The sequence below is a fragment of the Bacillus sp. MD-5 genome (assembly GCF_002201875.1).
GTDB lineage: Bacteria > Bacillota > Bacilli > Bacillales > Bacillaceae > Bacillus > Bacillus stercoris.
Window position 1 is genome coordinate 2,589,804 of sequence record NZ_CP021911.1, and the last position, 57,671, is coordinate 2,647,474.

The 57,671-nt window shown below is 43.0% G+C and carries 54 protein-coding genes, 2 tRNA genes and 3 other annotated features (2 of these 59 cut by a window edge); of the genes, 8 read left to right on the forward strand and 48 right to left on the reverse strand.

Going from position 1 to position 57,671, the window contains the following annotated elements:
- Both CDO84_RS13110 and CDO84_RS13115 read left to right on the forward strand, forming a co-directional pair.
- Positions 1-258, forward strand: the 3' portion of a protein-coding gene (locus CDO84_RS13110) for an IscS subfamily cysteine desulfurase (RefSeq protein ID WP_040082273.1). 930 nt of this gene lie to the left of the window's left edge; 258 of the gene's 1,188 nt are visible here — the last part of the coding sequence; the start codon falls outside the window, past its left edge; the stop codon is at positions 256-258.
- Positions 218-760, forward strand: a complete 543-nt coding sequence (locus CDO84_RS13115) for a transcription repressor NadR (RefSeq protein ID WP_014664839.1) — start codon at positions 218-220, stop codon at positions 758-760. Before CDO84_RS13110 ends, CDO84_RS13115 begins: the two co-directional genes overlap by 41 nt.
- Before the next feature lie 23 nt (positions 761-783).
- Here CDO84_RS13115 and pheA read toward each other — a convergent pair whose 3' ends face one another.
- From pheA to spo0B, 4 genes are read right to left on the reverse strand one after another with little or no spacing between them, the layout of a single operon-like run.
- Entirely contained in the window at positions 784-1,641 is an 858-nt protein-coding gene (pheA, locus tag CDO84_RS13120) for a prephenate dehydratase (RefSeq protein ID WP_040082272.1), read from the reverse strand.
- Positions 1,642-1,657: 16 nt separating this feature from the next.
- The gene (gene thrR / locus CDO84_RS13125) at positions 1,658-2,101 is read right to left on the reverse strand and encodes a transcriptional regulator ThrR (protein ID WP_003222630.1); all 444 of its coding nucleotides are present in this window, start codon (positions 2,099-2,101) and stop codon (positions 1,658-1,660) included.
- A gap of 60 nt (positions 2,102-2,161) precedes the next feature.
- Positions 2,162-3,448, reverse strand: coding sequence for a GTPase ObgE (gene obgE / locus CDO84_RS13130; protein ID WP_014664841.1), 1,287 nt, complete (start codon positions 3,446-3,448; stop codon positions 2,162-2,164).
- Between the two features lie 31 nt (positions 3,449-3,479).
- Entirely contained in the window at positions 3,480-4,058 is a 579-nt protein-coding gene (spo0B, locus tag CDO84_RS13135; protein WP_014664842.1) for a sporulation initiation phosphotransferase Sop0B, read from the reverse strand.
- A 77-nt stretch (positions 4,059-4,135) separates the two neighbouring features.
- On the opposite strand from spo0B, the gene CDO84_RS21445 reads away from it, so the two are divergent.
- Positions 4,136-4,261: a hypothetical protein gene (locus CDO84_RS21445; RefSeq protein ID WP_156122883.1), complete on the forward strand. Its 126-nt coding sequence runs from the start codon at positions 4,136-4,138 to the stop codon at positions 4,259-4,261.
- Positions 4,262-4,381: 120 nt separating this feature from the next.
- Here the strand turns inward: CDO84_RS21445 and rpmA are convergent, their stop codons facing one another.
- The 16 genes from rpmA to valS form a co-directional block, all read right to left on the reverse strand.
- On the reverse strand, positions 4,382-4,666 hold the full coding sequence (rpmA, locus tag CDO84_RS13140; protein WP_003222623.1) for a 50S ribosomal protein L27: 285 nt from the start codon (positions 4,664-4,666) through the stop codon (positions 4,382-4,384).
- Positions 4,667-4,678: 12 nt separating this feature from the next.
- Positions 4,679-5,017: a ribosomal-processing cysteine protease Prp gene (locus CDO84_RS13145; protein ID WP_014477547.1), complete on the reverse strand. Its 339-nt coding sequence runs from the start codon at positions 5,015-5,017 to the stop codon at positions 4,679-4,681.
- A 2-nt stretch (positions 5,018-5,019) separates the two neighbouring features.
- Positions 5,020-5,328 carry a 50S ribosomal protein L21 gene (rplU, locus tag CDO84_RS13150; protein ID WP_010330275.1) on the reverse strand — a complete coding sequence of 103 codons (309 nt, stop codon included), beginning with the start codon at positions 5,326-5,328 and terminating at the stop codon, positions 5,020-5,022.
- 13 nt (positions 5,329-5,341) lie between these two features.
- Positions 5,342-5,417: a sequence feature (ribosomal protein L21 leader region), on the reverse strand.
- 57 nt (positions 5,418-5,474) lie between these two features.
- Complete coding sequence (spoIVFB, locus tag CDO84_RS13155; RefSeq protein WP_040082270.1) at positions 5,475-6,341, reverse strand: stage IV sporulation intramembrane metalloprotease SpoIVFB; 867 nt, start codon at positions 6,339-6,341, stop codon at positions 5,475-5,477.
- Complete coding sequence (gene spoIVFA, locus CDO84_RS13160; protein ID WP_040082269.1) at positions 6,334-7,128, reverse strand: stage IV sporulation protein SpoIVFA; 795 nt, start codon at positions 7,126-7,128, stop codon at positions 6,334-6,336. Before spoIVFA ends, spoIVFB begins: the two co-directional genes overlap by 8 nt.
- Positions 7,129-7,276: 148 nt before the next feature.
- Positions 7,277-8,083, reverse strand: coding sequence for a septum site-determining protein MinD (minD, locus tag CDO84_RS13165; RefSeq protein ID WP_014664846.1), 807 nt, complete (start codon positions 8,081-8,083; stop codon positions 7,277-7,279).
- Between the two features lies 1 nt (position 8,084).
- Positions 8,085-8,765, reverse strand: coding sequence for a septum site-determining protein MinC (minC, locus tag CDO84_RS13170; protein ID WP_014664847.1), 681 nt, complete (start codon positions 8,763-8,765; stop codon positions 8,085-8,087).
- Positions 8,766-8,817: 52 nt separating this feature from the next.
- Positions 8,818-9,336, reverse strand: coding sequence for a rod shape-determining protein MreD (gene mreD, locus CDO84_RS13175; RefSeq protein ID WP_014664848.1), 519 nt, complete (start codon positions 9,334-9,336; stop codon positions 8,818-8,820).
- Positions 9,333-10,205 (reverse strand): rod shape-determining protein MreC, encoded by an 873-nt coding sequence (gene mreC / locus CDO84_RS13180; protein ID WP_040082268.1) that lies wholly within the window; start codon positions 10,203-10,205, stop codon positions 9,333-9,335. Before mreC ends, mreD begins: the two co-directional genes overlap by 4 nt.
- 30 nt (positions 10,206-10,235) lie before the next feature.
- The gene (gene mreB, locus CDO84_RS13185; protein ID WP_003229650.1) at positions 10,236-11,249 is read right to left on the reverse strand and encodes a cell shape-determining protein MreB; all 1,014 of its coding nucleotides are present in this window, start codon (positions 11,247-11,249) and stop codon (positions 10,236-10,238) included.
- Positions 11,250-11,340: 91 nt separating this feature from the next.
- Positions 11,341-12,036, reverse strand: coding sequence for a RadC family protein (radC, locus tag CDO84_RS13190; RefSeq protein WP_014664850.1), 696 nt, complete (start codon positions 12,034-12,036; stop codon positions 11,341-11,343).
- Positions 12,037-12,072: 36 nt separating this feature from the next.
- Positions 12,073-12,642 carry a Maf family nucleotide pyrophosphatase gene (locus tag CDO84_RS13195; RefSeq protein ID WP_040082267.1) on the reverse strand — a complete coding sequence of 190 codons (570 nt, stop codon included), beginning with the start codon at positions 12,640-12,642 and terminating at the stop codon, positions 12,073-12,075.
- Positions 12,643-12,793: 151 nt separating this feature from the next.
- Positions 12,794-13,792, reverse strand: a complete 999-nt coding sequence (locus tag CDO84_RS13200; protein WP_040082265.1) for an SPOR domain-containing protein — start codon at positions 13,790-13,792, stop codon at positions 12,794-12,796.
- Positions 13,793-13,925: 133 nt separating this feature from the next.
- The gene (locus tag CDO84_RS13205; protein WP_082032956.1) at positions 13,926-14,672 is read right to left on the reverse strand and encodes a prepilin peptidase; all 747 of its coding nucleotides are present in this window, start codon (positions 14,670-14,672) and stop codon (positions 13,926-13,928) included.
- A 139-nt stretch (positions 14,673-14,811) separates the two neighbouring features.
- Positions 14,812-16,104: a bifunctional folylpolyglutamate synthase/dihydrofolate synthase gene (locus tag CDO84_RS13210; RefSeq protein ID WP_040082263.1), complete on the reverse strand. Its 1,293-nt coding sequence runs from the start codon at positions 16,102-16,104 to the stop codon at positions 14,812-14,814.
- Between the two features lie 59 nt (positions 16,105-16,163).
- A complete protein-coding gene (gene valS / locus CDO84_RS13215) occupies positions 16,164-18,806 on the reverse strand; it encodes a valine--tRNA ligase (RefSeq protein WP_014664855.1) in 2,643 nt (880 codons plus the stop codon).
- 59 nt (positions 18,807-18,865) lie between these two features.
- Positions 18,866-19,088, reverse strand: a binding site (T-box leader).
- Positions 19,089-19,253: 165 nt separating this feature from the next.
- Between valS and CDO84_RS13220 the strand changes: the two genes are divergently transcribed.
- Complete coding sequence (locus tag CDO84_RS13220) at positions 19,254-19,445, forward strand: hypothetical protein (protein WP_003222590.1); 192 nt, start codon at positions 19,254-19,256, stop codon at positions 19,443-19,445.
- 18 nt (positions 19,446-19,463) lie between these two features.
- Here the strand turns inward: CDO84_RS13220 and cotN are convergent, their stop codons facing one another.
- The 8 genes from cotN to hemA form a co-directional block, all read right to left on the reverse strand.
- A complete protein-coding gene (cotN, locus tag CDO84_RS13225; RefSeq protein WP_040082261.1) occupies positions 19,464-20,489 on the reverse strand; it encodes a spore coat protein CotN in 1,026 nt (341 codons plus the stop codon).
- Positions 20,490-20,521: 32 nt separating this feature from the next.
- Entirely contained in the window at positions 20,522-22,222 is a 1,701-nt protein-coding gene (locus tag CDO84_RS13230) for a LysM peptidoglycan-binding domain-containing protein (protein WP_040082260.1), read from the reverse strand.
- A gap of 130 nt (positions 22,223-22,352) precedes the next feature.
- The gene (gene hemL / locus CDO84_RS13235; RefSeq protein ID WP_040082259.1) at positions 22,353-23,645 is read right to left on the reverse strand and encodes a glutamate-1-semialdehyde 2,1-aminomutase; all 1,293 of its coding nucleotides are present in this window, start codon (positions 23,643-23,645) and stop codon (positions 22,353-22,355) included.
- 29 nt (positions 23,646-23,674) lie between these two features.
- On the reverse strand, positions 23,675-24,649 hold the full coding sequence (gene hemB, locus CDO84_RS13240; protein WP_014664859.1) for a porphobilinogen synthase: 975 nt from the start codon (positions 24,647-24,649) through the stop codon (positions 23,675-23,677).
- On the reverse strand, positions 24,646-25,434 hold the full coding sequence (hemD, locus tag CDO84_RS13245) for a uroporphyrinogen-III synthase (protein WP_014664860.1): 789 nt from the start codon (positions 25,432-25,434) through the stop codon (positions 24,646-24,648). Before hemD ends, hemB begins: the two co-directional genes overlap by 4 nt.
- Positions 25,424-26,368 (reverse strand): hydroxymethylbilane synthase, encoded by a 945-nt coding sequence (gene hemC / locus CDO84_RS13250; protein ID WP_014664861.1) that lies wholly within the window; start codon positions 26,366-26,368, stop codon positions 25,424-25,426. The genes hemD and hemC overlap by 11 nt, the downstream gene beginning before the upstream one ends.
- A 32-nt stretch (positions 26,369-26,400) precedes the next feature.
- Positions 26,401-27,231 (reverse strand): cytochrome c biogenesis protein, encoded by an 831-nt coding sequence (locus CDO84_RS13255; RefSeq protein ID WP_003222575.1) that lies wholly within the window; start codon positions 27,229-27,231, stop codon positions 26,401-26,403.
- Between the two features lie 7 nt (positions 27,232-27,238).
- Positions 27,239-28,606 (reverse strand): glutamyl-tRNA reductase, encoded by a 1,368-nt coding sequence (gene hemA, locus CDO84_RS13260; RefSeq protein ID WP_014664862.1) that lies wholly within the window; start codon positions 28,604-28,606, stop codon positions 27,239-27,241.
- A 229-nt stretch (positions 28,607-28,835) separates the two neighbouring features.
- On the opposite strand from hemA, the gene CDO84_RS13265 reads away from it, so the two are divergent.
- A complete protein-coding gene (locus tag CDO84_RS13265; protein WP_015714465.1) occupies positions 28,836-29,333 on the forward strand; it encodes a hypothetical protein in 498 nt (165 codons plus the stop codon).
- Positions 29,334-29,354: 21 nt separating this feature from the next.
- Here the strand turns inward: CDO84_RS13265 and yihA are convergent, their stop codons facing one another.
- From yihA to ilvB, 13 genes are all read right to left on the reverse strand, one after another.
- Positions 29,355-29,942 carry a ribosome biogenesis GTP-binding protein YihA/YsxC gene (gene yihA / locus CDO84_RS13270; protein WP_014114673.1) on the reverse strand — a complete coding sequence of 196 codons (588 nt, stop codon included), beginning with the start codon at positions 29,940-29,942 and terminating at the stop codon, positions 29,355-29,357.
- A complete protein-coding gene (gene lon, locus CDO84_RS13275) occupies positions 29,939-32,263 on the reverse strand; it encodes an endopeptidase La (protein WP_040082258.1) in 2,325 nt (774 codons plus the stop codon). The genes yihA and lon overlap by 4 nt, the downstream gene beginning before the upstream one ends.
- A 180-nt stretch (positions 32,264-32,443) precedes the next feature.
- Complete coding sequence (lonB, locus tag CDO84_RS13280; RefSeq protein WP_040082257.1) at positions 32,444-34,102, reverse strand: ATP-dependent protease LonB; 1,659 nt, start codon at positions 34,100-34,102, stop codon at positions 32,444-32,446.
- A gap of 150 nt (positions 34,103-34,252) precedes the next feature.
- The gene (gene clpX / locus CDO84_RS13285; protein WP_003229613.1) at positions 34,253-35,515 is read right to left on the reverse strand and encodes an ATP-dependent protease ATP-binding subunit ClpX; all 1,263 of its coding nucleotides are present in this window, start codon (positions 35,513-35,515) and stop codon (positions 34,253-34,255) included.
- Positions 35,516-35,787: 272 nt separating this feature from the next.
- A complete protein-coding gene (gene tig / locus CDO84_RS13290) occupies positions 35,788-37,062 on the reverse strand; it encodes a trigger factor (RefSeq protein ID WP_040082256.1) in 1,275 nt (424 codons plus the stop codon).
- Between the two features lie 227 nt (positions 37,063-37,289).
- Positions 37,290-38,294, reverse strand: a complete 1,005-nt coding sequence (gene ddcA / locus CDO84_RS13295) for a DNA damage checkpoint antagonist DdcA (protein WP_040082255.1) — start codon at positions 38,292-38,294, stop codon at positions 37,290-37,292.
- Positions 38,295-38,412: 118 nt separating this feature from the next.
- Positions 38,413-39,012 carry a 3-isopropylmalate dehydratase small subunit gene (leuD, locus tag CDO84_RS13300; protein WP_014664869.1) on the reverse strand — a complete coding sequence of 200 codons (600 nt, stop codon included), beginning with the start codon at positions 39,010-39,012 and terminating at the stop codon, positions 38,413-38,415.
- A 12-nt stretch (positions 39,013-39,024) separates the two neighbouring features.
- Positions 39,025-40,443, reverse strand: a complete 1,419-nt coding sequence (gene leuC, locus CDO84_RS13305; protein WP_040082254.1) for a 3-isopropylmalate dehydratase large subunit — start codon at positions 40,441-40,443, stop codon at positions 39,025-39,027.
- Positions 40,444-40,492: 49 nt separating this feature from the next.
- The gene (gene leuB / locus CDO84_RS13310) at positions 40,493-41,590 is read right to left on the reverse strand and encodes a 3-isopropylmalate dehydrogenase (protein ID WP_014664871.1); all 1,098 of its coding nucleotides are present in this window, start codon (positions 41,588-41,590) and stop codon (positions 40,493-40,495) included.
- Between the two features lie 20 nt (positions 41,591-41,610).
- Entirely contained in the window at positions 41,611-43,167 is a 1,557-nt protein-coding gene (locus CDO84_RS13315; protein ID WP_040082253.1) for a 2-isopropylmalate synthase, read from the reverse strand.
- Positions 43,154-44,182: a ketol-acid reductoisomerase gene (gene ilvC / locus CDO84_RS13320; protein WP_003222549.1), complete on the reverse strand. Its 1,029-nt coding sequence runs from the start codon at positions 44,180-44,182 to the stop codon at positions 43,154-43,156. The genes CDO84_RS13315 and ilvC overlap by 14 nt, the downstream gene beginning before the upstream one ends.
- Positions 44,183-44,205: 23 nt before the next feature.
- Positions 44,206-44,724: an acetolactate synthase small subunit gene (ilvN, locus tag CDO84_RS13325; protein ID WP_014664873.1), complete on the reverse strand. Its 519-nt coding sequence runs from the start codon at positions 44,722-44,724 to the stop codon at positions 44,206-44,208.
- Complete coding sequence (gene ilvB, locus CDO84_RS13330; protein ID WP_040082250.1) at positions 44,721-46,439, reverse strand: acetolactate synthase large subunit; 1,719 nt, start codon at positions 46,437-46,439, stop codon at positions 44,721-44,723. Before ilvB ends, ilvN begins: the two co-directional genes overlap by 4 nt.
- Positions 46,440-46,560: 121 nt before the next feature.
- Positions 46,561-46,805: a binding site (T-box leader), on the reverse strand.
- Between the two features lie 445 nt (positions 46,806-47,250).
- Here ilvB and cotQ point away from each other — a divergent pair.
- The 3 genes from cotQ (at position 47,251) to CDO84_RS13350 (ending at position 49,210) form a co-directional block, all read left to right on the forward strand.
- Positions 47,251-47,586 (forward strand): inner spore coat protein CotQ, encoded by a 336-nt coding sequence (gene cotQ, locus CDO84_RS13340; RefSeq protein ID WP_040082249.1) that lies wholly within the window; start codon positions 47,251-47,253, stop codon positions 47,584-47,586.
- A gap of 166 nt (positions 47,587-47,752) precedes the next feature.
- Positions 47,753-48,214, forward strand: coding sequence for a GNAT family N-acetyltransferase (locus CDO84_RS13345; protein ID WP_040082248.1), 462 nt, complete (start codon positions 47,753-47,755; stop codon positions 48,212-48,214).
- Between the two features lie 168 nt (positions 48,215-48,382).
- The gene (locus CDO84_RS13350) at positions 48,383-49,210 is read left to right on the forward strand and encodes a YsnF/AvaK domain-containing protein (protein ID WP_040082247.1); all 828 of its coding nucleotides are present in this window, start codon (positions 48,383-48,385) and stop codon (positions 49,208-49,210) included.
- Between the two features lie 59 nt (positions 49,211-49,269).
- On the opposite strand, the gene CDO84_RS13355 is transcribed toward CDO84_RS13350, so the two are convergent.
- The 7 genes from CDO84_RS13355 to CDO84_RS13390 all read right to left on the reverse strand — a co-directional run.
- A tRNA-Arg gene (locus CDO84_RS13355) sits at positions 49,270-49,361 on the reverse strand.
- A 407-nt stretch (positions 49,362-49,768) separates the two neighbouring features.
- Positions 49,769-50,287, reverse strand: a complete 519-nt coding sequence (locus CDO84_RS13360; protein ID WP_231560760.1) for a recombinase family protein — start codon at positions 50,285-50,287, stop codon at positions 49,769-49,771.
- A 363-nt stretch (positions 50,288-50,650) separates the two neighbouring features.
- A complete protein-coding gene (locus CDO84_RS13365; RefSeq protein WP_040082245.1) occupies positions 50,651-51,970 on the reverse strand; it encodes a restriction endonuclease subunit S in 1,320 nt (439 codons plus the stop codon).
- Positions 51,967-53,397, reverse strand: a complete 1,431-nt coding sequence (locus tag CDO84_RS13370) for a class I SAM-dependent DNA methyltransferase (protein WP_040082244.1) — start codon at positions 53,395-53,397, stop codon at positions 51,967-51,969. Before CDO84_RS13370 ends, CDO84_RS13365 begins: the two co-directional genes overlap by 4 nt.
- A 132-nt stretch (positions 53,398-53,529) precedes the next feature.
- On the reverse strand, positions 53,530-56,736 hold the full coding sequence (gene hsdR / locus CDO84_RS13375) for a type I restriction-modification system endonuclease (RefSeq protein ID WP_040082243.1): 3,207 nt from the start codon (positions 56,734-56,736) through the stop codon (positions 53,530-53,532).
- 583 nt (positions 56,737-57,319) lie between these two features.
- Positions 57,320-57,393, reverse strand: a tRNA-Arg gene (locus CDO84_RS13385).
- Between the two features lie 129 nt (positions 57,394-57,522).
- Positions 57,523-57,671, reverse strand: partial view of a metallophosphoesterase gene (locus CDO84_RS13390; protein ID WP_014664882.1) — the 3' portion only. It continues 361 nt past the right edge of the window; only the last 149 of its 510 coding nucleotides appear in the window; its start codon lies beyond the right edge, outside the window — the gene reads right to left on this strand; its stop codon occupies positions 57,523-57,525.

The following is a 57,671-nucleotide window of genomic DNA, read 5'->3' on the forward strand; positions in this document are numbered from 1 at the left end:
GAATGTAATCGGAGCAATATTTGCATTTCAACGGGCAGCGCTTGTTCTGCCAGTTACCACGGTCCGTCAGCAACGATGAAAGCATTAAGAAAAACGGAACAAGAGGCTCTGCAATTTATCCGCATCTCTTTTGGCAGGCATACAACAGCTGACCAGCTGGATCAGTTATTACATACGTTTACAATGCTTTGGGAACAAAAGAAAGGAGAATTTGATATTGACCGAGGAATTAAAGCTTATGGGCGCCAACAGGCGTGACCAGCTTCTTCTGTGGCTGAAGGAATCTGCATCACCGCTGACAGGAGGAGAACTCGCAAAAAAAGCAAACGTTTCAAGACAGGTTATTGTACAGGATATATCGCTCTTGAAAGCGAAAAATGAACCGATTATCGCCACAAGCCAAGGATATGTATACATGGATGCGGCCGCTCAGCAGCACCAGCAGGCGGAAAGGATCATAGCATGTCTGCACAGTCCTGAACGGACAGAAGAGGAACTGCAGCTCATCGTGGACGAAGGCGTTACAGTGAAAGACGTAAAAATTGAGCATCCCGTTTACGGAGATTTAACTGCAGCCATCCAAGTAGGCACCCGGAAGGAAGTTAGCCATTTCATTAAAAAAATCAATTCTACGAATGCTGCCTACTTGTCACAGCTGACCGACGGCGTGCATCTGCATACATTGACAGCATCTGATGAACACCGCATCGATCAAGCATGCCAAGCACTCGAAGAAGCCGGCATTTTAATTAAAGACTAAAAAAAGCCCTCTAGAGGGCTTTTTTATAATTGGTAGGACTGGTATGCACCCAAAAGCTTCACTTTGCAGCCAAGCGCTTCAAGCTCCTGCATGGCTCCTGGAATCAATACATCATCAAATGCTTTCTCAATATCAATAATAAAGAAATAATGGCCTAATCCCGTTTTAGTCGGACGTGACTCAATTTTTGACAAGTTTAAATTTCTCCAAGAAAATGCAGACAGCACTCTATGCAGCGCCCCCGACTGATCATCCTGCGGAAGCATGACCATTAAGGTCGTTTTCGGCCTGGAACTCAATTTTGAATTCACTTCAAAAGATATGTTTTCATCCGGGGACAGGATAACAAATCTTGTATGATTGTCCCTATAATCCTGTATATCCCGTTTCACGATTTTTAATTCGTATGTAGAAGCTGCCATATCATTGGCAATGACCCCGATATTCAGCTCGGGATGGTCACTGACAAACTTTGCTGCCGCCCCGGTAGAATTGGCGTATTCATATGGAACGGAAGGAAATTGACGATGGAGAAATTTATGGCATTGCGCAATCGCGTGTGAATGTGAGTAAATTTTGTCGAGCTCTTTCCACGCATTCTCTCTAGAGGGATGGACGAGCAAATGCTGATGAATCGGCAACGTCATTTCACCCACGATTGGCAAGGGCTGTTCATGTATTAAATAGTCTATTGTCAGATTTACTGATCCTTCTAATGCATTTTCCAAAGGAACAAAAGCGAAATCAACTTCGCCTGCAACTGCCGCATCTATACACTCCGGAATGGTGCGGTAAGCCACATGTTCGGCGCCGTTTTGAAAACAAGAACTGACTGCTAGATGTGTAAATGTAGCTGCTGGACCTAAATAACCGACTTTCATGACGATTTTCTCTCCCTTATGCACCTGAACCTAATATTTCAACCTTTTCTACAAAATCAAACTTCCTGAGCTTATTCATTAATGTATGAATGTCTTCTTCCATTGCAGACGTACTGATAGACAGTGTCACATTTGCTCTCCCTTGAAGCGGAATGGTCTGGTGAATGGAAAGAACGTTGCTTCCAGAATCAGCTACCGCCTGAAGGAGCTGAGATAACGCACCTGACCTGTCCTCTAAATGAAAGAAAAGTGTGATAATTTGTTCTTTAACCATAGTGTAGAATGGAAAAACAGCATCTCTGTATTTATAAAATGCACTTCGGCTTAAATCAACCTTTTGAACGGCATCTGCTACTGAGTCTGCTTTTTTTCGATCAAGCAGCTTTTTGACTTCCAACGTTTTTCTCATTGCATCGGGCAATACATCTTCACGGACAAGATAAAATGTCTCCTCTTTCATTTGCATCTCCCCTTTAAAATAGAGAGCCTGACACCAGGCTCTCTTCTCAGCCAACTTTCATTAATCAATAAATTCAAATTCAAATTCAAGAAGCCTGATAATATCTCCATCCTTGGCTCCGCGTTCTCTGAGTGCTTCATCAACACCCATTCCGCGCATCTGTCTCGCAAACCGTTTAACCGATTCATCACGTGAGAAATCAGTCATCTTGAATAATCGCTCAAGGCTATCTCCTGAAAGCACAAATACACCGTCTGGATCGCGTGTAATGTTAAATGGCACTTCTTCATTTTCCATCGTGTACATGACACGGTTTTGTGTAAGCTCTTCCTCATCATACAGCGGGAACTCCGGTGTGTTCTCAAGCTGATTGGCAACCTCAAACAGAAGCTCGCGAAGGCCTTCTCTTGTCACCGCGCTGATCGGGAATACCGGATAATCATCCGTCAGTTTTTCTTTAAAGGCTTCAAGATTTTCTGCAGCCTCCGGCATGTCCATTTTATTTGCAACGATAATTTGCGGACGCTCAGTGAGTCGCAGATTGTACTCGCTCAGTTCCTGATTAATCGTGACATAATCATCATACGGATCGCGGCCTTCTAAGCCGGACATGTCAATGACATGAACAATAACTCGTGTCCGTTCAATATGGCGCAAAAACTGATGGCCAAGTCCGACGCCTTGGTGTGCGCCTTCAATCAGTCCTGGTAAATCTGCCATTACAAAGCTGCGTCCGTCATCCGTTTCAACCATACCGAGATTCGGCACAAGCGTTGTAAAGTGATAGTCCGCAATTTTCGGTTTTGCAGATGAGACAACAGACAGCAACGTCGATTTTCCTACGCTCGGGAACCCGACGAGTCCGACATCTGCAAGCACTTTTAATTCAAGAACAATGTAGCGTTCTTTTCCCGGCTCGCCGTTTTCTGAAAGCTGAGGCGCGGGATTAGCCGGTGTAGCAAAGCGGCTATTCCCTCTTCCGCCTCTTCCGCCTCTTGCAATGACAGCCCGCTGTCCGTGCTCTGTTAAATCAGCGATGACCTGTTTTGTATCATCGTCTGTCACAACGGTGCCTGGCGGAACTTTAATGACCATATCATCAGCATTTCGTCCGTGCTGGTTTTTGGACATGCCATGCTCGCCGCGAATCGCTTTAAAGTGTTTTTTGTATCTAAAATCCATTAGGGTGCGGAGACCTTCATCCACTTCAAAAACGACGTCTCCTCCCTTTCCTCCGTCGCCGCCGGCAGGGCCGCCTTTTGGCACATACTTTTCACGGCGAAACGCAACCATCCCGTTGCCGCCGTCGCCGCCTTTTACATATACTTTGACCTGATCTACAAACATAATGTCCTCCGTTCTAACCGTTAAAACTCCGCTAGTCCAATCCAATTTCAATCAGACATTCGTGACTTGTGATTTTAAAACGCATGATATCAACTTCCTCATATCCATTCTGCCGAATATCATCAAAAGCAGATGGATCGGCAAAGGCGCCGTGGAAATCAAGGTACAGAATCAGCTGTCTATCAGGATGATCTGTTTGGAGCGAAACCGTTAAATGGTTTTCACTCTCTCTGCTGACCGCTTGATCAAACAAATCAAACAGCTTTCTCATCAGTTTCGCCAGCTTTTGGTCATAAGCCGACAAATCCTTAATTTCTCCAAGAACTTCATATTCAAGCGTCATATAATGGGTTTTCCAATTAAATGTAAGAAAATCAAACGCCAAATGCGGTGTTTTCAGGTTTGAGAGCTTTGATTCGTGCTTTGCGTCTATAACCATTTCTTCAATCATTTCAAAGACGCGATCATACTTCTGTAAGCTTAAGTTTCCTTTAATCAGCTGCAGCTTATTCATCCAATCATGCCGGGAATGGCTAAGCAGATGAATCAGTTCGTTTGTTAATGCCGTGTCGCTTATATTTTCTTCTTGATTTTTTGAAACATCCTTCATTTTCGCACTCCCAATCATTTAATTTCTTATTTAGGAGTCTGTATAAGTGTGTATTATGAATTATAACAGAGAAGGCTTTGTTAGAAAAACAATTGTTTTTCCCAGAAATATCATGTTCCTTTTTTTCTGGCGCTTTGGTTGATTTGCAGCCAGGCAGAACATTTTATGTATTACTGCTTGGGGAACATATCCAGTGGGTTTGAGATGTTTATTCTCATTCTTGGCGGGGTCTGCTCGCACATACTCTGCATTTCATTCTAGGTGTTTACTCCGCGTATTGCAAAAAAAACTCCAGTCATCAACGACCGGAGTTTTTTGAATCATTATTGAGCTACAGGATATACGCTCACTTTTTTGCGGTCACGCCCGAAACGTTCGAATTTAACAGTTCCGTCGATTTTCGCAAATAGAGTGTCATCTCCGCCGCGGCCCACGTTTTCACCTGGGTAAATTTTTGTTCCGCGTTGACGGTAAAGGATAGAACCGCCTGTTACGAATTGACCGTCAGCACGTTTAGCACCTAAACGTTTAGCCTCAGAGTCACGTCCGTTCTTTGTAGAACCTACTCCTTTTTTAGAAGCGAAAAACTGAAGATCTAATCTAAGCATGTAGCTCACCTCCTATATTATGTTTGTGGTCACACGCAAGTTGTCTTTGTAATCCCGTTCGATTGTCTCCAGCGAAACAATCATGCCTTCAATCAGCAGCTGAGCTTTTTGACGCGCATCCGGATCAAGAGATTCAGGAAATTCAAAATAAAAATAACCCCCGTCCTCCCCTATATCAAGAAGCGGCTCGAAGCCTGCGAGCACAATGACCGCGTTAACGGCTCCAAACACAACGGCTGTCACTCCGGCACAAACAAGATCTTGTCCATGTTCAGCAAAATTCGCATGGCCCGTCATTTCAAAAGACAATATGCCTTTATCATGAGACCTTCTGATTGTTGCCTGAATCATGCTTACGCGTTGATTTTTTCGATCGTCAATTTAGTGTAAGGCTGACGATGACCTTGTTTTTTATGAACGTTTTTCTTTGCTTTGTATCTGAAAACAGTGATTTTTTTCGCGCGGCCTTGTTTTTCAACTTTAGCCGTTACTGTCGCGCCTTCAACTGTAGGGTTGCCGACTTTCACGTTGTCTCCGCCAACAAACAAAACGTCTTCAAAAGTAACTGTTTCACCTGCTTCAGCAGCAAGTTTTTCGATGTAAACAGTTTGGCCTTCTTCAACTTTGATTTGTTTACCGCCTGTTTTAATGATTGCGTACATTCTCTGCACCTCCTATTAGACTAAGACTCGCCAGATACCAGGGGGCTGTAAAAGCTCTTAACACCTGTACTGAGCGGTTGTAGCAATGGTGCTACATCCATAACATTAAAAAATATACCAAAATACAAGACGTTTGTCAATCGATTTTAGTAAGGCAGCAGCAGTTCCTCCATGGAGGAATTCGTCCGCTTATCGGCAAAGTAAGCGTGCAGCACTTCATTCTCGTCAAGCTGGCTGAGCTTCTCGCCTGATTTCTCAATAATAATTGGATGTTTGCAGCCGCGTTTGAACTCGGCCATCACGTGATAGACTTTATCCTCCGCCTTTACTGTCAGCGGCAGAAGTTTCTCAAGATCCCGGTTTTTTCCGTAATACCTTTCAAGAAGAAATCTCACATGGATATAGTGCCTTTGCCTATATTCCTCAAACAAAGAAACAGCCAGAAAGACAAACAAAACCCATGCGCTGATTTGCAGAGGAATCACAAATAAAACCCAGCACCCAAGCAACAGGCAGAAGCAGAGCGACGTTTTTAGATTGAGCCGGTGAGCCTTTTGAAAGGGCAGCTGTTTGGAAAACAATAAAAATAACAGTTTTCCGCCATCCAGCGGCCAAATCGGCAGTAGATTGACAAATAAAATAGAAAGATTATAAAAGGTGAAGAGTTCAAAGGTATGCTGATGAATCACTGAGGCTTCTGCAAGCATCCAGGCAGCAACCTGAAGCCAGATGTGCTGAAGAGGGCCGGCAATAATGACCGCAAATTCTTCCTTTAACGGCCGATTCCCGTGCTCTTCCACTTCAACCGTTCCGCCAAACGGCAGCAAAAATACACGCTTGATTCTCCAAGAAAAAAACACAGCCAGAGCAGCATGCCCCAGCTCATGAATCAATACAATCAGGAGCAGACAAAATAATGCTTTCATATGGCCTGTGAGCAGCCCCAGCGCCGCGATAATCCAAAGAAAAGGATGCACATGGATCTTTAAGATAAGGTCGAGCCATTTATTCAAATGAAATCACCTGAATCGGATCAATAAATTTATCGCCGTCTTTCATGGCAAAATAATAGACCCCTTTATTATGATCATCAAGCTTAATTGAACCAAGCTTTTTGCCTTTATCCACAAAATCATATAAAGCAACATCCACATCTTTGAGCTCGCCATAAATACTGTAGGTGTTGTCAGCATGCTGCACCTTAACCGTCAATCCCGTCTGGCTGTCTTTGCTGACTTCAACCACATAGCCTTCCTTTACGCTATCAATCGTATCGCTGCTTGTTTCAACTTTAATTCCTTCCCCATTGTTCTGAAAATCCTGCTGTACTTTCCCGGATGCAGGCGCGACCAGATCTTTGCTTACTTCAACCTGCTGTTCCTTATCTTTGTGTTCAGGAGCCAGAAAAGCAAGCGGATTTCCAAATTTCGTTTCAAACCAATGGCTTGCCGAAGCAAATTGAAATTCAGTTTCGAAAGTTTTGGCAACTGCGGGTTTAATCTGGCTGGCAGGTCCAATGTTTGTTTTATAGGCTATAGCCGAAACGAGAACAAGGCAGGCCGAAAGAAGACATTTCAGGATAATTGAATCTGTTTTCACCAATGGGTGTTTTCCGTTGAATGTTGGCATGTTATCTTCGTAGACCGGAAGTGTTCCATGCTTTTCCTGATCCGTTACCATCACCCAGGACGGGGGTTTCTGCTTTTCAGAAACTGTCTGAGTAGAGAAACGTTTTGAGCTGGAAAGCTGTTTTCTTCTTTTCTCTAATCGTTTTCTGATTTCATCTGCTCTGTGACTCATTGCCATCATCCTTTGCATTCGTTGGGTTTGTACATCATATGTCTTGTCCATGGCAAATATTCGGTTTAGTCAGGAACAAAGCAGACAAAAACAAAAAAACCTGACACAGCATTTGCTTTGTCAGATTCTTCTCTTTGATTCTATCACATTAAGATCTTACGCCGAAAAATGACTTAATCTTAGCCATCATTCCTTTGTTTTGCTCTTCAAGCACTTGTAAAGGAACAGATTCACCTAAAATACGGCGGGCAATATTTCGATATGCAATGGAAGCGCGGTTTTTCGGGTCCATCGCAATCGGTTCGCCATGATTGGAAGCTTTAATGACTTCATCATCATCAGCCACGATTCCGAGCAAATCGATCGACAGATGCTGTACGATTTCGTCGATATCCATCGTGTCACCGTTTTTCATCAGGTGATTTCTGATTCTGTTTACAACAAGCCGCGGCGATTCAACATTTTCTTCTTGCTCCAGCAGCCCTATAATACGGTCAGCATCACGAACGGCTGAGATTTCAGGCGTAGTGACCACAATCGCTTTATCAGCTCCGGAAACGGCATTTTTGTACCCTTGCTCGATTCCCGCAGGACAGTCTATGATGACATAGTCAAATTCCTGTTTGAGCTCTTGGACCATGTTTTTAATTTGTTCAGGAGCAACAGCTGTCTTATCGCTCGTTTGAGCAGCAGGCATTAAATAGAGCAGATCATCAAAACGTTTGTCTTTTACGAGCGCCTGATGCATTTTGCATCTGCCCTCTACAACGTCTACAAGATCGTAAATAATTCTATTTTCAAGACCCATTACAACATCAAGGTTGCGCAGTCCTATATCAGTATCCACTAAGCATACGCGCTTCCCTAAAATGGCTAAGGCGGTACCGAGGTTCGCAGATGTTGTTGTTTTACCTACTCCGCCTTTTCCCGAAGTTATTACGATAGCCTCACCCAATTCACATTCCTCCCTCAAGCCTTGTTAGATCAGGTCTTAAATGAGCCAAATGTTGAAGGCGTTCAATGACCATATTTCCGTCTGTATCTAAATAAGCACATTCCATTTCGTTCCCTTTTTGAATGTGGTCTGGGGAGCGATTTAACACATGATTGATTCTTAATTGTGTCGGCAGCATTTCAGAGGCGGCGATGACCGCTTGATTATTTCCGTTAAAACCGGCGTGCGCGATTCCTTTCAGGGAGCCCAGAACAAAAATGTTCCCTCCGGCCCTGACTGTTCCGCCGGGATTCACATCACCGATCAGGAGCAAGTCGCCTTTTACCTGCAGCACCTGGCCTGAACGGACAATTTTTGAAACAGAAATAATTTCGGCTTCCTCTTTTATCCGCTGTGCTTCTTTTTTAGTAATGACTTCACTGTCAATAGAATGAACAAACAAATCTTTCTTTGACGCAATCAATTCAGTCAGCTGTTCCTCTTGCTCCTTATATAAAAAGCGATTTCCCAGCTTAACATGGACGCTGATTTTCTGGCCTTTTCCATCGGTATATTGTTCAATTGACAGCATATTCTGAAGACCATCGAGAAGCTCATCAAAAGAACACGCATCATCCAGATGCAATGTTAACCCATTCTTTGTTCCTTTTATCGTTACATATTGCTGCTTTTTGGTCTTCACAATATTCACCTCAACAACATACTCATTTCGTCAAAAAAAGATAAAATCCTTTTTACTCATCTCTCAATTCTTTCTTTAGACTCATAAAAAATAATCTAAACGGCAGAACAAGAATAAGAGCTGCTACAATATTCAATAAAATTGTCGGTATAAACCGGTCAAGCACAAATCCGTTAAACGTCATAATATCTTTATGAATCAAAGACTGAATGCCGAATACGTAAAATTCGAGCAGACAGACAGCCAGAACTGCTATCAATATCACTACAAATGCGTTTGTATGCAGCACTTTAAACGCTTTTGAAGCCAAATAGCATAGCCCTGCAAAACCAAACATGTAAACGCCTAATAGACTTGTATAGTTCATGTCATATAGAAAACCAAATATAAATCCGTAAATCATCGCATGTTTTTGGTTGATGAAAGCCGACATAAATATCAATACAAGCATCAAAAAACGCGGAGCGAGCACTTGGTCGTCTGTAACGAAAGGAAAATGCACCAAATCTGTAAAAATGCTTTCCGCAGAAAAAACAAGCATCATAACGAAAGGGAGAAGGAAACGTTTCACGATCCTTCCTCCTCTGTATCGACAGTCGGCACGTCACGGTTAACAACGATCACATTATTTAAATCGGTAAGGTCAGCCGCAGGTTTTACATAAGCAACCTTCGTTAATCCATAGGAATCTGACTCGATATCAGTCACTTCACCGATTGTCAGCCCTTCTGGGAAAACACCGCCTGTGCCTGATGTTTCAATAAGATCGCCTTTTTTCACGTCTTGTTTATCCTTACGCTCAATAATTGTCATCTTAAGACGTTTTTTCTCTTTGTCATACCCTTCGATCAAGCCGTAGCCTTTGCTGCCTTTTTTTCCGGAAATTTTCGTCGCGACTCTGTTATTGCGGTCAGTATCGCTTAAAAGCTGAACAGTTGAAGTGAAATTGTTCAGTCCGGAACTTTTGATCTTGCCGATTAATGCACCTTTTTCGTTCGTAACGGCCATATCTTTCGCTACGTTTTGCTGAGTCCCCTTGTTAATGGTGACCTGTTTCGCCCAATTATCAGGGCTTCTGGCGATGACCGTTGCCAAAATCGGCTTGTAATCCTTAATCGATTTGACATGGCCAAGCTCGGCACGCAAGGATTTGTTTTCTTCTTCAAGCTCTTGAAGCTTGGCTTCATATTGTGTCTGTCCGTCAAGCTTTTCTCTCAGACGCTCGTTTTCTTTGTATGTGTTTTTTAAATCATTGATGTTCTCAAATATTCCTGCAAAAAATTCGGCAGGCGTATGAAAAATATTTTGAAATACTCCCGTCGTATCGCCGATCACTTTCTCAGGCCAGGTGGTATTGCGGCCGCCCTTCAGCGAAAATCCAATCATAGCCACCAATATGATAATACACAGAAGTAATAGCATTAACCGCTTATTCGGCATCGTGTTACACCTCTTCTATTGAACTCCCGATTATCTAGTTTTCCCTTTGAAAAGATGGATGTGCTCCAGTGCTTTCCCTGTTCCGATCGCTACACAATCAAGCGGATCTTCGGCGATAAGGACCGGCATTTTCGTTTCTTCGCTAATGACTTTGTCCAAATTGCGAAGAAGCGCTCCGCCGCCGGTTAACACTATACCTCTGTCCATGATATCTGCTGCAAGCTCAGGCGGTGTTTTTTCGAGTGTGCTCTTCACGGCTTCAACAATTGTAGATACAGTGTCGCGTAGAGCGTTAGAAATCTCTTTTCCTGTAATTTCGATTGTTTTCGGCAGACCTGTCAGCAGATCGCGTCCGCGGATTTCCATGTTATCGGACTCTTCAGGAGCTTCTGCAGATCCGATTTCCATTTTAATCGCTTCAGCCGTACGGTCACCGATCATCAGGTTGTATGTTTTTCTGATGTAGTTGATAATCGCGTCATCCATCTCATCACCGGCTACGCGGATTGATTGAGACGTTACGATGCCTCCGAGGGAAATAATCGCAACTTCTGTCGTACCGCCTCCGATATCAACAACCATGCTTCCAGTCGGTTCCCAAACTGGCAGATTGGCTCCGATTGCTGCAGCAAATGGCTCTTCAATCGGATACGCGTCACGCGCTCCCGCCTGTCTTGTCGCATCGATAACAGCACGTTCTTCAACAGCTGTAATACCTGATGGAACACATACCATTACATATGGTTTTCTGGCAAACATGCCTTTATTTTTAATGGCCTGATTGATGTAATATTTCATCATCGTCGCCGTAGTTTCATAATCAGCGATAACGCCGTCTTTCATCGGGCGCAGAGCCACCACGTTGCCCGGTGTCCGTCCAATCATATTTTTCGCATCATTTCCGACAGCAACAATCGATTTCGTATCCGTCTGCAAAGCGACAACTGACGGCTCTCTCACAACAATTCCTTTTCCTTTTACAAAAACAAGCGTATTCGCAGTTCCAAGATCTATACCAAGGTCTCTTGCACCAATTCCAAACATATGTATGTATCTTCCTTTCTTAAAGCAAAAATACCCTAAAGGGAAAAACTCATAAACTCTATTATAGCTTAATTCGACGAAAAAAAAAGTGTTACAAATATCCTTTTTCCTTTAAACTCACAAATTTTTTGTCCCCGATCACCAAATGGTCGAGCAGCTCGATGCCAATCAGGTTTCCGCATTCAAACAGCCGTCTTGTCACTTCAATATCTTCCCTGCTCGGCGTTGGATCTCCAGATGGATGATTATGAACACAGATAAAGGAAGCGGCAGATCGTTTAAACGCTTCTTTAAACACCTCTCGCGGGTGGACAATAGATGAATTCAGGCTTCCGATAAATACGGTGCGTTTATGGATGACTTGATTTTTTGTATTTAAGTATAAACAGACAAAATGCTCCTGGGTTAAAAAGCGCATATCCTCCATGACAAGATTAGCGCCGTCTTCCGGGGAGCGAATGACGAAATGTTCTTCGTTGGCTAATTTATGAATCCGGCTTCCGAGCTCAACTGCTGCCAGTATTTGAATCGCTTTTACCATACCGATTCCCGGGATGCTTGACAGCTCTTCAACCGATGCTTCCTTCAGCAGACGCAGCCCGTCAAAAGAGCGCAGCAGCCGGTTTGACAGCTCCAAAACAGATTCGTGTTTAGTCCCTGTCCGCAATAATATAGCCAAAAGTTCATGATTCGCTAAGTTCTCGGCTCCGACTTTCAGGAGCCGTTCTCTTGGCTTTTCTTTCGTTGGGAAATCTCTGAGTTTTAATGGCAGATCGTGTATGACCAAGCACTCCTTTTCTTTCCCTTCCCGTTTATAAAATCATCATGCCTTTATATCAAAATGACGTAGAGCTCTCATTGTTTTTGATATAGGAAGGCCCATGACTGAATAATAATCTCCGTCTATTTTCTTTACAAAAAGCGCGCCTCTTCCTTGGATGCCGTATGCACCTGCTTTATCCATCGGCTCTTTTGTTTCAATATACGTCCAAATCTCTTCTTCACTGAGGGGCCAAAACGCAACTTCTGTCTTATCATAAAAAGTCTCGCTGTGATTTTCAGCTTGAATGCTGACCGCGGTTATTACTGAGTGACTTCGGCCTGAAAGCCTCCGCAGCATGGATGCAGCTTCTTCTTGATCCTGCGGTTTTCCGAGGCATTCGCTGTCAAGGCATACCATTGTATCAGCACCGATAACAATTGCATGCGGGTGGAGATCAGCAACAGCCTTAGCTTTTTGTTTTGCCAACCATTGGACGTTTTCTTCTGGTGAAAGGTTTCGATTTAATTTTTCTTCTACTTCACTGACAATAATGGAGTAGGGCAGCTGGAGAAGATCGAGGAGTTCTTTCCTGCGCGGAGATTGTGATGCAAGTATTAGCGGTTTTGTCATGTTCGTCATCCTTTCAGGGTTTGCTTAAGAAAAAAAGATACTCGTTTATCCTACCAAATCACGGGGCTTGTCACAATTTCAGAAAAATAACTTTTTCATGACAAAATAAAAAAAGCCTGTCACTAAAGGACGAAGGCTCACGCATTTTCTCTTATTTAACGACGGCTAACAGCTGCTGCTGAGCCTTCCATCCGGCTGCAGCACTTGGCTCCTCTAACTCCTTTAATGCCTGCAGAATCGCTTTTTTCTCTCCTGTTTCTGACGCTTTTGTTTCACCAAGCGACTTTTCTATTTTTTCTACACTCGCTTTTGCAATGTCTTCTCCGAGAATCGCCTTTGTCGCAAGCTCAGCTGTTTCCTTAAAAGAATCTGTCATATCCGACTCTATTGATAAAGAAAGCTCCTTACCTCCCCAAGCTTCAAAATCACTGTCGATTAAAAGCTGTCCTAACTGCTGTGAGACCTCCTTTTCACTTGCTAAGCCTGCAATAACATACGTATACCCGTCATCCTTTGACAGTGACACGGCGGAATAACCTTTTTCGGTCAATTGTTTTGTTAACGTTTCGGCGCCCTTTTCATTTGAAAATTTCCCGGCTTGTACAGCGTATGTTTTGTATGTACCTTCAGTTTGTGCCGCTTGCTTTTCTGTGCCTGAGGTTTGTTTATCAGCAGAAGCATCTCCGGCTTTTGCCGTTTGGCTGCCTAGAGAATCCTCTAAAGAGGCCGGTGCTGACGCTTCTTTATTCCCCGACATGCTTAACGCGAATAGCCCTAACCCAGTGCCAATGACAGCCGCGAAGGCAATCGTCGCAGCCACTCTTTTTACTGGTTTGGCAGTCCCGGTCTTTCCTTTTGCATAAGACTTTGATTTTTTCTTTTGATAAGGAGGAACAACTTTAGGGTCCTCTTTAAACACCTTGTCCTCCTCGGAATCCCAATTAAATTCATCTTCATCAGGATGTTCCTGGGATGCCGCAACCTCTTGTTCTGCCTTTCTTTTTTCCTCCCAATTTGAAAATGTCATGCTTTTATCCGCCTCTGTATCTTGCGTCTCTTGTTCGTAAACTGTCTCTTCTTTTCCATTAATCGTCACCTTGAGGGCTTTTTCTGCGGCTTTACTGTTTTTTTTATTCTTTCTTTTTTTCAATTCCGCTTCCTCCCTTCATTTGCTTGACCGTTCTTGTCGGCTTTTCATGCTACACACTTTAGCACAGGCGAAAAAAAAAAGAACAAGACTTTTGTCGTCTTGTCCAAAAAACGTTCGTCAAATTTTTCAGCAGTCATCCCGATGCCATTTTGATATAAAACGAAATGATAGAGTCCCCGTATAAATAGGTTAAAATACTCCCTGCCGCTATTGCAGGGGCAAAGGGAAGCGGCTGCTTTTTGGCGAGTCTACCAGTCAGAACAGCTGCCGACCCGTACAATGCGCCTATCAAAACAGAAAAGAAAAAGGCAGCCGCCAGCATTTTCACACCAAGCACAAAGCCAATCACCGCAAATAATTTAATATCTCCTCCCCCTACTCCCCCATGAGTGATTGCTGAAATTAAAGCCAGAAATAGAAATCCGGCTGCAGCACCTAACAGGCCTGCATACCAGGAATCAAGCGGAGAAATCAATCTCGCGGCCGCCAAAAAGGGAAGGAAAAAAATCAATATTCGATTTGGAATCAGCATATAATGAAGATCTGTCACTGCAACAATAATGAGAAGAGAGAAAAACACGACAGCGGTTAACAATTCCAGCGACATGCCAAAGCGTATTCCTGCGGCGGCAAATAAACACGCTGTCACAAGCTCTGCCGCGGGATACATAAAAGAAATCCTATGCCCGCAGCTTTTACATTTACCTTTTTGAAATAGGAATGACAGGATGGGAATTAATTCTGCAGGGGTCAAAGCCCGCCGGCAAAACGAGCATGATGAACGGGGCGCGATAATAGATAGATGTAAGGGGATACGGCGTCCGGCCGTATAGTAAAAAGAACCAAGGATAAGCCCGAAGATAAAAAGAATGAATAGCATAGACAACACACCTTTACTCACTGAGTTATGCTATGGATTGTAGCAAAATGAGAAACCTGAACTCCAATCGGGATTATGCAATTTTACACATAAAAAAGCCGGCAGAATCTTTTTTCGATTCTGCCGGAACCTGATGCGTTTATTTCAACCGTTTGCGAATGTCAGAAATAAAATAAAGAGATCCGGTAATCAGCACAATTTCATGTGAATCCTTTTTGCTTTCTACGAAATTGATCACATCGTCTGGATCTTCACTCCAGCTTTTATTGCTGATTTCACTTGCATCATAGAGATCTTTTGCAAGAGAAGCACGGGGAAAATCAAAAGAAGCAAAATGAATCTCATCAGCTATGGTTTCCAGTCTTTTAATCATGTTCTGATACGGTTTGTCCTTTAACGCGCTAAATACCACAGAAATGCGTGAATTGGCGAAACGCTGCTTCATCGTTTCCGCCAGCTTTTCAACACCTTCTTCGTTATGCGCACCGTCTAAGTAAACCGGAGGATTTTCTTGAACAAGCTCTAACCGTCCAGGCCAAGCAGCCTTCACAAGCCCGCTTCTTAACGCTTCATCACTGATATGGGCAATATTCTCCTTATTGAGCCACTCCGCAGCCAAAATGGATAAAGCAGCATTTTGTCTTTGGTGGGTGCCAATCAAGGATGTCCGAATATCTTCATAACATTTTTCGCCCGTTTTGAATGAAAACTGTTCTCCTGCAGGCAGAGCCTCTTCATTGAAAATAACACAGGTATCAAGTAATGACTGGAACGGCGCAGCATGCCGTTCAGCTTCATGGCGGATGACCTGTAAAGCTTCAGGCTGGGTAACTGCTGTAACGATTGGAATACCTTCTTTAATAATACCGGCCTTTTCTCCTGCAATTTCTTCAATGGTGTTTCCCAAAATATTCATATGATCGTGTCCGATGCTTGTGATCACAGTTAAAAGCGGCTCTACTACATTCGTAGAATCGAATCTGCCTCCCAAACCTGTTTCAAAAATAACAAAATCAACCTTATGAAATTCTGCAAAATATAAAAATGCACAGGCCGTCATAATTTCAAATTCTGTCGGCTGCCCGTGTTCCGTTTGATCAAGGGCTTCAACGTGCGGTTTCATTTGATTGACGAGTGCTGTCCATTCCTCATCTGTAATCGGTGTCCCGTTTACGCTGATCCGTTCATTAAACGTAATGATATAAGGCGATGTAAACGTTCCTACCGTATATCCGGCTTCCTGCAGCATGGAACGGATAAAAGCGACAGTTGATCCTTTACCGTTTGTTCCTGCGACGTGGAGCGCGCGGATTTTTTTTTCAGGATGTCCTAAACGCGCCATCAGCTGCTCCATTCGGCCAAGCCCGGGTTTCACCCCGAATTTCAGCCGCCCGTGAATCCAGCTGCGCGCTTCTTGATATGCAGTAAACAATGATAATCCCCTCTTTTATAAGACAAGGCGGTTTCTCTAGAAACCGCCTCGGCTTTTCATTAGCCCTTCAGCTCAGCCATTCGTTTTTGAACAGCGTCACGCTTTGCCACATAATCTTTTTCTTTTTCACGTTCTTCATCAATTACGTGTGCAGGCGCTTTTTTCATAAATCCTTCATTTCCAAGTTTCTTTTGGACGCGCTCGACTTCTTTCGTCAGCTTATCGAATTCTTTTTGCAGACGGGCAATTTCTTCATCAATATTAATTAAGCCTTCAAGCGGAAGAATAACCTCTGCTCCTGAGACAACGGCCGTCATCGCTTTATCAACAGCCTCGATATCCGTGCCGATTTTAAGAACGCTCGGATTCGTAAAGCGTTCAACATATGAACGGTTCGCTTCGAGGCGGGCTGCTATTTCGTCTGTGCTTGTTTTAATATACAGTTCAACCTGCTTGCTCATTGGCGTATTGACTTCACTGCGGATATTACGCACAGAACGGATCAGCTCAACAAGAAGCTTCATGTCAGCTGCCGCTTCCGTATCAGTATGCTCCGGCACGACAACAGGCCATTGACTTACTGTAATCGATTCCCCTTGGTGAGGAAGGTGCTGCCAAATTTCCTCCGTTAAGAATGGCATAAACGGATGGAGCAGACGCATCGTTTGATCAAGCACGTAAGCAAGGATGGAACGGGTAGTTTTCTTAGCCGCTTCGTCTTCTCCATAAAGCGGAAGCTTCGCCATTTCAATATACCAGTCACAGAAATCATCCCAAATAAAGTTATATAAATGGCGTCCGACTTCACCAAATTCATATCGGTCAGCAAGCTGGGTCACGTGCTCGATCGTTTCATTTAATCGCGTTAAAATCCACTTGTCAGCGACTGATTTTTCGCCTGACAGATCAAGCTCATCGTACGTCATGCCATCCATGTTCATTAATGCAAAACGAGAGGCGTTCCAAATTTTATTGGCAAAATTCCATGTCGATTCCACTTTTTCATAGCTGAAGCGCAGATCCTGGCCAGGAGAGCTTCCAGTCGCAAGGAAATAACGCAGAGAATCAGCTCCGTACTTGTCAATGACATCCATCGGATCGACACCGTTGCCAAGAGATTTACTCATTTTCCGGCCTTGCTCGTCACGGATTAAGCCATGAATTAAAACATCCTTGAACGGGCGCTCGTTTGTAAATTCAATGCCTTGGAAAATCATGCGTGACACCCAGAAGAAAATGATGTCATACCCTGTCACGAGAACGTCTGTCGGATAGTAGCGTTTAAAGTCTTCAGCTGTTACATCAGGCCAGCCCATTGTGGAGAAAGGCCATAGCGCAGAACTGAACCATGTGTCCAGCACGTCTGTATCCTGTTCCCAATTTTCGCTATCCTCCGGCGCCTCAAGCCCGACATATAGCTCTCCTGTTTCTTTATGATACCAGGCAGGAATACGATGCCCCCACCATAACTGACGGGAGATACACCAGTCGCGAATGTTTTCCATCCAGTGTAAATACGTTTTTTCAAAACGGTCAGGCACAAAATTGACTTTTTCTTCTTTCTTTTGCAGCTCAATCGCTGCATCAGCAAGCGGCTGCATGCGCACAAACCATTGTGTAGAAAGATAAGGCTCCACAACAGCCCCGCTTCGTTCACTATGGCCGACAGAATGCATATGATCCTCGATTTTAAAGAGAACTCCCGCTTCCTGTAAATCTTTTACGAGCTTTTTACGGCATTCAAAACGATCCATACCTTGATATTGCAATGCATTTTCATTCATCGTGCCGTCTTCATTCATGACAAGAATGCGTTCTAAATTGTGGCGGTTGCCAAGCTCGAAGTCGTTCGGATCATGAGCAGGCGTAATTTTCACCGCACCTGAACCAAATTCCATATCAACATAGTCATCACCGACAATCGGAATTTCACGATTTACAATCGGCAGGATCACCGTTTTTCCGATAAGGTGTTTATAGCGTTCGTCTTCAGGGTGAACGGCAACTGCTGTATCACCGAGCATCGTTTCAGGACGTGTCGTCGCAATTTCAATTGAACCTGTCCCATCAGCAAGCGGATAGCTCATATGGTAGAATGCGCCTTGAACATCCTTGTAAATCACCTCAATGTCGGATAGGGCTGTCTTTGTCGCTGGGTCCCAGTTAATAATATATTCGCCTCTGTAGATCAGGCCTTTTTCATAAAGCTTAACGAATACTTCCCGTACCGCTTTGCTTAAGCCCTCATCCAGCGTAAAACGTTCCCGGGAATAATCAAGGCCAAGACCTAATTTCGCCCACTGGCTGCGAATAAAGTCAGCATACTCTTCCTTCCACTTCCACGTTTCTTCGAGGAATTTTTCACGGCCCAAATCGTAGCGGGATTTGCCTTCTTCACGAAGTTTCGCCTCCACTTTAGCCTGTGTCGCGATGCCGGCGTGGTCCATGCCAGGCAGCCACAGCACATCATAGCCCTGCATGCGCTTCATTCTTGTTACAATGTCTTGCAGCGTTGTATCCCATGCGTGGCCAAGGTGTAGTCTTCCAGTTACGTTTGGCGGCGGGATGACAACAGAGTATGGCTCTTTTGCTTGGTCACTGCCCGCTTCAAAAAATTTGCCTTTTAGCCAAAAATCATATCGGTCTTTTTCGACCGCTGCCGGATCATATTTCGTCGGCATTGTTTGTTCATTCGTTTCCATCATAACCCTCCAGCATGTTTAAAAATGGCTGAGAACGAAAAAAGAGCTCTTCATCCCTGTAAAAGGACGAAAAACTCTTTCGCGGTACCACCTTTTTTCATGAACTCTATCAGTTCATGCACTTATAACAGATAACGGGTGTTTCCCGAATTTCTCTACTCTTCCTTCAAGAAATTATGCTCCCGGGCGACCTTCCAATCAGACAGCATAAGAAGCCTTTCAGCAAACGGCTTCTCTCTCTGCATGCGCCTTTTTTGTACTCTTCCCGTTCTAAGCAGGTGTATTTATCAGCTCATTGTATACATTATTTATGTTCTTTATTATAGTAAAAGTGTTTTTGATTCGTCAATCATCTTTTCCAAAAACACCGCTTTCTATACAGATAGGCAGGCACCTATTGCCCAAGTTTACATATGATGCTTGTAAATGCGTAGAGGAGGATGCACTGTGAAGAAACGTTTCAGCTCTTATTCGCTGCCGCCATGGGTCAGGCAAATTCGGCTTGTATCCGCACAAGTGATTATTCCCATTACGATTTTTCAAGGAATCAGAACCATTTTCTTTCCGACAACCTTTGATGTTTTGCTGCTCGCAATCCTAATCTTTTTAGCTTGCGCCCTTCATTTAGAATGGATATAAACAAACAAGTCCGCGCCATTAAGACGTGGACTCGTTTTCAGCCTGGAATTTTTTCTCTTGTTCAATCTGATGAATTTTCATCACAAACGGCTCTATATTTTTCATTTGCCAATACGCCTTTAATAATTGTGTACATTCTTCTTTTTCATGCTGTCTTTTCCCGGCTTGATAACCGTTCAGCACCTTGTACATGGCTTGCGGATAAGCCATATAGCTGAGAAATAGACTGACTTCCGCTTCACGTAAAGGAAATGATTTCGTGTATCCATAAAACCATTCGACGCATTCCGGACAAGCTTTCGGAAAGCCTCTGAACATTTTTGTAAAAAAGCCGAGCAGGTCGTTTTGCGGCGGGCCGACAGAAGCTCTTTCGAAGTTTGTAAAATATCCCGTCCCGGTATCATTATATAGAAAATGGTGTATAGACAGGCTGCCGTGGTTCATTACAACCCTTGAAACATCCTTTTCCTTTGCCGACTCATACCAGTCCTCCAGCCGCTCCAGCGCAAAGTTCACCGCGGAAATGGTTTCTGAAAAATAGGTGATGGCCTGAAGTTCAAAAGGAGAAAGGTACCACTCCTTCTCTGCTCTATCCACAAACTGTTCATAGAAGATCTTATCATGTTCCCACTTTTTTTTCGTTTGATCGTAATACCGTTCAATCTCATCACGCCTAACCTTTAGTTCCTGCATGGTTCTTTCGTGAAGGCGGGCTGTCTCTCTAAATAAATAAGCATGTTTCTGATCACGTTCTTCTTCTTGGTCAAATTGGAGCCAAGGCATTAAATAGTAGGTATCTCCGTATTGCCTGCCTGCTGAGAAAAACTCACCGCTATTTGTTCTGTATACGGGAACAAAAGAACGAAAACCTTTTTCCTCAATCGCCACCATATGATCTGTAAATTGCCTGCCGCGACCCTCTTTCAACTTTTTCAGGGCGAATACGCCGTAGTCTGTATACACTTTCCAAACAAGAGGACTGACAGGCTCAATAAATTGAGCAGTCAGTCCGTATTCCTGAAGAACCGATTGGGTATCTTCCATTTCATTCACCACATTTTCCGATCGCTTACGGTTTATGCATGGCTATTTTTATATTGAGGAATATAGAGAATCTGTCCTGCTTTTAATTCATCATCCAAGGCTAAAGAATTCATCCTGATCAGCTGCTGGGATGTAATTTCATACCGTTCGCATAAACGTTCGATCGTATCTTCCTGCTGCACAATGCAGATTTTCATTCTCGAAAACTCATCCTCTTCTCTTGTAAAAAGTTTCGTTAGATAAAGAGAATTATCACTTTCCTTTGTTTGAGGTTCCTTCGTTTCAGCAGCAGGAGAAACCCTAGGAACAGCATTCGTTTCCTTCCTTTCAGTCTCAGAGGATTCAGGCAGCTGGAAGGATTGAAAAGGTGTTTCTTCCATAGGCTCTTCAGCCGGTGGTGTTTTTCTCACTTCAATTTCGAAGCTTTCGTCCTCTTGTTCTTCCTCCTCCAGCAGCTTAGGCGCTGAATAAAAAGAATCCTCCTCTTCTTGTTCGGGCAGGAAGGTACGATAGGCCGGTTCAGGCGATTCTTCTTGGGATGCCTCCTCCGAGCCTGTTTTTTGATTGAAATGGAAATGCAAATCGGCTTTGTCATTCTCCGCATATACAGCTGAAGCTGATTCTCTGCTATCTTCTATGGAGAGAGCGGCCTCTGGTACATTCTCCAAAGCTCCATCCGGTTCCGGCTCTTCTTGACAAAGCGCCGTACCAGTCTGATCCGATTGAGGCTCTTCTTCATTTTGAGCCTCTTGACGCAATGCGTATTCATGAATAGATGTTTCTGCTTTTTCCTCTTTGACCACAGTCTCTGAATGATGTTCAGCTTCCAATGCAGGCGATTCTTCTGCGCCAGCGTGTTCACGAAGCTCATCCTCCGCTGGAGAGTCTGCTTTTTCACGAACATCTGCTGCAGCTGCTGGCTCTGCCGTTTCTTTTTTTGCTTTACCGATCTCTTGAATCTCTATTTCTGAAGCAGCAGGTTCTGGCTCCGATTCTGCTGTTTCCGATTCTGTACGAACCTCTGCTTCCATCACTGCAGGCTCTTCAGCCTCGTCTTCCTCTTTTCCATCTTCTCTGGCCTCTGGTTCTGAAGCAACCGATTCAGGCGGCTCAGATTCTGCTTTTTCTGTCTCCAGTTCTTCACGGAGTCCTGCTTTTGAGACAAAAAGTTCTGGCGGTTCATCCTGAAGAACTGCTTTCTCTGCCGATGATGCACCTGGTTCTTCTACATTATGTGCCGGCGGCTCTGAAAGCTCTGCCTCCCTGAACGCCTCAGAAGCTTCATATAAAGGTATCTCCGGTTCTTTGTCTTGCGTATCATCTAAAAGACCTTCGATCGCTAAATCAGCTTGAATTGTTAAAATGCGCGAATCCGTTAATTGATAGTCAAATGCGTCAATAAAAACAAAGACATCCTGTAAATGGCTCACTTTATTTTTTGGAATGGTAATATCCACAGGAAAACAGTGAGCCAGTTCCGCACTTCCATCCTCTCTCTTTCTGACTTGCTCAACAAACCGCTTATCTGTATACATCTCTTCGGTATGTTTGTTTTGATCTATGTTGTACTCACCTGTAAGTTCAAGCGATCCTCTGATTGATACATAATCATTTACTTCCTGAACCCTGATATCAGGATCTAATGAAATTGAAAGCAGTTCAGAAACTTCCTGTCCTTTTTGGAAACAGATCGATTCTTCTACAGAAAATTGCAATCGATGATTTTGCGGCAAGTTCATATCCTCCTTTCATCTAATCCTTAAAATTAGATGTCACTAAAGGTGTATGTATGAACTGGAGAAAATATGAGTGGGAGCGCACGAAAAAACCGGCACAAGGAGTCCTTTATGCCGGTTTTCACTCTTATCTGCGGCTGATCTCAGCAAATACGTTCTCAGCTGCCTGAATTGTGTTTTCAATATCTTCATCAGTATGGGCCGTTGAGAGAAACAGTCCTTCGAATTGTGATGGCGGAAGGAAAACCCCTTCATTTGCCATCCCTTTATAATAGCTTGCAAACAGCTTCAAATCTGATGATTTCGCTGTTTCATAATTGATGACAGGTTCGTTTGTAAAGAAGAAACCAATCATGGAGCCTGCACGGTTAAAGGTATGCGGAATGCCATGTGCCTCGGCGGCTTTTGAAATTCCTTCTTCCAGCCTGTCTCCTTTTTTGATGAAATTCTTGTAGGATTCAGGTGTCAGCTGCTTCAATGTCTCTAATCCAGCCGTCATCGCAAGCGGGTTGCCTGACAATGTACCCGCTTGATAGATCGGACCGCTCGGAGCGATCTGTTCCATGATTTCTGCCTTTCCGCCATAAGCGCCAACAGGAAGTCCGCCCCCGATTACTTTTCCTAAACAAGTCAGGTCAGGCGTTACGCCGAAGTAGCCTTGAGCGCAGTTATAGTCGACGCGGAAGCCTGTCATCACTTCATCAAAAATCAGCAGGGAGCCATATTGCTCAGTGATATCACGCAGACCCTGCAGGAAGCCTTCTTGCGGCGGAACAACGCCCATATTTCCGGCAACCGGCTCTACAATGACTCCCGCAATGTCTTCACCGAATTGCTGGAAAGCAAGCTTTACACTTTCTAAATCATTATACGGAACGGTGATGGTGTTTTTTGCAATACCTTCAGGCACACCAGGGCTGTCAGGCAGACCGAGGGTGGCTACACCTGAACCTGCTTTAATCAAGAGGGAATCGCCGTGTCCGTGGTAGCAGCCCTCAAATTTTAGAATCTTGTTGCGGCCCGTATAGCCCCTTGCCAAACGGAGGGCGCTCATTGTAGCCTCCGTTCCGGAGCTGACCATACGTACAATTTCTACAGATGGCACACGATCAATGACGAGCTTTGCGAGTTCATTTTCCACTTCTGTCGGAGCACCGAAGCTTGTCCCGTATTCAGCCACTTTTTTAAGGCTTTCAACAACACGGTCATTCGTATGTCCTAAAATTAAAGGCCCCCATGACAAGACGTAGTCAATATATTCATTCCCGTCAATATCAAAGATTTTCGAGCCTTTTCCGCGCTCCATAAAAATCGGGTCCATGTCTACCGATTTAAATGCGCGAACGGGACTGTTCACACCACCCGGCATGAGTTTTTGCGCTTCTTTAAAAGCCGTTTTTGATTTTTCATAGCTTCTCATCTGCCTCAACTCCTGTCAACTGAATAAAATTACTCCGCAAGCCATTTCGCTGCGTCTTTCGCATGATACGTAATAATCAGGTCGGCACCCGCGCGCTTCATGCTTGTCAAAATTTCCAACACGATTTCTTTTTCTTTGATCCAGCCGTTCTGCGCTGCAGCCTTCACCATTGAATACTCTCCGCTTACATTATAAGCGACGAGCGGCAAAGCAAACTCATTTTTCACGTCACGCATGATATCCATATAGGAAAGCGAAGGTTTGACAATCAAAAAGTCCGCGCCTTCCTCGACATCTGATTGTGCTTCGCGGAGTGCCTCCATACGGTTGGCAGGATCCATCTGATATGTTTTGCGGTCACCAAATTGCGGTGTGCTGTTTGCTGCGTCACGGAACGGACCGTAAAACTCACTTGAATATTTTACAGCGTAAGACATGATTGGAATATTGACGAATCCTTCTTTATCGAGCGCTTCTCTGATCACTGTAACAAATCCGTCCATCATGTTTGATGGCGCAATGATATCCGCACCTGCCTTCGCTTGGCTGACAGCTGTCTGTGCTAAAAGCTCAAGCGATTCATCATTGAGGATGACCCCATCTTTGACAAGTCCGCAATGGCCGTGGTCTGTATATTCGCATAAGCACGTGTCAGCGACAACCACCATTTCAGGGAAGTGTTTTTTAATTTCCGTGATGGCTTTTTGAACGATACCATGATCATGGTACGCTTGAGTTCCGCAATCATCCTTTTCTTCCGGGATGCCGAACACGATAACAGATTGAATTCCCAGTTTGACCAGCTCAGCTACTTCATCCTTCAATAGATCTAATGATACATGATAAACATCAGGCATTGACGGAACAGCTTTTTTGCCTTCAAGCCCTTCTACGACAAAAATCGGATAGATAAAATCGGATGGATGCAAACGTGTTTCCTTTACCATCTCTCTCATTGCATTTGATGTCCGCAGGCGGCGGTGTCTATTAAATGATTGACTCATATTCTCTCTTCCTCTCTAGACATGCTGCACATTAACTCAAGCATGCCATCTATTGTAAATGTATCTGGTGTATACGATGTAATGCCATACGTCAGAAGGGCGTCCCTTGTTAAAGGTCCGATGGTGATACAGGCAGTCTCATTCGCCTTCCACTTTTTTAATTCTTCTCCCAAGACATGCATAAACGTATGTACGGTTGATGAACTCGTAAATGTTACATAGTCAAAGGAATATTGACCCGCAGCCTTCTTCAGTGCCTTGATGCCTTCTTCGTCCGGAATCGTTTCGTAGAGAACCCATTCCTTCACTTCAAAACCGAGCGGAACAAGCTCTTGTTTTATCACATCACGTGACAAATTCCCCTTCATCACGGTAATCCGCTCTCCCGGTTCAGCATGCTGCTTAAGAGCTGCAGCCAATTGTTCAGCAATATAGTCCTGTGGCATCACATCAACCGATACGTTATGCGTTTTTAAACGGCAGGCGGTTTTTTCACCGACGGCCGCAATTTTTTTATGTGCAGGGAGAATAAGCTGATTTTCCTTCAGATAAGAAAAAAAGAAGTCTGCCCCATTCACGCTTGTAAAAACAAGCCAGCCTGGCGCGGCAAGATCCTCTCTCACCTGTTCCGCAACATCATTCGGCAAAGCGGGGCGAAACGTAATCAAAGAGGTCAAAACCGCTTTTCCGCCGAGCGCCTCCACTTTGTGCCGGAATGATGTAGCCTGTGCCTTATTCCGGGTGACAAGCACTGTTTTTCCTTTCAGGGGAAAATCATTTTCCATCCTCATCAAGCTCCCGTTTTACACGATCAATTAAATCTTTTGCTCCTTTGTCAGCCATAAGAGCGGCACAACGCTTTCCTACTTCCTCCGGATCGTTCCCGGTGACGGTTTCTTTAAAAATGATTTTGCCGTCAGGAGAAGCGACAAGCCCTGTCATTTCAATTTCATCCTGTCCGTTTAACACAGAGTAGCCTGCGATCGGAACCTGGCAGCCGCCCTCCATCGCATTTAAAAAAGCACGTTCTGCCAAAACAGTCCGTTTTGTATATTCATCTGTAAACTGAGAAAACAACGCCAACAGCTCTTCATCCGATTCTCGGCACTCAATCGCCAGTGCTCCTTGCCCCACAGCAGGCAAACAGCGCTCAGGCTCAAGGAATTCGGTTACGACATCCTGCTTCCACCCCATTCTGGAAAGGCCGGCAGCGGCTAAAATAATCGCGTCATAATCCTCTGTTTCAAGCTTTTGAAGTCTCGTATCTATATTCCCTCTAATCCATTTAATTGTAAGGTCAGGCCGCTCAATCAAAAGCTGTGCGCTTCTTCTTAAACTGCTTGTGCCAATGACAGCGCCTTCCTTCATTTCTGAAAGCTTTACGCGATTCTTTGAAATAAGGGCATCACGAGGATCTTCCCGTTCAGGAATACAGCCGATCACAAGGCCTTCAGGCAAAACAGCAGGCATGTCCTTCATGCTGTGCACTGCCATATCAATTTCTTCGTTTAAAAGCGCTTGTTCAATTTCTTTGACAAACAGCCCTTTTCCACCCACTTTTGAGAGTGTGACATCGACAATCCGGTCACCCTTTGTCACGATCTCTTTAATTTCAAAAGTAAACGAAGGGTTGATTTCTTTCAGTTTTTGGATAACCCATTTTGTTTGAGTCATAGCGAGTTTGCTTCGTCTGGAACCTACTTTAATCGTTCTCATCATTTCTTTCCTCCCGAATCTGCTTGGGACATCATTTAACTGAACCAATGGAATTGCGACAGGCTTCCAAGCAGGAAATAATTGATCATCAGCACGAGAAAACAAGCCGTATTCCACAGTGCAGCGACCTTTCCTTGCAGCTCTTTAATCAGCCTGATATAAAGATAATAGCTGTACAGCAGCAGGACGACAAATGAACCAAGCACTTTGGCGTCAAACCAATACAGCGTTTCTAGAGAGACATATGCCCAAATAACGCCGAGAATCAAACTCAGCAGCAGCATCGGAACGCCGATCACATTTAAAACATACGCCATATAATCAAGCTTTGATAAATCTTCTATTCTCAACAGCCATTTTCCCCACTTTTTCTTTTTCAGCAGATGATATTGAAACATGTACAACACAGAAAAAACGAAAGAAAGGGAAAAAGCGCCGTATGAAAGAATCGCCATTGTAATATGAATCACCAAAAGTTCTGACACAAGCTGCCCGGAAAAAGCCGCTGACTGCTGCTCTGTCGGTGAAAATGTGTGAATGGCGATCATAGAAAATCCTATAACATTTGTAAAAAACACAATAAAGTCAACACGTAAAAGCTTTGTCAATACAAGTGACAGCGTGACAAGCACCCAGGCATAAAAATAAAGCGCCTCCGTCACATTTAATACCGGAAACCGCCCCGTCACCCACATAAAATAGGCCAAATACACGGTTTGCAGAGTCCAGACAATAGAAAGCAACCAGAAGGCCATTTTTCCAGCCTTCCGGTTGTGTTGAAGAAAATCTATAAAATAAAAGAGTACACTTAACGCGTAAATGACGATTGTCCCCTCATTAAGTCTTGCCATTGCAGTATCAATCATTCAGCTTTCACTCACTTACAAGTGGGCTAAAGCCCGCTTTTGATTCAGCCTTTTTAAAAGAGTGGACCTTCTGGCTGCTTTCAAGGGTTTTCATCATTTGACGTCCCGCAGCTTCTTCAATATCAAAAATCTGCATAAACAACGCGAGCTTTTCTTCAGAATCAACATCTGCTGCAAGCTCTTTCACCTTTAAAATCGGATCACGCAGCATTTGGTTAATGATACTTTTGGTGTGTTTGTTCAACAGTTTTTTCTCTCTTGTGCTTAAGTGAGGCAGCTTACGCTCGATGCTGTCCATCGTTTCTGACTGGATGGCAAGCGCCTTTTCGCGCAATGCAGAAATAACCGGCACAACACCAAGTGTATTCATCCATTGTTTAAATTCGACAATGGTTTCTTCAATTAACAGTTCAACTTTTTCAGCGGTTTCTCTCCGCTCTTTCATGTTCGCTTCTACAATGCCTTCCAGATCGTCGATATCATAAAGAAAAACACCTTCAAGATCATTCAGCGCCGGATCAAGATCTCTAGGCACTGCAATGTCCACCATAAACAGCGGACGTCCCTTGCGAAGCTTATTCGCGTTTTCCATCATCTCTTTGGACACGACAAATTCACTTGCACCGGTTGAACTGATTAGAATATCAGCCTCCGCAAGCGCGCTTTCAAGCTGATTCAAGCTTCTCGCTTCACCGGAGAAACGGTCAGCAAGCTCTTTCGCTTTCAAGTATGTTCGGTTAATGACAGTGACCTTGCCGATTCCTTGTCCGTGCAGGTTTTCTGCAGCAAGCTCGCCCATTTTTCCCGCACCGAGAATCAATATGTGCTTGCTTGAGAGATTTCCGAAGATTTTTTTAGCAAGTTCAACTGCAGCATAGCTTACAGACACCGCATTTGAGCCAATGTCTGTTTCGGCGTGAGTCCGTTTGCCCACTGTAACAGCCTGCTTAAACAGCTCATTAAAAATAGTCCCGATCGTTTTTTCTTGCTGAGCTGTTTTAAAGCTGTCGCGTACCTGTCCGAGAATCTGCGTTTCACCAATCACCATCGAATCCAATCCGCAGGCTACACGGAATAAATGCTCAACAGCTGCATCGCTCTCATAAAATGTTAAGAACGGTGACAGCTCTTCTTTGCTTAATTGAAACCAATCAGCTAAGAACTTTTTTATATAATAACGGCCGGTATGGAGCTGGTCGACTACCGCATAAATTTCAGTGCGGTTGCAGGTGGAGACAATGATGTTTTCCAGAATGCTTTTCTCTTCTTTCAGCTGCACCATTGCGTCTGCCAGCTCATTCGGCTGAAAACTTACTTTTTCACGTATCTCAATAGGGGCGGATTTATAATCTACTCCCACAACAAGTATATGCATCGCTTTAATTACACCCCCAACACCCAATCTTAATTTATAATTATTCTAACATAGAACTCATTATTTATAATAATTATAACATAGATTCTTTCACAAAATGTGAACAGATTTTAAAATTCTTATGCTATATTAGAAAAAGCTTCAGGGAAAAGAAGCATTCCTATTGACAATACCAAAAACAGCAGAAATTTACTACACATCAGCTCTAAAAAACAAGAAGGTGATATGCATGAAACAAAAATCAATTTTATTCCCTTGTCTGCTGCTTGCCGCTTCTGTATATGCTTGGCTTGAAAGCGGCCAAGCGGAACTGTTTTCAGGACAGGATCAATGGCCTGTTCTCCTCATGCTGTTAGGCGCAGCCTTTGTATATCAAGGAAAAAAAGAAGCCGTTGCACCCCATTTCTTTATCGGTTTGCTTCTCTTCGGGATCGGTTTACACTTTTTTGCCAAGCCGAAATGGGTATGGTGGCCGGATGATTTTGAAATGCTTCTCTTTATGATCGGCTTCTCACTACTCGTTTCAACCGTTCAAAAAAAAGAATATGTATATGAGGCTGTGTCGATGATTTGTTTTTCCCTGTTTTTGTACTTTTTCAAACAAATTATGGCGTGGCTTGAGTCTGCGCATATTCCAACAGCACTTCTGAAGGAGTATTGGCCGTTTGTCTTTATTGGAATCAGTTTATTGTTATTATTGATAAAACGGAAAAAATCTATACGATAAATAAAACCGGTAGAGGATTCTCTACCGGTTTATCATTTTTTTGATCGCTCCCCAAGCTTCGTCTTTCCCCTTTTTCGTTTCTGAGGAAAAGAGAATCAGCTCGTCTTCCGGATCAATATTTAATGTTTGTCGGACAACCTTCGCGTGTTTGTCCCATTTTCCTTTCGGGATCTTATCCGCCTTTGTAGCGATAATAATAACAGGAATGCCGTAATACTTTAAGAATTCATACATCTGTACATCATCATTGGATGGCGCATGCCGCAAATCAACGATCTGTACCACTGCTTTTAATTCCTCGCGTGTCGTGATATAGGTTTCAATCATTCTGCCCCAAGCTTCACGCTCAGACTTTGACACTTTGGCAAAACCGTACCCCGGCACATCCACAAAATGCAGCTCATCATTGATAATATAGAAATTAAGCGTTTGTGTTTTTCCAGGCTTTGACGATGTTCTCGCAAGATTTTTGCGATTGATTAATGAATTGATAAAAGACGATTTTCCTACGTTTGATCTTCCGGCCAATGCAATTTCCGGTAGCCCTCCTTCAGGGTACTGTTCCGGTTTTACTGCACTGATCACGATTTCTGACTTTGTGACTTTCATTTCTTCTCTCCTACTAAGGCATGTTCCAAAACTTCGTCTAGGTGGGATGCCAATTTAAATGTCAGCCCCTCTCTGACGCTTTCAGGAATATCCTCTATATCTTTTTCATTCTCTTTAGGCGCAATAATGGTCTTCAATCCCGCTCTATGTGCGCCAAGCGCTTTTTCCTTCAGTCCGCCGATTGGCAGCACGCGCCCGCGAAGCGTAATTTCCCCAGTCATGCCGACTTCACGAGAAACTGCCCGCCCCGTTAAAGCAGAAACAAGTGCTGTTGCCATCGTAATGCCGGCTGACGGACCATCTTTAGGCACCGCACCCTCTGGTACATGTATATGAATATCATACTTCTCATGAAAGTCAGGTTCAATGCCAAGTTCTTCTGTTTTGGATCGCACATAGCTGAATGCTGCCTGAGCTGACTCTCTCATTACATCTCCGAGCTTTCCAGTCAGGATTAATTTCCCTTTTCCCGGTGAAAGCGATACTTCAATCGAAAGCGTATCTCCGCCAACGGTTGTATACGCAAGCCCTGTCACTACACCAACTTGATCCTCTGTTTCAGCTTGTCCATATCTGAAAATGCGTTTTCCGATAAAATCTTGAAGGTTCTTCTCAGTAACCGTAATCCGTTTTCGCTCTTCAGCAACAATGGCTTTTGCAGCTTTTCGGCAAATTGCGGCAAGCTGGCGTTCAAGGCTTCTTACACCCGCTTCTCTCGTATAGTAACGAATAATATCAAGAATCGCCTGATCACGCAGCTGCAAGTTGCTTTTCTTCAGCCCGTGTTCTTTGATCTGCTTTGGAAGCAAGTGATCCTTTACGATTTCGAGTTTTTCTATTTCTGTGTAGCCTGCGATATTAATAATTTCCATTCTGTCTCTGAGCGGGCCTGGAATTGTAGCCAAATTGTTCGCCGTTGCGATAAACAGCACTTTTGATAAATCAAAGGTTTCTTCAATATAGTGATCACTGAAGCTGCTGTTTTGCTCTGGATCAAGCACTTCAAGCATAGCAGATGACGGGTCTCCTCTAAAATCAGATGACATTTTGTCAATTTCATCTAATAAGAAAACTGGATTCAGCTTGCCGGCTTTTTTCATCCCCTGAATAATCCGTCCCGGCATTGCTCCGACATAGGTTCGTCTGTGTCCGCGGATCTCTGATTCATCCCGTACTCCTCCGAGTGAGATCCTGACGAATTTCCGTCCCAAGCTTTTTGCAATTGATTTGGCTAAAGACGTCTTTCCGACACCTGGAGGTCCTGCCAAACAGAGGATCGGGCCTTTCAGGGATTTTGTCAGCTTCTGGACAGCCAAATATTCTAAAATACGTTCTTTTACTTTTTCAAGTCCGTGATGCTCTTCGTCCAAGAGACGTCCTGCTTCTTTCAAATCAAGCTTATCATCTGTTTCATCCGTCCACGGGAGAGCAATCAGCCAGTCGATATAGCTGCGGATGACGGAGCTTTCCGCAGAACTTGACGGAATTTTTTCATATCGGTTCAATTCCTTAAGGGCTGTTTCCTTCACATGATCAGGCATGCCTGCTTCTTCAATTTTTTCAGTCAGCGTCTGAACTTCGCCAGTTTTGCCTTCTTTATCGCCAAGCTCTTTTTGGATCGCTTTCATCTGTTCACGCAAATAGTATTCCTTCTGCGTACGTTCCATTGAACGTTTGACACGCTGGCCGATTTTTTTCTCAATCTCCAGCACTTCTTTTTCATTATTAATAAAATCAATGACCTTGTTCAGCCTGTCTTTGACATCTGCCGTTTCTAAAATATCCTGCTTATCCTTTAGTTTAAGGGGCAGATGAGAAGCAACGATGTCTGCCATTCTCCCCGGCTCTTCGATATCAGTAACCGCGGCGTACGTTTCGGCCGAGATTTTTTTAGAAATTTTTATGTACTGATCAAAGTGGTCTAGCAAAGTCCGCATCAACGCTTCGTCTTCTGTATCTTTTGAATCATCTTCATGAATGAGTTGAATGTCAACCGACGTGTATTCCTCGTGTTCATTATATTTAACGATTTGGGCGCGCTTGAGGCCCTCCACCAACACACGAATCGTACCGTTCGGAAGCTTCAGCATTTGCTTAATTTTTGTATAGGTGCCGACAGTGAAAATCTCGTCTTCACCAGGTTCGTCTATCGAAATATCCTGCTGAGTGGCTAAAAATATCATATGATCATGCATCATTGCCTGTTCAAGAGCCTGAACCGACTTGTCACGTCCTACATCTAAATGCAAAACCATCGTCGGGTACACTAATAAACCTCTTAAAGGGAGGAGCGGGATGCTGCGTTTTAATTCTTCTGCCATGTGACTGACACCTCCGTGACTTTAGTATGAACCATTATAATACAACTTTTTCATCCTTGTACAATAAACGGCATGGTTCCATTTTCTATAAAACAGTCTCCTCGTAGTATACCCTTTCTTTCTGATATGAAAAAGGAAAAGATGTCCTTCATGAAAAAAACCCTATTATAAAAATAGGGTTTAAACGGATTCTTTATTAATTTCAATATGGAACGGTTTTTGTTCCGTTGGCGGATTCACTAAAATTTCATCAAGCACTTCTTGGAACGTCTTCACTGCAATAATCTCGATTTCGTCAATCTGCTTTAAGATCGCCTGCTGATTTTCATGTGGGATAATCACCTTTTTCGCACCGGACTGCTTGGCCGCTTTTATTTTCGGTATAACGCCTCCGATAGGTTTCACAAGGCCGTTCAAGCTGATTTCGCCTGTCATCGCAACGGTATTGTCAATAGGAATTTTGTGTATCGCCGAGAAAATCCCCGCCGCCATCGCGATGCCTGCTGACGGCCCATCAATCGGAACCCCTCCTGGGAAATTGATGTGAATATCATAATCAGACGGCTTCATTCCCATTGTCCGGAGCACGGTTAACACATTTTCAACCGAACCCTTCGCCATGCTTTTTCGCCTGATTGATTTTGATTGGCTGCCGATGCTTTCTTCTTCAGCAATTCCTGTGATATTAATTGATCCTTTATCTTGAGCCGCGGTTACACTTACTTCGATTTCCAGAAGCGACCCGCTGTTAGGCCCATAGACTGCAAGTCCATTTACAATGCCGACCTGCGGTTCAACACCGATTTTTTGCTCATGCTTCGGTGTAAGCTGACTAGAGTGGATGACCCATTCAATATCCTCAATGGTAATGTCTTTCCGATTCTCCGTAACAGCCATCCCCGCTGCGATTTGAATCATATTGACAGCTTCCCGTCCGTTCCGCGTGTAGCTGGTCAGCAGATCGAGGCCTTCTTCAGAGATATTTTTTTCAATTTTATCCGCTGCTGTTTTGGCAACAGTTTTCAGTTCGTCCTTTTCAAGCTCGCGGAAAAAAACCTCCAAACAGCGGGACCTGATAGCTGGCGGAATTTCGTTTGGCATTCTTGTGGTTGCGCCAATCAGGCGAAAATCAGCCGGCAGCCCATTTTGAAAAATATCATGAATGTGATTCGGAATTTGTGTATTTTCCTCACTGTAATACGCACTGTCTAAAAAGACTTTTCTGTCCTCAAGCACCTTCAGCATTTTATTCATTTGAATCGGATGCAGCTCCCCTATTTCATCAATAAACAGCACACCGCCATGGGCATGAGTGACAGCTCCCTGCTTCGGCTGCGGTATCCCAGCCTGCCCCATTGCTCCGGCCCCTTGGTATATCGGGTCATGGACAGAGCCGATGAGCGGATCGGCAATTCCTCTTTCATCAAAACGGGCTGTTGTCGCATCGAGTTCCACAAAAACAGCTTGCTCTTTAAACGGTGATTGTTTATGTTTTTTTGCTTCTTCCAACACAAGCCGCGCAGCAGCCGTTTTTCCAACTCCCGGCGGTCCATAGACAATGACATGCTGAGGATTCGGTCCGCACAAAGCCGCCTTTAATGCTTTAATACCGTCTTCCTGTCCGACAATATCTTGAAAACTTTTGGGGCGGACCTTCTCAGATAATGGCTCGGACAAGCTGATAGCGCGCATTTTCCGAAGCTGCTCCATTTCCTTCTTTGATTCTTTATCTATCGTGACCTTTTGTGTCCTTTGATTTTTAAGCAAATTCCAAAAATACAAACCAATGATGATCCCAAAAAACAGCTGAATAAATAACGCGATCCCTGTCCAACTCATGGTGGTCCCTCCTGAAAAACAATTTATGTATCCAATTCATTCCTCTGATTGCTAGTATCTCCCATAGGAGGCGGGAATAAACGTTTTTCCGGAAGAGTTTACATGCAAAAAACCTCCTGAATGATTCATTCAGGAGGTTTGTGTTTATCTTTATGCAGATGTTTTATCTTGGCTAACCTCAGTGCCGTCTTTTAATAAGAGGCGAGGAGGCTCTCCGTGTGTCACAGTTGCTCCGGTAATCACACATTTTTCAATGTCATCACGAGAAGGCAGCTCAAACATCACATCAAGCATGATGCCTTCAATGATAGAACGGAGTCCGCGTGCGCCAGTCTTGCGTTCAATCGCTTTTTTAGCAATTTCAGAAAGCGCTTCTTCTTCAAACTCAAGCTCAACGTTGTCAAGCTCAAGCATTTTCTTAAATTGCTTAACAAGAGCGTTTTTCGGTTTTGTTAAGATCGCAACCAAAGCTTCTTCGTCAAGCTTTTCAAGGCTTGCAATAACCGGAAGACGTCCGATAAACTCAGGAATTAACCCGAAGCGGAGCAAATCTTCAGGAAGCACTTTTGAAAGAAGATCTTCTTTCTCAAGATCAGCAGCTTTGTTGTCAGCACCGAATCCAATCACTTTTTGGCCTAAACGGCGTTTGATGATTTGTTCGATACCATCGAAAGCTCCGCCGCAAATGAACAAAATATTTGTTGTGTCAATTTGAATGAATTCTTGATGAGGATGCTTACGTCCTCCTTGAGGCGGCACGCTCGCCACTGTACCCTCAAGAATTTTAAGCAATGCCTGCTGTACGCCCTCACCTGACACGTCACGTGTGATAGACGGGTTTTCAGATTTTCTAGCCACTTTATCGATTTCATCAATATAGATAATGCCTTTTTCGGCTTTTTCCACATCATAATCAGCAGCTTGAATGAGTTTCAAGAGAATATTCTCTACATCTTCACCCACGTATCCAGCTTCAGTCAAAGATGTAGCGTCTGCAATCGCAAACGGCACATTTAAAATGCGAGCCAACGTTTGCGCCAGAAGGGTTTTACCGCTTCCTGTAGGCCCGATTAATGAAATATTACTTTTTGAAAGCTCAACATCATCGACTTTGCTGTTGGAGTTAATGCGCTTATAGTGGTTATACACAGCAACAGCAAGTGATTTCTTCGCTTGGTCTTGGCCGATGACATATTCATTCAAGATTTCACGAATTTCCTGAGGCTTTGGTACGTCTTTAAATTCTACTTCTTCTTCTGTTCCGAGTTCTTCCTCTACAATTTCAGTGCAGAGTTCGATACATTCGTCACATATATATACACCAGGCCCAGCTACAAGCTTACGAACCTGATCTTGTGTTTTTCCACAGAACGAGCATTTCAATTGTCCTTTTTCCTCGTTAAATTTAAACATTCTTTCACCCCTTAATCTTGTCTCACTTTTTCTTTTACCGGCAGAGCAAAAGAAAATGATTCTTGAAACGAAACGAGTATGTATTGCATTTTACCATACTTTCCAAAAAGACGGTAACAATGTGTTTCTGACTTGCACATTCTATATGTATGACAAAAAACTGCCCTGCATTAACTATCTTGCCCCAAGAAAAAGAGATAACTCATAATTGTACAAAACAAGGCACGAATGATTCGCGCCCTGTTTTATTATTACTATTATTATGCACCATATTAACGGTTTTCTACAAGAAAATCAATTGCTTTGCGAACTTTTAAATCTTCTTTCATCGCGTCAGTAGAACCGATGGCTTGTTTAATATTTTCAACAGGCATGTTGTATGCTTCAGACATTTTTGTAAGCTCAGCATCAACTTCCTCATCTGATACTTCAAGGTTTTCCGCTTTCGCAATCGCCTCAAGAGTCAGGTTAGATTTTACGCGTTTTTCAGCATCTTCTTTCATTTGCTCTTTTAACGCAGCTTCATCTTGGCCTGAGAATTGAGTGTAAAGCTCAAGGTTCATGCCTTGCATTTGCAGACGCTGTTCGAATTCTTTCAGCATGCGGTCAAGCTCAGTGTCAACCATTGCTTGCGGCACATCGATTTCAGCATTTTCAGAAGCTTTCAGAACAAGCTCTTCACGCAATTTAGCGTCAGCTTCGTTTTCTTTCGCTTCTTCTAAACGTTTCTTAGTTTTTTCAGTTAATTCAGCGAGTGTTTCCACTTCTTCATCGATATCTTTAGCGAATTCATCGTCAAGCTCAGGAAGCTCTTTCGCTTTGATTTCGTGAATTTTCACTTTGAACACAGCTGGTTTGCCTGCAAGATCTTCAGCGTGGTACTCTTCAGGGAATGTCACTTCAACATCCTTCTCAGCACCTGCTTCAAGGCCGACTAATTGATCTTCGAAGCCAGGGATGAATGAACCAGAACCTACTTCTAGAGAGTAGTTTTCAGCTTTTCCGCCTTCGAATGCTTCGCCGTCAACGAATCCTTCGAAATCAAGAACAACTGTGTTTCCTTCTTCAACAGCGCCTTCTTCTTTTACAACAAGCTCAGCTTGACGCTCTTGAAGCGCTTTTAGTTCGTTTTGAACATCTTCGTCAGTTACAGTTGTGTCGTCTTTTTCAACGCCTAAGCCTTTGTAGTCGCCAAGCTTCACTTCAGGTTTTACTGTTACTTTCGCAGTGAAGATTAAGCTTTCGCCTTTTTCGATTTTTTCAACATCGATTTCAGGACGGTCTACAGGCTCGATTCCAGCTTCTTCAACCGCTTTAGGGTATTCTACAGGAAGAAGAATATCCAAAGCATCTTGGTAAAGAGCTTCTACGCCAAAGCGCTGTTCAAATAATCCGCGAGGAATTTTACCTTTACGGAATCCAGGAATTGAAACTTGTTTTACTACTTTTTTAAATGCATCATCAAGTGCTGTTTTAAACGTTTCAGCATCAACTTCAACCGTTAAAACGCCTTCGTTGCCTTCTTGTTTTTCCCATTTTACAGACATGTGTTTCCCTCCAAAAATCTATTCAGGTTGTGTCGGTCTTCCATTCTAAAGCAATCATTCGGCTTCGTCCAACAAAAACAAAGCTGCCAAAGATCAGAATCATTATGTATAGATGTTAATAATGAACTGCAAAGCCTGTCCAACCGTATTTCTTATAACCCGTTATACACAAATACAACCACTATATTATAACATAACACATAGCGCTTTCAACTATATGGCGTGATTTACAAATAAGAAATTTCTTCAATATCTTTTATCATTGTGCAAGCTTCATCGAGTTCTCTGTCGGTAAATTCATACATCATATGAAGTTCTTCTCTTTCAATTTCAATCCCGTGCATCTCGTAGCCGACTTTATGCAGGGCAGCCGCCCAAAGATCAGCCGACAGCAATTTCGGCTGGAACGGATATAAAACGTATAAATGTCTTCTCCACAATTCTTCTACGGCCGCATACAAGGTTGGATTTTCATTTCCAAGTGTCTCATCCAGCACCCTGAGAACACGGTGCAGAATCGGAGCGGCATCAGGCGGGACAATCTCAGACGGTTCAATTGTCAACGACTCGCCAAATTTACTAATGTGCACAGGTTTACTGTACTCATGCTCGGCCAACAGCATAACAATCATCGTTTTGATAATCGGGTGGGCTGAGGGGTCTTGAAGGATTGTTTTGAGCAACCCTGTATACTTTGCTACGTTACGGTCTTTCAAGGAATGAATGAGATTCATTTGCTCCTCAGGGCTTGCCAGCACTTTCTCGGTGTCAATTGTATCCTCGTATTCTTCGTCCCAAGCCTCGTCCTCTCGATCCGGATCGGTCATTTTCCGGCTGAAATCAAGCAGCTTGTAAAATTGCTCGGCGCTATCTGCCGGCAGCTGATTTTCTTCCAAAACGGCTTCAATAGTGCTTTTGACTTCTTCGTATTTTTTGAGCTGAATTAAGATGGTCATGTACACCTGCAAAACCGTAAAATAATGGCCATAACCTTCTTTGAGCATCTTCTCGCACACACTTTTTGCCTCTTCCAGTTCGCCCAGCTCTAAAAAGCAGATGGCCATCCCTAAGTGAAGATCAGATTCAGTATCATCATATTTCATTGCTTCAGAAAACAGCTCAAGCGCTTCTTGATACTTTTTTTCCTTGAGTGATGACATCCCTTTTTCCACGAGGCGGTCTTTCAGATGAGGAAAAGGAATAATTTTTGCGTTTTTCTTGTCATGCGTCATACCTATATTCCTTTCAGGCATTTATTTTGTTCAAGTGTATCAACACCTGTGAACAAACACAAGAAATGAAAGGTTTCACCAGGCAAAAAAAGCCGCCGGACTAAGACCGGCCGCTTCTTCAGGCTTGAAGCCAAGAGCTTCTTTTCGATTCAAATAGCTTGATTTCATCTTCAAGCAGCAGCGTTAATGAAATTTCATCATAGCCGTTGATGAGCATCTCTTTCCAATGCGGATCAACTTCAAATGAAATTTGATTGCCTTCACTGTCATGAATCAGCTGATTTTCAAGGTCAACAGTCATTTGCAATGACTGGTTTTCATACTGGCTGACTAGCTGTTTCCAATTGTCATATGGCATGCGGATTGGAAGCATCCCGTTTTTAAAGCAGTTCTGATGGAAAATATCAGCAAATGACGGCGCAATGATAATTTTAAACCCATAATCATCAAGCGCCCACGGAGCGTGTTCGCGCGATGATCCACAGCCGAAGTTTTCTCCTGCTATTAAAATGGAAGCTCCTTGATAAACAGGCTGGTTTAATTCAAATTCAGGATTCGGTTCACCATTCGCATCATATCTCCAGTCAAAAAATGCAAAACGCCCGTAGCCTGTTCTTTCAATCCGCTTCAAAAATTGTTTAGGAATAATCTGGTCAGTATCAACATTGATCCGATTTAATACTGCCGCTTTCCCCGTATGTGATTTCAAAGGTTCCATCTCGCGCACTCCTTACACAACTGTTTTTTCCTGATAAAACTTTCTGACATCAACGAAGTGTCCGTGAATGGCAGCCATCGCAGCCATTGCCGGGCTGACGAGATGTGTTCTTGCACCTTTTCCTTGTCTGCCCTCAAAGTTGCGGTTAGAGGTTGACGCACAGCGCTCTCCCTCAGGAACAACATCATTATTCATACTCAAACACATGCTGCAGCCTGACTCTCTCCACTCAAATCCAGCTTCCAAGAAAACCTGGTCAAGCCCTTCTTGTTCAGCCTGAAGCTTCACACTTTGGGATCCTGGCACGACGATGGCTCTAACGCTGTCAGCTACCTTCTTCCCTTTGATCATATCTGCAGCCTGACGAAGGTCAGTCATGCGGGAATTTGTGCAGGAACCGATAAATACGTGCTCCACTTTAATGTCTTCGATTTTCTGATGTGGAGTCAGCCCCATATATTCATAAGCTCTAATCGCTTCTTTTTTGTCATCTTCTGCAGAAAAGCTTTCCGGCGCTGGAACTTCAGAATCGACAGGAAGAACCATTCCCGGGTTAATGCCCCATGTCACCATAGGAGAAATGTCGTTGCCGTCAAGGACGATAGATTTATCGTAAACAGCGCCCGGGTCTGTGCGCAGCGCTTTCCATTCCTCTACAGCCTTGTCAAATTCTTCGCCTTTTGGCGTGTACTTGCGGTTTTTGCAATATTCAAACGTTACCTCGTCAGGTGCAATCAAACCTGCTCTTGCTCCTGCTTCAATTGACATGTTGCAAACGGTCATTCGTTCATCCATCGTCATATTTCTGAATACTTCCCCAGTGTATTCAATGACGTAGCCAGTGCCGAATTTCACACCGTATTTACCGATGACAGCAAGAATGACATCCTTTGCCGTTACCCCTTTTTGAAGCGTTCCATCTACACGCACTTCAAGTGTTTTCGGACGCTGCTGCCAAAGAGTCTGTGTGGAAAGGACATGTTCAACTTCACTCGTCCCGATTCCGAATGCAAGAGCGCCGAAAGCGCCATGTGTTGATGTATGACTGTCGCCGCACACGATCGTTTTCCCTGGAAGCGTTAAGCCCAGTTCAGGGCCGACGACATGGACAATCCCTTGATCCACACTGTGAAGATCGGCAAGGCGCACGCCAAATTCTTCACAGTTTCTTTCGAGCGCCGTTACTTGGCGTTTCGCAACTTCATCCTTTATCTCAAAACGATTGACGGTCGGGATGTTATGGTCCATTGTCGCAAATGTGTTTTGGGGTCTTCTGACCTTTCTTCCCTTTTGTCTCAAACCTTCAAATGCCTGAGGTGACGTCACCTCATGAATGAGATGCAAATCAATATAGAGAAGATCGGGTTTTCCCTCACCATGTTTTACAATATGCTGATCCCAAATCTTTTCGATGATTGTTCGAGGCATCATCTTTATTTCCTCCCTCTACCTATGAACTAAGACCGCTTATCGTAAGCTGTCACACATTAGAAATTGTATTTTCACTCATGATTGCTGCCTTAACTTCCTCCGTAATGGCCTGAGTGCTGCTGAACTCTTCACCCCGTGCCAAGTCTCTTGTTCTTTTTCCGGAAGCCAAGACTTTGTTAACCGCATCTTCTACAGCTTTCGCTTCCTCTTCAAGCCCGAAAGATGTTCTCAAAAGCATTGCCGCTGACAATATGGCCGCAAATGGATTTGCCATCCCTTTGCCGGCAATATCAGGCGCGGAGCCATGAACAGGCTCAAACAGATGAAGACCTGAGCTTGATAGGCTGGCTGACGGGAGCATTCCGAGTGAGCCTGTAAGCATCGACGCTTCATCGCTTAAAATGTCACCAAACATATTTTCAGTCACCACGACATCAAATTGATTCGGTGCATAAATTAGCTGCATGGCTGCATTATCCACAAGCATGTGCTCCAGCTTTACATCAGGAAAATCTTTTGCAACGTCCTCAGCCACTTCACGCCACAGTCTGCTTGATTCTAGAACGTTTGCTTTATCAACAGAGGTTACTTTTCCTTTTCTGGCTGCTGCCATTTTAAAGCCCTCTCTGATCACGCGTTCAATTTCCGTCCGCTTATAAAACAGGGTGTCTACTGCTTCCTGCTCACCTTCAGTGTTTACATAGCGTTTGCTCGGCTGGCCGAAATACAAGCCGCCTGTCAGCTCTCGGACGATAACAAAATCAACATGATCGATGTATTCTTTTTTCAAAGGCGAAGCGTCAGAAAGGCTTTCAAACACCTTCACTGGCCGTAAATTCGCAAACAAATCAAGCTGTTTTCTGATGCTGAGCAGCCCTTTTTCCGGTCTCAGCTCCGAAGGGTTTTGATCCCATTTCGGTCCGCCGACAGCGCCAAGCAATATTGCGTCTGCATTTTTACAAGCGGCAACGGTTTCCTCTGGGAGGGGGTTGTTATGTTTGTCAATCGCCGCCCCTCCAATCAGGCCATATTCAAATTCAAATTCATGGTTAAAGCGTTCGGCAACACTTTTCAGTACGTCTGTCGCTGATTCTAATACTTCAGGGCCGATCCCGTCTCCGGGCAATAGAGCAATACGTTTCTTCAAATTAACCGTTCTCCTTTCTTTTATGATCCGACAGCTGTGTGGTTTTTAAGTCCGCTCATATTCGACTCGAAAACCAATTGACGGTTTACTGCGTTCAAATAGGCTTTCGCTGATGCTTCTAATACGTCTTGCGCTATGCCCCGCCCTGCTGATTCCTTTCCGTTCACCAAAACTCTTACATACACCTGGGCAAATGCATCTTCGCCTTTTCTGTTAGACTGAATGCGGTAGTCTAAGAGCTCCACGTCTTTATCGATGCAGCGCTCAAGCGTGTTGTAGATTGCTTCCACACTTCCGGCCCCAGTTGCAGCTTCCTGAATAAGCTCTGCGTTTTCTTGATTTTTCAAAGAAAGAGTAGCCGTAGGGACCTGACTAGTTCCGTAATGTACTTGCAGAGAAAGAAATTCATACCCAATCTTGCGATCTGTTACTTTTTCTTCTAAAATAAGAGAAACAAGATCCTCATCAGTGATTTCTTTTTTCTTCTCAGTCAACTCTTTAAACATCGTAAAGAATTTATTAATCTCTTCACTGTCAAATTGGAATCCTAAAGCAGTCAACCGGTCTTTAAATGCGTGGCGTCCAGAATGTTTACCTAGGACAAGCGCATCTGCGGTTACACCGACAAGCTCCGGCGAAATAATTTCATAAGTTGATTTCTCTTTTAAAAAGCCGTCCTGATGGATGCCTGATTCATGAGCAAATGCATTATCGCCCACAACTGCTTTATTGCGCGGGACAGCCATGCCGGTCAGCTTGCTTACTAAATCGCTTGTTCTCTTAATCTCGTTCAATGTAATTCCTGTTTCAACTTGGTAGAAATCTTTTCTGATATGAAGGGCAACGGCAATTTCCTCTAATGCCGCGTTTCCGGCTCTTTCACCGATCCCGTTCACAGCGCATTCAATTTGATCAGCGCCATTTTCAATCGCAGCAAGAGAGTTTGCAACTGCCATTCCCAAATCATCATGACAATGAGCTGAAAGCTTTGCTTTGTGAATGTTCGGAACGTTTTCCTTCATATATTTAAAGATATTTCCGTATTCCGCTGGAGCCAGGTAGCCGACAGTGTCTGGAAGATTGATAACACTGGCGCCTGCGTCAATCACTTTCTCGACGATTTCTGCCAGAAACGGCAGCTCAGTACGGCAGGCATCTTCAGCTGACCATTGCACAACCGGAAAACGTTCTTTTGCGTATGTCACCATTTCAACTGCTCTTTCAATGACTTGCTCACGTGTCATTTTCAGCTTGTGCTTCAAATGAATGTCCGATGTGGCGATAAAAACATGAATTCTCGGGTAAGCACCATCCTTTAACGCTTCCCAAGCAGCGTCAATATCACCTTTTACACAACGGGCCAGACCAGTCACTGAACAATTTTTAATGGTTCTAGCGATTTCCTGAACAGCTAAAAAGTCACCTCGGGACGAAGCGGGAAATCCCGCTTCAATGATATCTGCCCCGAGTCTTTCGAGCTGCTTAGCTATGGCAAGTTTCTCCTGTGTATTCAAGTTCACTCCAGGGGACTGTTCACCATCACGAAGCGTCGTATCGAAAAAATTAATTTTGCGCAACGGAGACCACCGCTTCCTTTTTCTTGCCTTGTTTCACAAACGGCATCATTTCACGAAGCTTTCTTCCCACTACTTCGATTTGATGCTCGTTCTCGCTCGCATTGATAGCGTTGAAACGAGGACGGTTTACTTGGTTTTCGACGATCCATTCTTTTGCGAATGTACCGTTTTGGATATCTTTTAATACTTCTTTCATCGATTCTTTTACTTTAGCATCCACAACGCGAGGTCCTGATACGAAATCTCCCCACTGTGCTGTGTCAGAAATTGAATATCTCATTCCTGCAAGTCCTTCTTCGTACATAAGGTCTACGATTAATTTCAGCTCATGAAGACACTCGAAGTATGCAAGTTCAGGCTGATAACCTGCTTCAGTTAATGTTTCAAATCCTGCTTTGACAAGCGCGCTTAATCCGCCGCAAAGAACCGCCTGCTCACCGAACAAATCTGTTTCTGTTTCTTCCTTAAATGTCGTTTCTAATACGCCCGCTCTTGCGCCGCCGATTCCTTTTGCATATGCGAGAGCTTTGTCTCTTGCTTCTCCAGTCACATCTTGATAGATTGCGAACAATGCAGGTACGCCGGCTCCTTGCTCATATGTTCTTCTGACCAAGTGTCCCGGACCTTTAGGCGCTACCAAGAATACATCAACATCCGCCGGAGGAACAATTTGATGGAAATGCACGTTAAATCCGTGAGCAAATACTAATGATTTTCCTGCTGTCAATTCATCTTTGATTTCAGCTTCGTATACTTTTTGCTGCTGTTCATCAGGAAGCAGAACCATGATGATTTCAGCTTGGGCTGCCGCTTCTTTTACTGAAAATACTTTATGTCCGTCTTCTTGGGCCTGCGTGAAAGATTTTCCTTGTCTAACACCGACGATCACGTCTACTCCGCTTTCTTTAAGGTTCAAGGCATGTGCGTGGCCTTGCGAACCGTATCCGATAACCGCTACTGTTTTGCCTGCCAATACGTTCTCTTTGATATCACCGTTATAATATACTTTTACCATTTCAATCTCTCCCTTGTTATGTTTTATACAATAGATATTGTTTTATTGGATGACGCCTTTTGCTGGGTACCCCTCGCAAAAGCCGTTGTACCTGTTCTCGCGATTTCTTTAATGCCATAAGGTTTCAACAATTCAATAAGCGCTTCAACTTTGTTAGATTCGCCTGTCACCTGAACAACGATGCTGTCTCTGCTGACATCGACGACAGAGGCTCTGAACGGTTCTATGATTCCATTAATCTCTGTTCTCGTTGAAGGTGCGGAGACGACCTTGATTAAGGCCAGCTCCCTCTGGACAATCGATTGATTTGTGATGTCTGTGACTTTCAGAACATCAATCTGTTTGTTGAGCTGTTTTGTTAACTGTTCAACATCATTTTCTCCTTCAACATGAACGACAAAGGTGATTCTGGAAACGCCTGTTGTTTCTGTGTGTCCAACTGTAATGCTTTCAATGTTGTAATGCCTTTTTGTAAATAGACCGGTGATTCGGTTTAACACGCCTGAGCGGTTCACCACAGTCAATGTGATAATTCTTTTCAAGGTTTCACCCCCACCATTTCATGCAGCCCTTTTCCCGGAGCCACCATCGGGAATACTTTTTCTTCGCTGGCAACCCGCACATCAATGACAACAGGTTCTCTTGACGTTAATGCCTCTTCCAGCTTTTCCTTCGCTTCCGCCTCTGATGAAATTCTGATGCCTTTAATGCCGTATGCTTCGGACAATTTGACGAAGTCAGGCTGAGAAGCGAATTTAGATTCTGAATAGCGTTCTTCATAGAAAATTTCCTGCCACTGTCTGACCATTCCGAGACAAGCGTTATTTAAAATCACTACCTTGACCGGAAGATTTAATTCGCGAATGACATCGAGTTCTTGAAGCGTCATTTGGAAACCGCCGTCTCCGACAACCGCGACGACAGTGGCATCTTTATCAGCCAGCTGTGCACCGATCGCCGCCGGAAGGCCGAATCCCATCGTTCCAAGTCCGCCTGACGTAACCCATTTATCTGCTTTTTGGAACGGATAAAATTGCGCTGACCACATTTGATGCTGGCCTACATCTGTTGCGACAATGGCTTCTCCTTTTGTAAATTGATGAATATATTCAATCAATTTCTGAGGTTTAAAACCCTCTTCCTCTTCATACCAAAGCGGGTACTCTTCTTTCCATTCGGCGAGCTGTTTTTTCCATTCGCTTGAATCACTTGGTTTGCCATCTTGTTTGATCAGCTCCTGCAGGACAATTTTGCTGTCTCCCACTACAGGAATCTGTGTTTTCATGATTTTTCCGATTTCAGCTGGATCAATATCGATGTGGGCAATCTTTGCGTTTCTGGCAAAGTGTTTCAGGTTTCCTGTGACACGGTCATCAAAACGGGCGCCGATGCTGATTAAAAGATCACAATCATGAAGCGCCATATTGGCTGTATACGTGCCGTGCATTCCCGCCATCCCCAGGAAAAGCGGATGGTCAGCCGGGAAGCCTCCGAGCCCCAAAAGGGTGTGCGCCACGGGGATTTGCTGCTGTTCGACATAATTTTTTAATTCTTCTGACGCTTTTCCGTGCAGTACGCCCGCACCCGCCAGGATCACCGGTTTCTTCGCACTGCTCACGGCTTCTACTAGCTTGCGGATCTGCAAGTAATTCGGCTCTGTTGTCGGCTGGTATCCCGGGAGGTTCATCTCATGATCGTAGCTGAATTCTCCTTCAATAGTTGCTACATCTTTCGGAATATCGATCAATACTGGGCCGGGTCTTCCAGTTGTTGCAATATGGAACGCTTCTTTAATGATGCGCGGCAGATCTTCCGGCTGGCGAACCTGGTAGCTATGTTTTGTCACCGGCATCGTAATCCCTAGAATGTCTGCTTCCTGAAATGCATCACTCCCGATAACAGAGGTTGCCACCTGCCCTGTAAAGACAACTAACGGCAATGAATCAATCATGGCATCAGCAAGGCCTGTAACAAGGTTTGTCGCTCCCGGTCCTGATGTGGCGATGACGACACCCGGTTTTCCAGTGACTCTTGCGTATCCTTCCGCTGCATGAATCGCGCCTTGTTCGTGACGGGGAAGGATATGTACCAACCCTGAATTGTATAGCTTATCGTAAATCGGAAGCACAGCCCCGCCCGGATAACCGAAAATCATTTCTACTTTCTCTTTTTTTAATGATTCAATCAGCATTAATGCTCCGCTCATCGTCTGTGTACATTTGGCAGATGCTGAATCCATCTGTACATTAGTCCTCATTTTAGTTCCTCCTTTTGGATTTTCATCCTTTAAAGATCATCTTTTCATTAGCTAGATAGCTGATTATTCAATAAAAAAAGCCCTTCCACCCACAATCAGCCGCGCAGTAACTGCGATAGCTAAAAGGGGCGAAAAGGCTTTTCTTTCCGCGGTACCACCCTTGTTTACGGCCTTAGTCGGCCGTCTCATGGATATTTCTATCCGCTTTAGTAACGAGTGAATCAAATTCACCCGGCCAAGTCCTACTGTCATTTCAGACTGGCACTCTGAGGCGAGTTCACCTTACAAAGCTTCGCCGGTTCTCAGCTAACCCGGTTCTCTGTGGAAAGCTTTATCAAGGCTACTTATCCTCATCTGCGCTTTTCATATTCAGCCTTCAGAACGGCTTGTAAGCTGTTCAAAAAGGTCGATTGTTTTTCATTTTTTCAGAATCATATTGCGATCATTTTCGCTTGTGAAGCTTGCGTTATCTTTTGTTGAACTCATATTACGCCGCTTTGGACGCAGTGTCAACAGCATTTTTTAAAATTATTAGACAATTTTGATTAATCAATCTATATTGTATACGCTTTCATTATTGGTACAAAAGGAATTGCAAATGTTAAAAGTTTTTATAATTTTTTTATTAATCTATCAAGGATACACCAGAATAATTCAATTTTACATAAACGTGTAAGATTTTATAACACACTGTGATTCGAATAGGATTTGAGTCTGACAGATCATCTTGCAAACCATTTCAATCTGGATAGGCACTCCCCTTGTTCCCTCGGCATACATTAATGGTATCTTGCAAAGAAAAGGTGATACGATGAATAAATCATTTGCAGACATGCAAGGATTTCCTGCGGGCTTTCCAAGCTTCCCCAGCTTTCCGCAGCAGTATTATCCTGCTTCCCCTGCCTTCTACCAGCAAAGCCAGCATCCATTTGGAGGATACGGATACGGACAGCCGTTCAGCCAGGCATACAGCCCGTTGACCACTCCCTCTGCTATGTACTCCTCTTATCCATACACTTCAGATTTTTTCGGGCAGCAATTTTCAGGCACTGGCTTCAGCGGCCATAGCGGCGGGTTCAGTATTCCGGCGACACATGTCGGCGGTTTTAGCGGAACAGCCGGTGTGCATGGAGGCTTTAGATATTAAAGAAGACTGCAAGGGCCGAACAACGATTTCGGCCTCTTTTTTTGCTTTCAAACATCTTTTGCAACTCATATATTTCAAAGGGGCTTCAATACTGTCAGGTTTTCTGTCTTTATAGTTGGAAACAGGATGAAATATGATTAAGATCAAAGTTTGAGGAGGAATAAAATTGCATATAAAAATAGACGATTTAACTGGACGTCAGGTGGTCTCACTTGTGAATGAACATTTACATAGCATGACGCTTATGTCCCCGCCAGAAAGCACTCATGCCTTAGGTTTAGAGAAACTAAGAGAGCCTGAAATAACATTTTGGAGCGCTTGGGAGGGTGATGAACTCGCCGGCTGCGGAGCGCTAAAAGAACTGGACAGCCGGCATGGAGAAATCAAATCAATGCGAACATCTGCATCACATTTAAGAAAAGGCGTTGCCAAACAAGTTCTCCAGCACATCATTGAAGAGGCCGAGAAGCGAGGTTATGAGCGACTAAGTTTAGAAACGGGTTCAATGGCTTCATTTGAGCCAGCAAGAAAATTGTATGAAAGCTTCGGTTTCCAGTATTGCGAACCGTTTGCAGACTATGTTGAAGATCTAAACAGTGTGTTTATGACAAAGGAGCTGCAACTATGAAGATAGATAAGACAGAGGAAAGTCTGTCTTATCTATTTTTTTGTATTTACACACTTTTCACCCTTTTGATACCCGCCCAATGTTTTCAATTTTGTTTAATTCAAAGAACAGCGGGAATTACAAACGACATGAACGATATCATGCAAATTCATGAAGGAGGAGATTGATATGAAAAGCATAGTTGGTGTATTCGAAACTCCGCAGGAAACCATCGCAGCGATTGAAGGGTTACTCACAAAAGGCTATGATTCTGATGACATTTCTGTTGTGACAAGCCGGCGAGATACAGATTATTTGGAGTCACGTACAGGAACAGAGGTCAATCAAGCCATCGATGCACATCAGGGCGAATCTGAATCTTTTTTCGATAAACTGAAAGATTATTTCACAATGGATGATACTGCTGCACACAGCAAAGCATTATCCGATTTGGATATTAGAACGGATGAAATAGACAAGTATCAAGAAGATTTGGATGACGGAAAACTTCTGGTAGCCGTCGATACAGATGCAGATGTAAATGCTCCTATGGATAACGGCAATGCCCTTTCAGGCGGCTTTTCAAGCACAAATGAAATGGCGGATTATACAACGAAAGAAGAAAAAACGATGCCGCTCCGGGAAGAACAGCTGAAAGTCGATAAGGAAGACGTTCAAACCGGCGAAGTAGAGATAGGAAAAGAAGTGAAAACAGAAAAAAGAGATATGGACATCCCGGTGAGACACGATGAAATTTATGTCGAACGCCGGCCAGTGGATGAAAATAAAGCGGATGCTTCTCCCGTCAACGATTCGGAAGAGATCAGAGTGCCAATCGTTGAGGAAAAGCTGGAAGTGACTAAAAAACCGGTTGTCACTGATGAAGTGGTTGTCGGTAAACGCACTGTTGAAGAAAATGAACATATTTCTGAAACTGTGAAAAAAGAAGAACCTCGTCTGAATAAAGAAGGAAAAGTTGACGGCTTGGATGATGATGATCCGTTAAATAATAAATAAAAATCATAGACCGACAACAAAAAACCTCAAATCCTAAATGGATTTGAGGTTTTTCATTTTGGTACGTCCCAGGAGAGATTCGAACTCCCGACCGACGGCTTAGAAGGCCGTTGCTCTATCCAGCTTCCATCCTTTTTATATCGCTATTCGTTCACGTTCATGTATAACGGTCACTTTCCGAACTTTGACCGATTGACTTAATTTTCTATTATATTTGCTTATGCTTTACAATTCAAGCATTCATATAGTAGAAAACAACCCTATTGAAAAGGTAATACAGTTGTACTAAAATCTGCTATATAAAAAGGCAAAGGTAATTATTTAAAGGAGTGGTTTCATGAGAGATAACAAAGAATGTTGTCCATTGGGATAGAGATCGGTTATTTAAAATAATGTAATTTGAGATGGACTATAATTAGATTCGTTTCGACAAGTCAATTTTTTTCATGGTATGTGGATGAATCGACTATAGGTTTATCCCTTTCATGTCCCCAGTGAAAATATGAAAATATCCCCCATATCCTTTATATAAAGATAGAGAGAAGTAATAGGAATACTTTAGCTTTCTTCATATTCCTTAACTCTGCGATAGAATGTAGCCTTAGCACTTGATTTCTTCATTGCTTCAACCGCTGTAATTTCTCCTGCTTTCCATTGTTGCTCAAGCTCAGTTGTAATAGTTGCTTTAGGACTTCCAAGATGTTTGCCCTGTGCCTTAGCTGCAGCTATCCCTTCAGCTTGACGAGTCTTAATCTTGGTTCTCTCTTCTTCAGCAACCCACGATAATACTTGTAACACCAAGTCAGCCACGAAAGAACCGATGGAGTCATTGTATTTCCGTGTATCCAACAATGGCATATCTATTACAACAATATGTGCTTTGATTTTCTGTGTGATATCTTTCCACTCGTTTAAAATCACCTCTTTGTTACGACCTAGCCTATCTAATGAATGTATGTATAACGTATCTCCTTTTCGCAAACGCAATTTCAAAGCTTGGTATTGAGGTCTATTGAAGTCTTTCCCGCTTTGCTTATCGATATGAATATCACGCTCATCAATTCCAAGAGCATACATACTATCCAGTTGTCATGCTTCATTTTGGTCTTTGCTGCTTACTCTAACGTATCCAAATTCTTTGTTGTCCATAATTGATTCCACCTTGAGGCATCGGTATCTTTTCTTTGATATCACTTATAAGTCTACACCCTCTGCTATCGATATTATTATCGAACTCGAATAGGGTTTCACTGCAACTCTTATTACTTTACCATGTTAAATCACATTGAGAATCTGAGTCGTGTCGGAAATTTACCGATTGTCAGTTTGTGAATGAGGGTGGTTTCTGTATCAAACCAAGACACCAACATACCCTATCCCACAACTTGACATGTATGCAACCATAAAAGACACCCAACTAATTTGGATGCCTTCTTATAACTATTTCACTTGTTCTTGTAGCACTTCTTTTAACAATTCAACCGCATTTTCTTCACTTGGGTCGTTCGTTCCGAGTTCACCTCGAAAAGCTTTGGAAAGGATAGAAGATTTCAATTCATCGATTGAGTTTGCTAAGTTTAGCATAACGTTTGCACTTTTTTCCTTTTCAATTACATTTTCAATTTTATCTATTTTCTGCTTTAGTACGTCCATAGGCGGCAATAAGATTTCATGGGACTTAAACTTTTCAAATTCAATACTATTAACAGTAGTTCCAGATTTTGAATAGTTATGTAACAAGTTCCTTTCATTGCCTTTTACATACCATAAGAAGTACTTATTTATTAATTCATCTCCAGAATCGAATACCTTCAAATCTTGATTAACTGTACATTCTGAGAGTAAAAATGCAACTGGGAGCGTTCTTTGCAAAATACCACTCCTTACAACCATTGCGACTGAACCTCTTTTTGCAAGCTTCGCTGATGAGTTGTTTAGACCTTCCTCAGTAATGTAATCCATTGTCTTTGAGATAAAAGTGGTCTTCATATCTTTAGCAGAAATCCATGGTATTCTTCCATTCCAATACTCTTCTTTTGCCTTACTTGGAGTTCCACCTCCAAAAATGGTAAACAAATCCTTAACCTTTATATTTCTCCAACCTGTAGGAAGTTTACCATTACTTAATTCTTCTTTTAAAATAGTTCTTATAATCGATGCCCGACGAAGTTCAAACGTTTCCTTCGCTTCTTCAATCAACTGCTTTGCTTCTTCAATTTTACTTAAAAGCCGCTCCACTTTCTCAGCAATCCGTTTTTGCTCATTGAGTGGCGGAAGAGGAACAGGAATGATAGCCATTTTCTTCTGAGTAAGTTTCAATCTAGTAGTACCACTTACATACCCGTTAAAATTAAATTGGTTCAAATAATGCAGTAGGAATAAATTCCCTTCCGAACCAAAGATAGACCTTAATATGTGTGCATGGTTGTTAACCCATGCTTTCTCCCTAATAATATAAGCTTTATTTTTGAAAGGCTCTAAAAAAGGAACTCCATCTTCTCCCAAAAGAACAAGTTCCTCATCTGTAAGATAGTCATCTATCCATCCAACTTGTCCAGTAGCACCATAATAAGGTATATTCCCTACTCTTTTTGCTCTTTCTTCAGCATTAACTGGCTTACGATATTTATCTAGACATACTGCGTAACCATTTAATAATTTTACCCATATCCAATTTTCAGGCAGTTCATAAGGCTGCTCTTCTACTGGCACTATAGTTTCTTCTACTAATTCTTCAATGGTCTTCTTTTCCTTACTCATTTTTTGACCACCTCATCCTCTTCAACAGCACGTAATTCTTCCACCACTTCATTTAACAACTCCATTGCTTGTTGAAGTTTCGCAATCGCCTCTTCTGCCGATTCAATAGGGTCTGGTAGGTTTTCATATGATGATAAAGACTCGTCAGCAATCAATCCGATATCTAGACTGTCATCCTTCTTTGCAATTTCTTCTCGCGAAAACTTGTTCCAACGTTCATCTTCCACTTTCGATCGGTCTTCAGCTACATATGCCTTCATGAAGTGTTCAAAATGAGCCATTGTTAGCTGATTACGTTTGCCAAATGAAGTCATATTTGTCCGAAGATCATATACCCATACATCCTTCGTGTTATCTTGGTCTGTTGTTCCCCTTGTAAAGAATAAGACATTCGTTTTTACACCTTGCGCATAAAAAATTCCTGTTGGTAAGCGTAAAATCGTGTGTAAGTTACATTTGTTCATCAAGTCACGACGAATTTGTGAGCCAATCCCGCTTTCAAACAAGACATTATCGGGCAAGATAACCGCTGCTCTTGCATTTCCATCATCTTTTAAAGCGTTATAAATCAACTGCAGGAAATTCAACTGTTTATTCGATGTTTCAAACGTTAAATCGTCGCGGGATACCCGTTCTCCGCCTTTTTTGGTACCGAACGGCGGGTTTGTTAAAATAACATCAAAGTTCTTCATCCATTTACCGTTACCCGATAACGTGTCTCCTTGTTCCAAACGACCTTCGATATTATGAAGCAAAGCATTCATGAGTGCCAGACGATGCGTATCTTTAACAAGTTCCATACCTACAAAGGCTTCTTTCTTTTGAAACTCGGCTTCTTGTGGTTCTATATCAAAGTAGTCATCTGTTTGATTCTTTAAATATTGGTCTGCAGCAATCATGAAACCGAATGTTCCAGCTGCAGGGTCAGCACACCGCTCACCAATTTTCGGGTCAATTAATTGAACCATCACATCAATTAATACACGAGGTGTAAAGTATTGCCCCGCTCCTGATTTCTTTTCACTGGCATTCTTCTCTAACAATCCCTCATAAAGATTGCCCAGTCCTTCTTCTTTCGCATTGTACCAATCAAGAGCATCAATTGATTTGATAATTTTCTCTAAGTTTTTCGGCTCAGCAATACTTGTAGAAGCATCACTGTATATTAGACGCAGCCGCTCATTTTCACTGTTTCCTAATTCAAGTAACAATCGCTGATAAAATGTCTTTAATTCCAAACCTTCTTTATCTAACAAATCATCCCAACGATATCCTTCTGGAATCACACCTTCTGTTTCCTGCTCCTTCATCATTTTGAGGAATAATAAGTAGGTTAACTCTGTTACATATTGCTGATAGGTAATCCCATCATCACGTAACACATTACATAAATTCCATAGTTTTTGAACGATTTCTTGGTTGTTCATTTTTCAGCCTCCTGCTAACTCCGTGTATATTTTAATTTTGGATTCTCATTCAAACCTCATTAAAGTGAAAATCAAAGATAAAGTAACTTATCTATTATAACTTAAAAAATGCCCCTATGAAGAGGCACATTGTTAACTAATATAAAGGTTCTCATTTATAGTGGTAACAACCGTATCAATATAGTCACCGAACTCCCGCTTCAGCAATTTATAGCCGCCCGAAGTTTTAAATGGTTCTTCCGAGAATGCCTCTTCTGCAGTTGGTGCTAATACAGGCACTTTAAGTAATTGCTTTTCTATTCTCTCTAACCATTTCTTCTGTCTTGGAGTCCAATCATGCAGTGAATACACTTTTTGCATCGCTTGTTTAATACGTGCTTCATGGGCAACTAGTGCTTCACCTAATGCAGCTTGGCGAATAAAGCTAATAATGTCTGCTGCAATGTCTTCATTTTTTGTCTGCTTCCAAGCTGTCTGCAAATGAGATTGCTTAAAGCCTTTCGTTTCTAGAATGGTAATAAGTTCTCGTAAATCCTGCCTTGTTAAATCTTTCGGGCTTGTGCAAATAAGATGAAGAGCGGGAATTTCATTAATATTTTCTTGGATAAAACGAACGAAACCTTCTAAATAATCTTCTGGTCTCTTGTTTCCTTCACCGTATCCCCGAACCACATCTGTTACTTCATCCTCTTTGTTGGAGATATATCGTTTCTCGCCTTTTACCCGATAGGCTTCCATATATTCAAATAACATGTTGTGCTGTTTTGCTTCTTGTGGCGTATACGTTTGAATTTCTTTCGCCCACTCATCCACATTTTTTCCATTCGACAATTCTTCAAACTTTTGTTTTCCTTCTTCATTCAGCCTTTGCTTGCGACGCTGAATTTTCGCTGCCAATTGGTCACGATAAAACGAAGCTTCATCTTCTGCAGTAGCATTGGCAAGTGATTCATATAGTTCACCGATACTGTAATTTTGTTTCTTTACAACAGGTTTCATCTCCGTATAGCTTTGCAATTTATCGTAGATGCCCACTGCATCGTAAATGTTAAAGTGTGTTTTTCCAATGTCGGGACAAAGACGGGTTGCACGTCCAAGCATTTGGTCATAAAGAATACGAGACTGTATACGCCGTAAGAATACTAGATTTGTTATTGGAGGAACGTCAATGCCTGTGGTGAGTAAATCAACCGTTACAACGACATTTGGCAGCCGCTCGTTCTTAAACCTTTTAATGGCATCTAATGGCTTATAGATATAGCCAGTAATTTTCATAATAGCATCATCTTCAATTTCATCGCCACGTTCTTTAAAGGCTTCCTTTAATAACCGAACAACTAAATCTGCGTGTTGGTCAGTCGCTGCAAAGATAAGGGTTTTCTCTTTTCCTGTCGGATCAATGTATTCAACCAGTTTGTTTAGAACCGCCCGATTAAAAGGTTCAGTAATTACCCGTTTATTAAACTGTTCAACCTCAAAATGAATGGTATCTTCCATATTTTCTAGTTGAATCTCGCCTTTATCAACATCATACACTTCAACTTCTTCGTCTTTTTCAAGAGTAATGCCGACTTGTGAAAGTTCTGTCTTAAACAGATATGGTGGTTCATGGTCAACTAAGTAGCCATCCAGAACCGCTTCACTATAAGAATACTTAAAAATAGGCATACCAAAAATCTCTGTTGTATGAAGAGCTGGTGTTGCAGTAAGTCCTAAACATGCCGCATCAAAATAATCAATTACACGTCGATATTGGCTAATATAATCATTTTGGTCACGGAATTCCAATTCTTCCTCTGACATTTCTTTGTCACTTGTATAGCCACGATGTGCTTCATCTACAATGATGAAATCATACTGCCCGACACTTGGAAGCTTCTCGTTATCGCTATAGAAAAGTCTTCTAACCATTCCCTGCACCGTCGCAATTTGCACCTTCGTTTCAACTTCTGGAGACATGTCTTCTAAAGACTTTACATCGTATATATCAGCAAATGAGTAGCCTTCAATTTTTGTATCCTTAAGTGCATCCTCTGTCTGTTTTCCTAACGAATTACGGTCTACAAGGAAAAGAATACGACGACATTTTTTGGACTTAATTAAGCGATACATGAGGGCGATAGCTGTACGAGTTTTCCCAGTTCCCGTTGCCATCGCAATAAGCATTCTTCGTTGCCCTTCTTTTAATCCCTCTTCAGCGGAAAGTACCGCTCTTTGCTGATAATGACGCAAACCAAACTTCGTAATATCCTCTTCTTCTAAGCGTTTATTTGCATCCTTGTCATCTTGACTAAGAAGAAGCTGCAAGTCATCAGGTGAATGCCAGCCTTCTAATGGGCGAGCATGTTCTAACGGTTTACGTGAATCCCAAAACCAGATGCCCGACTCTTCTTGAAGTTGTCTCAAGTATGGTCGGCCGTTCGTTGCGTATAAAAACGGCACTTTATATTCACCTGTTGTAGGTATGATGACTTCATCTTCGACTTGTGTCACATTTTTTGCATACACTTTTGTTTGACTTTCTAATGCGCCAGGAATCGTTTTCTTTTTTGCCTTAGCTTCAATAAAGCCAACAAGCTTTAAGCCAATAAACAACGCATAGTCAACCCTGCCGCCATTGACCTTCCATTCTGCAATTGCCATGTTTCGATTTTTCTCTGGCAGCGTTCCGTTCTTTTGATGATTTAGTACAGTTGTGTCTACTTCCCACCCAACAGCACGTAGTTTTCCATCAATAATCGTACGTGTTTCAGCTTCAGTTAATTGCTGTCGACGCATAAAGTTTTTGGATATCTTTTTACGTTCGATTTTTACCTCTTCTTGTTCCACTTCCGCCTGTCGACGAATTGCCTCTAATTCTTCTTCAAGCTTTTTGACTTTCTCCTCATATTCTCGCTGAAGTGTTTCTGTACTCTGTTCTACTTGTTCTTGAAGTTCTGTATACTCTGGTGCTTGAAAATCCCAATCACCATATACCTCCATGAACCAAATGGACAAGCGGAACGTTAATTGCAACAAAGCCTTTGCTTCTTCTACTTTTCCATAATCCGCTTCATGCATCGCTACATTCCCTTTGCGACGAAGAGCCTCTAATATATCAATTAATTCAGGCTCAAGTAACCTTTCCCGACGCAAAGTGTTAATGCGATCCACTTGCGTTGTACCATATGCCTCTTTAATATTTTCAGCGGCAAGAATAAATTTAGTTAGTGTTTCAGCGAACAATCGCAGTTTCATTACTGTTGTATGGGGGTCATGATATACATTTCTCTCAGCTGTCTCTCCCAAGTTAGCAAGTACATCCCATTTCCCTTGAAAAAATGAAAAGTTGCTACTCATTTTTATCACCGTTTCCTAAAAGATTGTTTGTGTCCATTATACTATAATCATGCAAAAATTAGGAAAGAAGATGTATCGCTCTTTTTCTACTCTGCTCCTTAGTTTAGGTTCATTCTTTAACCAAGTGAATAAAAGACGGGTTTTATTAGTTATTGTTTAAATATCGAGGCTACGACATCAGATTTGATCGATAAAAAGAAGAGCCTCAATTGTTATACTCTGAAAATGCTCTACATGGAGGACATAATCGCTTGTTGTACGGCTTCTATTCTCACTCACCTTCATTTGCCTAGTGTTGGTTTCGAGAGCATCAGAAATCAACATTGAGTCATCCAAGACCTCAAACTGTTTTATTTTTTCTTTTGAAGCGGTGGAACTAGTTATGGTCAATCCATTTAATAATCCCTTTACATCCGAATCAACATCTAATAATCCTTTTCTTTTGGTTACAACAAAAAACCTCCTATATCGAAAGTTATATAAGTCAATAACAGGTGTAATTTCTTACGTGACCGTTATACTGACCGTTTCACTAAACGATATAGAAGGTTGATTTGACGGGTTTTAGCACCCGATTTAATTACGTCCCAGGAGAGATTCGAACTCCCGACCGACGGCTTAGAAGGCCGTTGCTCTATCCAGCTGAGCTACTGGGACACGTTATGTTTTTTGTTTTTCGCTTTAACTATCAGCGACAAGATTTATTATATATGGGATGCAACAATAAGTCAACGGTTTTTTAGAATTTTTTTCATGAGGAAGAAAATTTTCTTCCTCATGACATTTTCATAGTGTGACTCGGTTTTGCAGATCCTCAATTTCATTGCCTGCTTGGTCGTAAAAACGGACTGTCGCAGCATCATTTTCTAATGTCAGTATAGCATAGCTTTCTGTCCTGCGCACCCTTGGAAGCCGGATGCTGCCTGGGTTAATCA

Excerpts from the sequence above, each read along its gene's own strand:
- pheA (WP_040082272.1), bottom strand. The coding sequence starts at position 1,641 with ATGAAAGTCGGTTATTTAGGTCCAGCAGCTACATTTACACATCTAGCA.
- thrR (WP_003222630.1), bottom strand. The coding sequence starts at position 2,101 with ATGAAAGAGGAGACATTTTATCTTGTCCGTGAAGATGTATTGCCCGAT.
- obgE (WP_014664841.1), bottom strand. The coding sequence starts at position 3,448 with ATGTTTGTAGATCAGGTCAAAGTATATGTAAAAGGCGGCGACGGCGGC.
- spo0B (WP_014664842.1), bottom strand. The coding sequence starts at position 4,058 with ATGAAGGATGTTTCAAAAAATCAAGAAGAAAATATAAGCGACACGGCA.
- rpmA (WP_003222623.1), bottom strand. The coding sequence starts at position 4,666 with ATGCTTAGATTAGATCTTCAGTTTTTCGCTTCTAAAAAAGGAGTAGGT.
- CDO84_RS13145 (WP_014477547.1), bottom strand. The coding sequence starts at position 5,017 with ATGATTCAGGCAACAATCAGAAGGTCTCATGATAAAGGCATATTGTCT.
- rplU (WP_010330275.1), bottom strand. The coding sequence starts at position 5,328 with ATGTACGCAATCATTAAAACAGGCGGTAAACAAATCAAAGTTGAAGAA.
- spoIVFA (WP_040082269.1), bottom strand. The coding sequence starts at position 7,128 with ATGAGTCACAGAGCAGATGAAATCAGAAAACGATTAGAGAAAAGAAGA.
- mreC (WP_040082268.1), bottom strand. The coding sequence starts at position 10,205 with ATGCCGAATAAGCGGTTAATGCTATTACTTCTGTGTATTATCATATTG.
- mreB (WP_003229650.1), bottom strand. The coding sequence starts at position 11,249 with ATGTTTGGAATTGGTGCAAGAGACCTTGGTATAGATCTTGGAACTGCG.
- CDO84_RS13195 (WP_040082267.1), bottom strand. The coding sequence starts at position 12,642 with ATGACAAAACCGCTAATACTTGCATCACAATCTCCGCGCAGGAAAGAA.
- CDO84_RS13205 (WP_082032956.1), bottom strand. The coding sequence starts at position 14,672 with ATGCTATTCATTCTTTTTATCTTCGGGCTTATCCTTGGTTCTTTTTAC.
- valS (WP_014664855.1), bottom strand. The coding sequence starts at position 18,806 with ATGGAAACGAATGAACAAACAATGCCGACGAAATATGATCCGGCAGCG.
- cotN (WP_040082261.1), bottom strand. The coding sequence starts at position 20,489 with ATGGAAGATACCCAATCGGTTCTTCAGGAATACGGACTGACTGCTCAA.
- hemL (WP_040082259.1), bottom strand. The coding sequence starts at position 23,645 with ATGAGAAGCTATGAAAAATCAAAAACGGCTTTTAAAGAAGCGCAAAAA.
- hemB (WP_014664859.1), bottom strand. The coding sequence starts at position 24,649 with ATGAGTCAATCATTTAATAGACACCGCCGCCTGCGGACATCAAATGCA.
- hemD (WP_014664860.1), bottom strand. The coding sequence starts at position 25,434 with ATGGAAAATGATTTTCCCCTGAAAGGAAAAACAGTGCTTGTCACCCGG.
- hemC (WP_014664861.1), bottom strand. The coding sequence starts at position 26,368 with ATGATGAGAACGATTAAAGTAGGTTCCAGACGAAGCAAACTCGCTATG.
- CDO84_RS13255 (WP_003222575.1), bottom strand. The coding sequence starts at position 27,231 with ATGATTGATACTGCAATGGCAAGACTTAATGAGGGGACAATCGTCATT.
- hemA (WP_014664862.1), bottom strand. The coding sequence starts at position 28,606 with ATGCATATACTTGTTGTGGGAGTAGATTATAAATCCGCCCCTATTGAG.
- CDO84_RS13265 (WP_015714465.1), top strand. The coding sequence starts at position 28,836 with ATGAAACAAAAATCAATTTTATTCCCTTGTCTGCTGCTTGCCGCTTCT.
- yihA (WP_014114673.1), bottom strand. The coding sequence starts at position 29,942 with ATGAAAGTCACAAAGTCAGAAATCGTGATCAGTGCAGTAAAACCGGAA.
- lon (WP_040082258.1), bottom strand. The coding sequence starts at position 32,263 with ATGGCAGAAGAATTAAAACGCAGCATCCCGCTCCTCCCTTTAAGAGGT.
- lonB (WP_040082257.1), bottom strand. The coding sequence starts at position 34,102 with ATGAGTTGGACAGGGATCGCGTTATTTATTCAGCTGTTTTTTGGGATC.
- clpX (WP_003229613.1), bottom strand. The coding sequence starts at position 35,515 with ATGTTTAAATTTAACGAGGAAAAAGGACAATTGAAATGCTCGTTCTGT.
- tig (WP_040082256.1), bottom strand. The coding sequence starts at position 37,062 with ATGTCTGTAAAATGGGAAAAACAAGAAGGCAACGAAGGCGTTTTAACG.
- ddcA (WP_040082255.1), bottom strand. The coding sequence starts at position 38,294 with ATGACGCATGACAAGAAAAACGCAAAAATTATTCCTTTTCCTCATCTG.
- leuD (WP_014664869.1), bottom strand. The coding sequence starts at position 39,012 with ATGGAACCTTTGAAATCACATACGGGGAAAGCGGCAGTATTAAATCGG.
- leuC (WP_040082254.1), bottom strand. The coding sequence starts at position 40,443 with ATGATGCCTCGAACAATCATCGAAAAGATTTGGGATCAGCATATTGTA.
- ilvC (WP_003222549.1), bottom strand. The coding sequence starts at position 44,182 with ATGGTAAAAGTATATTATAACGGTGATATCAAAGAGAACGTATTGGCA.
- ilvB (WP_040082250.1), bottom strand. The coding sequence starts at position 46,439 with ATGAGGACTAATGTACAGATGGATTCAGCATCTGCCAAATGTACACAG.
- cotQ (WP_040082249.1), top strand. The coding sequence starts at position 47,251 with ATGAATAAATCATTTGCAGACATGCAAGGATTTCCTGCGGGCTTTCCA.
- CDO84_RS13350 (WP_040082247.1), top strand. The coding sequence starts at position 48,383 with ATGAAAAGCATAGTTGGTGTATTCGAAACTCCGCAGGAAACCATCGCA.
- CDO84_RS13360 (WP_231560760.1), bottom strand. The coding sequence starts at position 50,287 with ATGTATGCTCTTGGAATTGATGAGCGTGATATTCATATCGATAAGCAA.
- CDO84_RS13365 (WP_040082245.1), bottom strand. The coding sequence starts at position 51,970 with ATGAGTAAGGAAAAGAAGACCATTGAAGAATTAGTAGAAGAAACTATA.
- CDO84_RS13370 (WP_040082244.1), bottom strand. The coding sequence starts at position 53,397 with ATGAACAACCAAGAAATCGTTCAAAAACTATGGAATTTATGTAATGTG.
- hsdR (WP_040082243.1), bottom strand. The coding sequence starts at position 56,736 with ATGAGTAGCAACTTTTCATTTTTTCAAGGGAAATGGGATGTACTTGCT.